This window comes from Streptomyces sp. NPDC006430 (assembly GCF_040612395.1).
In the GTDB taxonomy this organism is placed as follows: domain Bacteria; phylum Actinomycetota; class Actinomycetes; order Streptomycetales; family Streptomycetaceae; genus Streptomyces.
Map to the genome: position 1 here is coordinate 1 of NZ_JBEXQA010000022.1, position 57,283 is coordinate 57,283.

General features: G+C 71.7%; 53 protein-coding genes and 1 tRNA gene (1 of these 54 cut by a window edge). 38 read left to right on the plus strand and 16 right to left on the minus strand.

Annotated features, from left to right (window positions below; translation table 11 throughout):
- The first annotated feature begins 262 nt into the window (after positions 1-262).
- The 5 genes from ABZZ20_RS26020 to ABZZ20_RS26040 all read left to right on the plus strand — a co-directional run bounded on the left by ABZZ20_RS26020 (position 263) and on the right by ABZZ20_RS26040 (position 5,951).
- On the plus strand, positions 263-1,990 hold the full coding sequence (locus ABZZ20_RS26020) for a lipid II flippase MurJ (protein WP_356873514.1): 1,728 nt from the start codon (positions 263-265) through the stop codon (positions 1,988-1,990).
- Positions 1,991-2,054: 64 nt separating this feature from the next.
- Positions 2,055-2,756, plus strand: coding sequence for a polysaccharide deacetylase family protein (locus ABZZ20_RS26025; RefSeq protein ID WP_356873687.1), 702 nt, complete (start codon positions 2,055-2,057; stop codon positions 2,754-2,756).
- Between the two features lie 5 nt (positions 2,757-2,761).
- The gene (locus tag ABZZ20_RS26030; protein ID WP_356873689.1) at positions 2,762-4,063 is read left to right on the plus strand and encodes a glycosyltransferase; all 1,302 of its coding nucleotides are present in this window, start codon (positions 2,762-2,764) and stop codon (positions 4,061-4,063) included.
- Positions 4,064-4,131: 68 nt separating this feature from the next.
- The gene (locus ABZZ20_RS26035) at positions 4,132-4,812 is read left to right on the plus strand and encodes a lipopolysaccharide biosynthesis protein (RefSeq protein ID WP_356873516.1); all 681 of its coding nucleotides are present in this window, start codon (positions 4,132-4,134) and stop codon (positions 4,810-4,812) included.
- A complete protein-coding gene (locus ABZZ20_RS26040; protein WP_356873518.1) occupies positions 4,809-5,951 on the plus strand; it encodes a GNAT family N-acetyltransferase in 1,143 nt (380 codons plus the stop codon). Before ABZZ20_RS26035 ends, ABZZ20_RS26040 begins: the two co-directional genes overlap by 4 nt.
- 11 nt (positions 5,952-5,962) lie before the next feature.
- Here ABZZ20_RS26040 and ABZZ20_RS26045 read toward each other — a convergent pair whose 3' ends face one another.
- Positions 5,963-7,420 carry a glycosyl hydrolase gene (locus tag ABZZ20_RS26045; RefSeq protein ID WP_356873520.1) on the minus strand — a complete coding sequence of 486 codons (1,458 nt, stop codon included), beginning with the start codon at positions 7,418-7,420 and terminating at the stop codon, positions 5,963-5,965.
- A gap of 256 nt (positions 7,421-7,676) precedes the next feature.
- Between ABZZ20_RS26045 and ABZZ20_RS26050 the strand changes: the two genes are divergently transcribed.
- The 5 genes from ABZZ20_RS26050 (at position 7,677) to ABZZ20_RS26070 (ending at position 13,138) form a co-directional block, all read left to right on the plus strand.
- Positions 7,677-9,068 (plus strand): ATP-grasp domain-containing protein, encoded by a 1,392-nt coding sequence (locus ABZZ20_RS26050; RefSeq protein ID WP_356873522.1) that lies wholly within the window; start codon positions 7,677-7,679, stop codon positions 9,066-9,068.
- Between the two features lie 109 nt (positions 9,069-9,177).
- On the plus strand, positions 9,178-10,452 hold the full coding sequence (locus ABZZ20_RS26055; protein WP_356873524.1) for an NAD(P)-binding domain-containing protein: 1,275 nt from the start codon (positions 9,178-9,180) through the stop codon (positions 10,450-10,452).
- Between the two features lie 17 nt (positions 10,453-10,469).
- Positions 10,470-10,784 (plus strand): hypothetical protein, encoded by a 315-nt coding sequence (locus tag ABZZ20_RS26060; RefSeq protein WP_356873526.1) that lies wholly within the window; start codon positions 10,470-10,472, stop codon positions 10,782-10,784.
- A gap of 12 nt (positions 10,785-10,796) precedes the next feature.
- Positions 10,797-12,890 carry a SpoIIE family protein phosphatase gene (locus ABZZ20_RS26065; RefSeq protein WP_356873528.1) on the plus strand — a complete coding sequence of 698 codons (2,094 nt, stop codon included), beginning with the start codon at positions 10,797-10,799 and terminating at the stop codon, positions 12,888-12,890.
- 71 nt (positions 12,891-12,961) lie between these two features.
- Positions 12,962-13,138, plus strand: a complete 177-nt coding sequence (locus ABZZ20_RS26070; RefSeq protein WP_356873530.1) for a hypothetical protein — start codon at positions 12,962-12,964, stop codon at positions 13,136-13,138.
- Positions 13,139-13,182: 44 nt separating this feature from the next.
- Here the strand turns inward: ABZZ20_RS26070 and ABZZ20_RS26075 are convergent, their stop codons facing one another.
- Entirely contained in the window at positions 13,183-13,611 is a 429-nt protein-coding gene (locus ABZZ20_RS26075; RefSeq protein WP_356873532.1) for a DUF6299 family protein, read from the minus strand.
- A 171-nt stretch (positions 13,612-13,782) separates the two neighbouring features.
- On the opposite strand from ABZZ20_RS26075, the gene ABZZ20_RS26080 reads away from it, so the two are divergent.
- Both ABZZ20_RS26080 and ABZZ20_RS26085 read left to right on the plus strand, forming a co-directional pair.
- Positions 13,783-14,358 (plus strand): hypothetical protein, encoded by a 576-nt coding sequence (locus tag ABZZ20_RS26080; protein ID WP_356873534.1) that lies wholly within the window; start codon positions 13,783-13,785, stop codon positions 14,356-14,358.
- A 57-nt stretch (positions 14,359-14,415) separates the two neighbouring features.
- Entirely contained in the window at positions 14,416-14,907 is a 492-nt protein-coding gene (locus ABZZ20_RS26085; RefSeq protein WP_356873536.1) for a DUF5949 family protein, read from the plus strand.
- Positions 14,908-14,979: 72 nt separating this feature from the next.
- On the opposite strand, the gene ABZZ20_RS26090 is transcribed toward ABZZ20_RS26085, so the two are convergent.
- Positions 14,980-16,248: a cytochrome P450 gene (locus tag ABZZ20_RS26090; protein WP_356873538.1), complete on the minus strand. Its 1,269-nt coding sequence runs from the start codon at positions 16,246-16,248 to the stop codon at positions 14,980-14,982.
- A 14-nt stretch (positions 16,249-16,262) separates the two neighbouring features.
- Here ABZZ20_RS26090 and ABZZ20_RS26095 point away from each other — a divergent pair, with 14 nt between their 5' ends.
- The 11 genes from ABZZ20_RS26095 (at position 16,263) to ABZZ20_RS26145 (ending at position 26,673) form a co-directional block, all read left to right on the plus strand.
- Complete coding sequence (locus ABZZ20_RS26095; protein ID WP_356873540.1) at positions 16,263-16,505, plus strand: hypothetical protein; 243 nt, start codon at positions 16,263-16,265, stop codon at positions 16,503-16,505.
- A gap of 179 nt (positions 16,506-16,684) precedes the next feature.
- Positions 16,685-16,828, plus strand: coding sequence for a hypothetical protein (locus ABZZ20_RS26100; RefSeq protein ID WP_356873542.1), 144 nt, complete (start codon positions 16,685-16,687; stop codon positions 16,826-16,828).
- A 177-nt stretch (positions 16,829-17,005) separates the two neighbouring features.
- Entirely contained in the window at positions 17,006-17,683 is a 678-nt protein-coding gene (locus ABZZ20_RS26105; protein ID WP_356873544.1) for a methyltransferase domain-containing protein, read from the plus strand.
- Positions 17,684-17,834: 151 nt separating this feature from the next.
- On the plus strand, positions 17,835-20,123 hold the full coding sequence (pflB, locus tag ABZZ20_RS26110) for a formate C-acetyltransferase (RefSeq protein ID WP_356873546.1): 2,289 nt from the start codon (positions 17,835-17,837) through the stop codon (positions 20,121-20,123).
- 192 nt (positions 20,124-20,315) lie between these two features.
- Complete coding sequence (gene pflA, locus ABZZ20_RS26115; protein WP_356873548.1) at positions 20,316-21,152, plus strand: pyruvate formate-lyase-activating protein; 837 nt, start codon at positions 20,316-20,318, stop codon at positions 21,150-21,152.
- A 74-nt stretch (positions 21,153-21,226) separates the two neighbouring features.
- Positions 21,227-22,336: an MFS transporter gene (locus tag ABZZ20_RS26120; RefSeq protein ID WP_356873550.1), complete on the plus strand. Its 1,110-nt coding sequence runs from the start codon at positions 21,227-21,229 to the stop codon at positions 22,334-22,336.
- Positions 22,333-24,651, plus strand: coding sequence for a molybdopterin oxidoreductase family protein (locus ABZZ20_RS26125; protein ID WP_356873552.1), 2,319 nt, complete (start codon positions 22,333-22,335; stop codon positions 24,649-24,651). The genes ABZZ20_RS26120 and ABZZ20_RS26125 overlap by 4 nt, the downstream gene beginning before the upstream one ends.
- A gap of 7 nt (positions 24,652-24,658) precedes the next feature.
- Positions 24,659-25,258 (plus strand): 4Fe-4S dicluster domain-containing protein, encoded by a 600-nt coding sequence (locus ABZZ20_RS26130; protein WP_356873554.1) that lies wholly within the window; start codon positions 24,659-24,661, stop codon positions 25,256-25,258.
- Complete coding sequence (locus ABZZ20_RS26135; protein ID WP_356873556.1) at positions 25,255-25,914, plus strand: Rieske 2Fe-2S domain-containing protein; 660 nt, start codon at positions 25,255-25,257, stop codon at positions 25,912-25,914. The genes ABZZ20_RS26130 and ABZZ20_RS26135 overlap by 4 nt, the downstream gene beginning before the upstream one ends.
- On the plus strand, positions 25,911-26,279 hold the full coding sequence (locus ABZZ20_RS26140) for a hypothetical protein (RefSeq protein ID WP_356873558.1): 369 nt from the start codon (positions 25,911-25,913) through the stop codon (positions 26,277-26,279). The genes ABZZ20_RS26135 and ABZZ20_RS26140 overlap by 4 nt, the downstream gene beginning before the upstream one ends.
- A gap of 172 nt (positions 26,280-26,451) precedes the next feature.
- A complete protein-coding gene (locus ABZZ20_RS26145; RefSeq protein ID WP_356873560.1) occupies positions 26,452-26,673 on the plus strand; it encodes a hypothetical protein in 222 nt (73 codons plus the stop codon).
- A 4-nt stretch (positions 26,674-26,677) separates the two neighbouring features.
- Here the strand turns inward: ABZZ20_RS26145 and ABZZ20_RS26150 are convergent, their stop codons facing one another.
- The 3 genes from ABZZ20_RS26150 to ABZZ20_RS26160 all read right to left on the minus strand — a co-directional run bounded on the left by ABZZ20_RS26150 (position 26,678) and on the right by ABZZ20_RS26160 (position 28,344).
- Entirely contained in the window at positions 26,678-27,214 is a 537-nt protein-coding gene (locus ABZZ20_RS26150) for an MscL family protein (RefSeq protein ID WP_356873562.1), read from the minus strand.
- Positions 27,215-27,334: 120 nt separating this feature from the next.
- The gene (locus tag ABZZ20_RS26155; protein WP_356873564.1) at positions 27,335-27,802 is read right to left on the minus strand and encodes a hypothetical protein; all 468 of its coding nucleotides are present in this window, start codon (positions 27,800-27,802) and stop codon (positions 27,335-27,337) included.
- Between the two features lie 215 nt (positions 27,803-28,017).
- Positions 28,018-28,344, minus strand: coding sequence for a helix-turn-helix domain-containing protein (locus ABZZ20_RS26160; RefSeq protein ID WP_356873566.1), 327 nt, complete (start codon positions 28,342-28,344; stop codon positions 28,018-28,020).
- A gap of 106 nt (positions 28,345-28,450) precedes the next feature.
- On the opposite strand from ABZZ20_RS26160, the gene ABZZ20_RS26165 reads away from it, so the two are divergent.
- Positions 28,451-29,431: a zinc-binding dehydrogenase gene (locus ABZZ20_RS26165; protein WP_356873568.1), complete on the plus strand. Its 981-nt coding sequence runs from the start codon at positions 28,451-28,453 to the stop codon at positions 29,429-29,431.
- A 227-nt stretch (positions 29,432-29,658) separates the two neighbouring features.
- Here ABZZ20_RS26165 and ABZZ20_RS26170 read toward each other — a convergent pair whose 3' ends face one another.
- From ABZZ20_RS26170 to ABZZ20_RS26195, 6 genes are all read right to left on the minus strand, one after another.
- Entirely contained in the window at positions 29,659-29,859 is a 201-nt protein-coding gene (locus tag ABZZ20_RS26170; RefSeq protein ID WP_356873570.1) for a hypothetical protein, read from the minus strand.
- A 217-nt stretch (positions 29,860-30,076) separates the two neighbouring features.
- Entirely contained in the window at positions 30,077-30,478 is a 402-nt protein-coding gene (locus tag ABZZ20_RS26175) for a hypothetical protein (protein ID WP_356873572.1), read from the minus strand.
- Between the two features lie 182 nt (positions 30,479-30,660).
- Positions 30,661-31,494: an S-methyl-5'-thioadenosine phosphorylase gene (locus ABZZ20_RS26180; RefSeq protein ID WP_356873574.1), complete on the minus strand. Its 834-nt coding sequence runs from the start codon at positions 31,492-31,494 to the stop codon at positions 30,661-30,663.
- 84 nt (positions 31,495-31,578) lie between these two features.
- On the minus strand, positions 31,579-31,884 hold the full coding sequence (locus ABZZ20_RS26185; RefSeq protein WP_356873576.1) for an FmdB family zinc ribbon protein: 306 nt from the start codon (positions 31,882-31,884) through the stop codon (positions 31,579-31,581).
- Between the two features lie 67 nt (positions 31,885-31,951).
- The gene (locus tag ABZZ20_RS26190) at positions 31,952-33,328 is read right to left on the minus strand and encodes an MFS transporter (RefSeq protein ID WP_356873578.1); all 1,377 of its coding nucleotides are present in this window, start codon (positions 33,326-33,328) and stop codon (positions 31,952-31,954) included.
- Between the two features lie 416 nt (positions 33,329-33,744).
- Positions 33,745-35,247 (minus strand): potassium/proton antiporter, encoded by a 1,503-nt coding sequence (locus tag ABZZ20_RS26195; RefSeq protein WP_356873691.1) that lies wholly within the window; start codon positions 35,245-35,247, stop codon positions 33,745-33,747.
- A gap of 244 nt (positions 35,248-35,491) precedes the next feature.
- Here ABZZ20_RS26195 and ABZZ20_RS26200 point away from each other — a divergent pair, with 244 nt between their 5' ends.
- Positions 35,492-38,362, plus strand: coding sequence for a penicillin acylase family protein (locus tag ABZZ20_RS26200; protein WP_356873580.1), 2,871 nt, complete (start codon positions 35,492-35,494; stop codon positions 38,360-38,362).
- Here the strand turns inward: ABZZ20_RS26200 and ABZZ20_RS26205 are convergent.
- Positions 38,357-38,971, minus strand: a complete 615-nt coding sequence (locus ABZZ20_RS26205; RefSeq protein WP_356873582.1) for a 5-formyltetrahydrofolate cyclo-ligase — start codon at positions 38,969-38,971, stop codon at positions 38,357-38,359. The genes ABZZ20_RS26200 and ABZZ20_RS26205 overlap by 6 nt on opposite strands.
- A 95-nt stretch (positions 38,972-39,066) precedes the next feature.
- Here ABZZ20_RS26205 and galU point away from each other — a divergent pair, with 95 nt between their 5' ends.
- From galU to ABZZ20_RS26250, 9 genes are all read left to right on the plus strand, one after another.
- Positions 39,067-39,969: a UTP--glucose-1-phosphate uridylyltransferase GalU gene (gene galU, locus ABZZ20_RS26210; protein ID WP_356873584.1), complete on the plus strand. Its 903-nt coding sequence runs from the start codon at positions 39,067-39,069 to the stop codon at positions 39,967-39,969.
- Between the two features lie 4 nt (positions 39,970-39,973).
- The gene (gene glp, locus ABZZ20_RS26215) at positions 39,974-41,317 is read left to right on the plus strand and encodes a gephyrin-like molybdotransferase Glp (protein ID WP_356873586.1); all 1,344 of its coding nucleotides are present in this window, start codon (positions 39,974-39,976) and stop codon (positions 41,315-41,317) included.
- A 72-nt stretch (positions 41,318-41,389) separates the two neighbouring features.
- Positions 41,390-41,869 carry a cyclic pyranopterin monophosphate synthase MoaC gene (gene moaC, locus ABZZ20_RS26220; protein WP_356873588.1) on the plus strand — a complete coding sequence of 160 codons (480 nt, stop codon included), beginning with the start codon at positions 41,390-41,392 and terminating at the stop codon, positions 41,867-41,869.
- 116 nt (positions 41,870-41,985) lie between these two features.
- Entirely contained in the window at positions 41,986-42,495 is a 510-nt protein-coding gene (locus tag ABZZ20_RS26225; RefSeq protein ID WP_356873693.1) for a MogA/MoaB family molybdenum cofactor biosynthesis protein, read from the plus strand.
- A gap of 17 nt (positions 42,496-42,512) precedes the next feature.
- Positions 42,513-43,121: a GNAT family protein gene (locus ABZZ20_RS26230; RefSeq protein WP_356873590.1), complete on the plus strand. Its 609-nt coding sequence runs from the start codon at positions 42,513-42,515 to the stop codon at positions 43,119-43,121.
- A gap of 156 nt (positions 43,122-43,277) precedes the next feature.
- On the plus strand, positions 43,278-44,315 hold the full coding sequence (locus ABZZ20_RS26235; protein WP_356873592.1) for a hypothetical protein: 1,038 nt from the start codon (positions 43,278-43,280) through the stop codon (positions 44,313-44,315).
- Positions 44,316-44,390: 75 nt separating this feature from the next.
- Positions 44,391-44,464: transfer RNA gene (locus tag ABZZ20_RS26240), tRNA-Ala, on the plus strand.
- A 272-nt stretch (positions 44,465-44,736) separates the two neighbouring features.
- On the plus strand, positions 44,737-44,922 hold the full coding sequence (locus tag ABZZ20_RS26245) for a hypothetical protein (RefSeq protein WP_356873593.1): 186 nt from the start codon (positions 44,737-44,739) through the stop codon (positions 44,920-44,922).
- Positions 44,923-45,298: 376 nt separating this feature from the next.
- Positions 45,299-48,589, plus strand: a complete 3,291-nt coding sequence (locus ABZZ20_RS26250) for a hypothetical protein (RefSeq protein WP_356873595.1) — start codon at positions 45,299-45,301, stop codon at positions 48,587-48,589.
- Positions 48,590-48,711: 122 nt separating this feature from the next.
- On the opposite strand, the gene ABZZ20_RS26255 is transcribed toward ABZZ20_RS26250, so the two are convergent.
- The gene (locus tag ABZZ20_RS26255; RefSeq protein WP_356873597.1) at positions 48,712-49,209 is read right to left on the minus strand and encodes a GNAT family N-acetyltransferase; all 498 of its coding nucleotides are present in this window, start codon (positions 49,207-49,209) and stop codon (positions 48,712-48,714) included.
- Between the two features lie 38 nt (positions 49,210-49,247).
- Between ABZZ20_RS26255 and ABZZ20_RS26260 the strand changes: the two genes are divergently transcribed.
- Positions 49,248-50,051 carry an exodeoxyribonuclease III gene (locus ABZZ20_RS26260; RefSeq protein ID WP_356873599.1) on the plus strand — a complete coding sequence of 268 codons (804 nt, stop codon included), beginning with the start codon at positions 49,248-49,250 and terminating at the stop codon, positions 50,049-50,051.
- Here ABZZ20_RS26260 and ABZZ20_RS26265 read toward each other — a convergent pair.
- Positions 50,033-50,716, minus strand: coding sequence for a MerR family transcriptional regulator (locus ABZZ20_RS26265; RefSeq protein ID WP_356873601.1), 684 nt, complete (start codon positions 50,714-50,716; stop codon positions 50,033-50,035). The genes ABZZ20_RS26260 and ABZZ20_RS26265 overlap by 19 nt on opposite strands.
- Before the next feature lie 169 nt (positions 50,717-50,885).
- On the opposite strand from ABZZ20_RS26265, the gene ABZZ20_RS26270 reads away from it, so the two are divergent.
- The 3 genes from ABZZ20_RS26270 to ABZZ20_RS26280 are packed head-to-tail and all read left to right on the plus strand — an operon-like array spanning position 50,886 to position 54,375.
- Positions 50,886-52,517 carry an NAD(P)/FAD-dependent oxidoreductase gene (locus ABZZ20_RS26270; protein ID WP_356873603.1) on the plus strand — a complete coding sequence of 544 codons (1,632 nt, stop codon included), beginning with the start codon at positions 50,886-50,888 and terminating at the stop codon, positions 52,515-52,517.
- An 8-nt stretch (positions 52,518-52,525) separates the two neighbouring features.
- A complete protein-coding gene (locus ABZZ20_RS26275) occupies positions 52,526-53,485 on the plus strand; it encodes an alpha/beta hydrolase (RefSeq protein ID WP_356873695.1) in 960 nt (319 codons plus the stop codon).
- Positions 53,482-54,375 carry an SDR family oxidoreductase gene (locus tag ABZZ20_RS26280; RefSeq protein ID WP_356873605.1) on the plus strand — a complete coding sequence of 298 codons (894 nt, stop codon included), beginning with the start codon at positions 53,482-53,484 and terminating at the stop codon, positions 54,373-54,375. Before ABZZ20_RS26275 ends, ABZZ20_RS26280 begins: the two co-directional genes overlap by 4 nt.
- Before the next feature lie 245 nt (positions 54,376-54,620).
- On the opposite strand, the gene ABZZ20_RS26285 is transcribed toward ABZZ20_RS26280, so the two are convergent.
- A protein-coding gene (locus tag ABZZ20_RS26285) for a S41 family peptidase (protein WP_356873607.1) crosses the window boundary here: on the minus strand, positions 54,621-57,283 show its 3' portion. It continues 637 nt past the right edge of the window; the window shows 2,663 of its 3,300 coding nt (coding positions 638-3,300); the start codon falls outside the window, past its right edge; its stop codon occupies positions 54,621-54,623.

Here is a 57,283-nt window from a genome sequence, read left to right on the forward strand (position 1 = left end):
GGGGCGCCCCCCCCCGGCCCCCCCGCCGGGGGGGGCCCCCGCCCGCGTCCCGGGCCCGCCCGCCACGTCGGCCCCCGCCGCCCAACACGGACCCGCCGGACCCCGGCCCCCGGCCGGAACGGGCACACCGTTCCCGTCCGGCTCCGGAGCCGGACGGGCGGTACCGGGTGCGGGCGCCCCGGCGTCGCCCGCCGCAGTCGGTTCCGCAGCCCCGCACGGGTATCCGGGCGGGGCCGGCGCCCCTGCGGAGCGCGGCGTCCGCGTGGCGGCCCGGGCGGCCACGCGCGGCGGGCTGCCCGACGCACCGGGACCCGGACGGGACGCCCTGGGCACCGGCCCCCGGGGGTCCGGCGGCCGGGGCGGTCCGAGCGGCCCGGGCAGCAGCGGCCCCGCACCACTGGGGCGGTTCCTGGCCAAGGCCGCCGCCGTCACGGCCGGGCTGACCGCCGCCGGGGCGGTGTTCGGGCTGGTCCGGGACCAGACCATCGCGCACCTCTTCGGGGCCGGGCACGACAGCGACGCCTTCCTGATCGCCTGGACCGTGCCCGAGATGGCCTCGACCCTGCTGATCGAGGACGCCATGGCCCTGCTGATGGTGCCCGCCTTCAGTCAAGCCCTGGCCCGGCGGGCGGCCATCCGGGCCGGGCTCACCCGCAGGGAGGCCCGCAGGCAGGACCCCGTACGGCTGCTCGTGGGGGCGACCCTGCCACGGCTGGCCGTGTTCCTGGCCGCCGTCGCCTCCCTGCTGATGGTCGCCGCGCCGCTGGTCGTCGCGGTGCTCGCGCCCGGACTGCCGGACCCGGCGCTGGCCGTCGAGTGCACCCGGCTGACCGCGCTGACCGTGCTGTCCTTCGGGATCGCCGGGTACTTCAGTGCCGCGCTGCGGGCACACCGGTCCTTCCTGTCCCCGGCCGCGATCTACGTCTCGTACAACGTCGGGATCATCGGGACGATGGTCGCCCTGCACGCCCTGTGGGGGGTACGGGCCGCCGCCGCCGGGGTCGCCGTCGGCGGGATGCTGATGGTCCTCGTCCAACTGCCCGCGTTCATCCGGGACGTGGGCTTCGGGCCGTCCCGGGCCAAGGGCGCCCCGCGCAGCCAGCGCGACCGGGACCGACCCACCCTGATCGCGTTCGGACTCATCGCCCCGGTGATCTTCTTCGCGGTGTTCCGGCAGTCGCAGGTCCTGGTCGAGAGGTTCCTCGCCGCGTCGCTGCCGCCCGGCGCCATTTCGCACCTGAACTACGCGCAGAAGGTCGCGCAGATGCCGATGGTGCTGTCCCTGATGATCTGCACCGTCACCTTCCCCGTCGTCGCCCAGGCCATGGCCGGCGGGGAGCGGGAGAAGGCCCGGCGGCGCGTCGAGCGCGACCTCGCGCTGGCCTCCCTCGCCGTCCTCATGGGCAGCGCCCTGGTCATCGGGTACGCACCCCAGATCATCGAAGTCCTCTTCGAACGCGGCGCGTTCACCCACCAGGACACGCTGGCCACCGCCTCCGTCATGCGGATCTACGGCCTCGGACTCCTCGGCCACTGCCTCGTCGGGGCGCTGTCCCGGCCCTTCTTCTCGACCGCCCGGCCCACCTGGTTCCCGGCGCTCGCGATGGGTGCCGGGCTCCTCGTCAACATCGTGGCCGGAGCCTTCGCCGTCCGCTGGTGGGGCACCTACGGCATCGCCGCCGCCAACGCGGCCGGCATCTCCACCACCGCCGCCCTGCTGCTCACCGGACTCGGTTCGCGGATCGTCGCCATCCAGGTCCGCCGGGTCGCGCTCAGCATCGGCCGGCTCGCCGTCGCCGCCGTCGCCGCCTGCGGCACCGGCTGGATCGCGGGGCCGATGATCCCCGACCCGCTGCTCAGCGCCGCCCTCGGCTGCCTGCTCGTCCCCGCCATGTTCGGTGCCACCGGCATGGCCATACGGGCCCTCGAAATCACCGCTGTGCCCGCCCAGATCGCCCAGCTGACCCAAAGGTTCCGTCATGTCCGCTGACATCCGCAAGGCGCCGGCCGCCGCCACGTCCCCCGCCCGCCGGACCGCCTCGCCGTGGGTCCTGATGTACCACTCGGTCGCCGAGTTCACCGACCCGGCCGAGGACCCGTACGGCATCACCGTCACCCCGGCCACCCTGGAGGCCCAGCTGCTGTGGCTGCGCTCCCGGGGCCTGCGGGGGGTGTCCGTCGGCGAGCTGCTGCGGGCCCGCGCGGCCGGGCGCGGCGCCGGGCTGGTCGGGCTCACCTTCGACGACGGCTACACGGACTACCTGACCCGGGCGCTGCCGCTGCTGCGCCGCTACGACTGCACCTCCACCCTGTTCGTGCTGCCCGGGCGGCTCGGCGTGGACAACGTGTGGGACCCGCTGGGCCCGCGCAAGTCGCTGCTCACCGCCGAGGGCATCCGCGAAGTCGCCGCCGCCGGCCAGGAGATCGGTTCGCACGGGCTGTTGCACCAGGACCTCACCGCGGCGGCCGACGACGTCCTCCAGCAGGAACTGCGGGGCAGCCGGGAGCTGATCCGGGAACTGACCGGCACCCTGCCCGAGGGGTTCTGCTACCCGTACGGGCACCTCGACGAGCGGGTCGTCGCCGCGACGCGGGCCGCCGAGTACGGGTACGCCTGCGCCATCGACCCCGGACGCCTCGCGGGCCCGCACGCCCTGCCGCGTACGCACATCAGCCAGGCGGACGGGGCCGGGCGGCTGCGGATCAAGCAGCTGCGGCACCGGGTGCATGAGCTGCGGCGGGCGGTGCGCCGGTGAAGGCCGTGCGGGCGCTGCACATCATCACGGGACTCGGCGTAGGCGGGGCCGAGCAGCAACTGAGGCTGCTGCTACGGCACATGCCGATGCACTGCGACGTGCTGACGCTGAGCAACCCGGGGCCGGTGGCCGAGGGGCTGCGGGCCGACGGGGTCCGGGTGGTGCACCTGGGGATGCAGGGCAACCGGGACCTGGGTGCGCTGCCGAAGCTGGTGCGGTTCATCCGACGCGGGAAGTACGACCTCGTGCACACGCACCTGTACCGGGCCTGCGTGTACGGGCGGCTCGCGGCCCGCCTCGCCGGGGTCGGGGCGACCGTGGCCACCGAGCACTCCCTCGGCGAGGACGAGATCGAGGGCCGCCCGCTGACCCGCGGGGTACGGGCCCTGTACCTGGCCAGTGAACGGCTGGGCGCGGCGACCGTGGCGGTGTCGGACACCGTGGCGGAGCGGCTGGAGGGCTGGGGGGTGCCGGCCGCCCGCGTGCACGTCGTACCGAACGGGATCGAGGCCGCGCGCTTCCGTTTCGACGAGGGGGTGCGCAGGGCCACCCGGGCCCGGACCGGGCTACCGGAGCGGGCGTTCGTCATCGGCGGGGTCGGGCGGCTGGTTCCGGGCAAGCGGTTCGACTCGCTGGTCCGGGCGGTGGCGGCGCTACCGGGTGCGCACCTGCTGCTGGCCGGGGACGGACCGGAACGGCCGGTGCTGCGGCGGCTGGCCGTGGAGCTGGGCGCGCAGAGCCGGATCCACCTGCTGGGCGAACGGGACCCGTTGGGCGACGGCACGGACGGGGGGACGCCCGGGATTCCGGCGCTGCTGGCCGCGATGGACGTCTTCGTGTCGCCGTCGCGCGAGGAGGCGTTCGGGCTGGCCGTGGTAGAGGCCCTGGCCGCGGGGCTGCCCGTCCTGCACGTCACCTGTCCGGCGATCGACGACCTGCCGGCGGCGCAGGCGCCGGGGGCCCGGCGGATCGGAACCGGAACGGAGGAGTTGATCGCGGCCCTGCGCGGACACATGGAGGCCGGAGCGCGTCGGTTGCCACCACCACCGGTGGTCCGCCGCTACGACATCGCGCGCAGCGCCGACCAACTGCTGGGCGTGTACCGCCTCGCCCTGTCCCGGAACCCCCCGGACACCGCCCCGGAGGCCGCTCCGGACGGGTCGGCGGTCGTCGGTGGGAGCGGGATGCCGGCGGCCGGGGCAGTGTCCGGGCCCGGCAGCCGCGGGGGCGTCGGAGCGCCGGGGGCGGTGCAGGCTGCCGATCCCGCCCGGCCCGGACCCGGGCGCGCGGGCGGGAAGAGCGGCTGATCTGTACGTCAGTACGGGCCCGGTCCGGGCCCGAAGGTAACCCTTTCACCCAGGAAGTGAGCACGCACATGGCCGACACCACTGATCAGAAGAAGACCGACCGCAGTCGTCGCAAGGGCCGGCTGCTGCCGCCCGCATGGTGGCTGCTGCCCGCCGGCGCCCTGCTCGGGCTGGCCGCGGGCGGGGCGTACGGGGTGCTCAAGACGCCCGAGTACGCGGCCACCAGCTACGTCGTAGCCGTCCCAGACGAAACCACCGAGCCGGCCACCGCACTCGGCTTCGCGCAGGCGTACGCGCGCATCGCCACCAGCAGCTCCACCCTCGCGTACGCCCAGCCGCGCGCGGGGATCAGCGCCCGCCAGCTCCGTACCCGGGTGCGCGCCGAGACCTCCCCCGAGTCCCCGATGATCGCGATCACCGGCACGTCCAAGCGCCCCGCCGAGGCCGCGGCCATCGCCAACGCCGTGGCCGACGCGTTGTCGCTGAGCAGCAATCAGGCCGCCAAGAACACCGGCGTCCAACTGCTGCTCTTCAACCAGGCCGTCGCCCCGACCGAGCCCGCCTCGCCGTCGGCCACCATCAGCGGGGCCGTCGGGCTGTGTGCCGGTGGGTTGTTGGGCGGGCTGTGGCTGCTCGCCCGGCCCGGCCGCGGCCGGCGATTCGAGGAGCAGCCCGTCGTCGAGGAGTACGCCTCCCTGCCCGCCCAGGGTGAGCACACCGACACCAAGGAGAAGGAGTCCGTGCGATGACTACGGGCTCCACCGGGGCCCTGTCGGTGACGCTGTGCCGCGATCCCCGGCAGTTCGCCGCGTTGGAAGAGCCGTGGAACCGGCTCTTCCGGGCCTGCCCCACCGCGACGCCCTTCCAGAGCCACGCCTGGCTGCATTCCTGGTGGCTCTCCTACGGTCGGGAGGGGAGGCTGCGCCTCGTACTGGTGCGGCGCGGTGAGGAGCTCGTCGGCGTGGCAGCGCTGATGCTGGTCCACCGGCCGCTGCCGCTCCTGGTGCCCCTCGGTGGCGGCATCACCGACCACTTCGACGTCCTGGTGGCCGCCGAGTACGTTGACCGGGTCGTCCCGGCGCTGGCCCGCGGCCTGCACCGGGCCGCCCGCAGCGCGGTCGTCGACCTGCGCGAGGTGCGGCCCGGAGCGGCTGCCGAGGTGCTGTACGAGGAGTGGCCGGGGGTGCGCAGCAAGCTCACCGACTCCACCTGCATGGAGCTGCCCGCGCTGCCGTTCGACGAGCTGGTCAAACGGATGCCGGCCTCCGGAGCCCAGCGGGTGCGGGCCAAACTGCGCAAGACCGATGCCGCAGGGATCGAGGAGCACGAGGTCACCGAGCACGAAGTGCCCGATGCCGTACGCACGCTGCTGCGGCTCCACGAGAAGCAGTGGCGCGGGCGCGGGGTGACGCCGGAGCACCTCAAGCCCCGCTTCGCCGAGCACCTGACCCGTGCCACCCGGCGGATGGTGCGGGTCGGCGAGGGCCGGCTGACCGAGTTCCGGCTGGACGGGAAGGTGGTGGCGGCCAACGTCACGCTGCTGTCCGGTGCGCTGAGCGGCGGCTACCTGTACGGCGCCGACCCGGACCTGCGGGCGCGGAAGGTGGACGTGGCGACGCTGCTGCTCCGCTACGAGGCGGGCCGCGCCCTGGCGGAGGGCCGCCCGGTGGTGAGCTTCCTGCGCGGCAACGAGCCGTACAAGAACCACTGGCGGCCCGAGACGGTCGTCAACCGGCGCCTCATGATGGCGAGGACGGCGCTCGCGCCCCTGCTCCACCTGCACGCATCACAGGTGGCGGGGCGCGAGCGGGCGGTGGGCGCGCTGCGCGAGTCCCTGCCGGCCGCCAGGGGCTGGCGCGCCCGGCTCAACGAACTGCGCGTCCGGTGACGGGGACGGGTCTACCAGGGCCAGAAGTCGGAGTCCTTGCCCCAGTCCATCGTGATGCAGAAGGCCTGCTTGCCGACCAGCTTGGAGAGCCACTCGCCGAAGTTCATCGGCACGCACCACTGCCTGCTGTTCGTGGGCGGCTCGGGCAGCTGGGGCGGCTGGGGCGGCTCGGGCGGCTGGGGCGGCTCGGGCAGCTGGGGCGGCTCGGGCGGCTCGGGCTTCGGCACGATCAGGCTCGGCACCGGGCTCGGGGCCTGCGGCTTCGGGACCGGGACCGGGACCGGGACCTGCGAGCTCGGGCTCACCGAGACCGCCGGCGCCGGCACCGCCTGGGAGGGCACGGGTGCGGGCACGGAGACCTCGGGCTTCGGGGTCTGCGGCTTCGGGGTCTGCGGCTTCGGGACGACCGGGGTCGGGATCACGGGCGTCGGGACGACCGGGGTCGGGATCACGGGCGTCGGCAGCACGGGCGTCGGGATCACCGGTCCCGGCCGCTCGGGCGTGAGCGCCGCGCGGAAGGCCTTCGCGGACTGCGGGTTCTGCTTGCACTGCCACACGCCGTGCGGGCAGTAGTCGGTGATGGTGTGGTAGAGCGGCCTGTGCTGCTCGATCCACTTCAGCATGCGTCGTACGTACTCGGGATTGTCCCCGCGCCGGAACAGTCCCCACTCCGGGTACGAGATCTGCTTTCCGTGTGCTCTCGCGAAGTCGACTTGTTCCTGGAGCCCGTACGGCTGGGTGATCTGGTCGTCGAAGGTCCGTCCGGGAGCCTGGTCGTACGAATCCATGCCGATGATGTCGACGACGTCGTCGCCCGGGTAACACTTGGTCCAACCGATCGCGTCGGTACCGCGGTTGGGCGCGAAATCGAACTTGAACCGTTGGCCCGGCACGGAGCGCATCGCGTTGACGGCGCGCTTCCAGTACGCCTTCCAGTTCTCCGGGTCCGGCCCGCAGCGGTGGGTGTACGTGACGCCGTTCATCTCCCAGCCGAGCACGATCACGGTGTCCGGGACGCCCAGTCCCACCAGCCGCTGCGCGAGTTTCTTGAAGTGCTGGTCGAAGTCGCCCGCAGCGCCGGCCCTGATCAGCTGGGCCACCTCGCGGTCGGGGACGCGGCCCTCGTTGCGCTCCTGCATGGGCACGTTGAGGACGAACATCCGGTTCGCCCCACCCCGGCGCCACTTGGCCCAGTCGTCAAGGAAGCTGACGTTGCCCTCGATGCCGGCCCACTGGTCGCCGGGGAGATAGGTGTGCCCGACCCGAATCTCCTTGCCGCCGAGCCAGTTCGACAGGAACGGGATCCGGGCGACACCGGGCGGACCGTAGTCGAGATAGGCACCCATGGCGATGTCAGAACTCTTGGGCGAGTCGTCCTCGGGTGCTGCGAGGGCGGCTCCGGTGGCGAGCAGACCGGCCGCGACGGTGCCGATGCAGGTGCTCGCCACTCGGCGACGTGGTCTGGACATGGCATCTCCCCAGCTTTCCTGAACCGGTGTGCTTGTCCATGACGTTAGGCATCACATCCGATGAACGGCCTGCCCGGAGACAGCCTCTGTAGGCCATTCGCAGTTGCGTATTCACCCCGCTTGGTCCGACTAGGTGAAAGACATCGTTCCCATGCACGCGTTCGCCAGCCATGTGCCCGCTGTTGTGCTCAGACTTGATCGGAATCCGTTCCACCACGGAACCCTCGGCGCCGTCAGATCCCTTGGGCGCAGGGGCGTGGAGGTCCATGCCGTCGTCGAGGCCGGGGGAGGTCCCATAAGGCGTTCGCGCTACCTGCACGCCGTGCACACCGGGCCGTCCGGGGGTCTGGACCCCGAGGCTCCGGAAACGCTGCTGGAGTGCCTCGTCGGGGTGTCGGAGCGGATCGGCCGGCCGGCGGTGCTCGTCACGATGGACGACCTGAGCGCGATCGCGGTGGCCCGGATCGCGCCGATGCTCGACGGGCGGTTCCGCATCCCTCACCAGCCCGACGGACTGCCCTCCCGGGTGGCGGACAAGGCCGAACTGTCCGGGCTGTGCGCGCGCTGGGGCATCCCGCACCCGGAGACCGTGATCCCGGCGAACGGGGCCGAGGCAGCGGAGGCCGCGTGGCGCCTGGGTCTGCCGGTGGTCGCCAAATGGAGCCGGCCCTGGCTGCTTCCCGCGGGCGGCGAACTGCGCAGCACCACGCTCGTGCACACGGCCGCCGAGACGCACCGGCTCTACGAGCGCTCCGCGGAAGCCGGGAGCCGGCTGCTGTTGCAGCGGTTCCTGCCGGCCGGGAAGGACACGGACTGGTTCTTCCACGGAGCCTTCGCCCGGGACGGACGTCCGCTGCTCGTGGGCTCGGGCCGCAAGGAGCTGTCGTGGCCGGTACGGACGGGGCTCACGGCTGTCGGGCGCTGGCTGCCGGATCCGGCGGTGGAGGAGGCGGGACTGCACCTCGCCGAACGACTGGGCTACCAGGGCATCCTCGACCTGGACTTCCGCCGCGACGAGAACGGGTGCTTCCGGCTGGTGGACTTCAACCCCCGGCCCGGCGCGCAGTTCCGGCTGTTCACCGACGCCGCCGGACTGGATGTGATTCAGGCGATGTACCTGGACCTGACGGGGCAACGGGTCCCGGAGCCCTCGGGCGGCCCGGGCCGGGTGTTCGTGGTGGAGAACTACGCCCTCCTGGCGGCGGCCCGAAGCCGCCGGCTCCCCGGGCGGGCCCCGAGCCGCCCGCCCGCGGCGGCCACCCCGACGGGGCGGCCTCAGGGCCGCGTCCCGGGCCCCGCGGGATCGACCGACCGGCGGGCGGAGCGCGTTTCGGTCCCGGAGCCCACTGCCGGCTCGGCCAGGCGGGACCGTACCGGAGGCGGTAGGTCCGGACCGGTACGGGCGGCGCCGAGGGAGGAGCGGGGGAGGGTGGAGGCGGCCTGGTTCGCCGCCGACGACCTCGTGCCGTTCCTGGCGATGCTCGCCGCGTTCCTGGGCCGGGGTGCGGGGAAGGGCGTGCGCGCCCTGCGCGGCGTACCGGCGCACGGACGGCGCACGGCGCGTGCGGTGGTACGCGCCCCTCGCCAGCGCGCACGGGACATGACCCCGTCGGCGCCTGCCGAACCGGACGAGCTGGTGACCCGGTGACCCCCCGTCACCCGCAGGGGTCCGCCGCCCCGCGGGATCTGCTGCGTACTGCTGGAGGCCGGGGCACAGGTGGTGGGTCCATGAGACTGGAGGGACAGCGGTGACGCGGATGGACGATCTCGTCGTGGTCGGCGCCGGGCCGTACGGGCTGTCGATCGCCGCGCATGCGGTCGCGGCCGGGCTCGGCGTACGGGTGCTGGGGCGGCCCATGGCCTCGTGGCGGGACCACATGCCCGAGGGCATGTACCTGAAATCGGAGCCCTGGTCCTCCAACCTGTCCGCGCCCGACGGCCAGCACACCCTCGCCGCGTACTGCGCCACCCGCGGACTGACGGCCGAGCACAGCCACCCGCTCCCGATCGACACCTTCAGCTCGTACGGCATGTGGTTCGCCCGGCACGCCGTGCCCGAGGTGGAGGAGGTGACCGTCACCGAGGTCACCCCGCAGGGCGACGGCTTCCTGGTCCGCACCGCCGAGGGGCCGCCGCTGCTCGCCCGGACGGTCGCGCTCGCCGTCGGGGTGATGCCCTTCGTCCACCATCCCGAGGCCCTGCGCGACCTGCCGCCCGGGCACTGCTCGCACAGCAGCGACCACCGTGACCTGGCACGCTTCGCCGGCCGCGAGGTCGCCGTGATCGGGGCCGGGCAGGCAGCCCTGGAGATCGCCGCCCTGCTCGCCGAGAACGGGGCCCGGCCGTGTCTGGTGGCCCGGCGGTCGCGGCTGAACTGGAACACCGTGCCCCAGCCCCTGGAGCGCCCGTTCCTGCGTGCCCTGCGCGACCCGCACAGCGGCCTCGGCACCGGCTGGCGCAGCTGGGTGTGGTCGGAGCTGCCCTGGGCCGTCCACAGGCTGCCCGCACCGACCCGGGAGCGGATCGCGGCCACCGCGCTGGGTCCCGCCGGGGCCTGGTGGCTACGGGACCGCTTCGAGCGGAACGTCCCGGTCCTGCTGGAGCACCGGCTGCACCAGGCCGTGCCGGACGGCGCGCGGACCCGGCTCGGGCTGACCACGGCGGGCGGGGAGTCCGTTGTCCTGGACGTCGCGCACGTCATCGCGGCCACCGGGTTCGCCCCGCAGCTGGGGCGGCTCGATCTGCTGGACGCCCGGCTGCGCGCGGCCCTGGACACCGTCGGGCACAGCGGCGCGCCGGAGCTGAGCCCCGGATTCGAGTCCTCCTGGCCCGGGCTGTTCTTCGCGGGGCTGCTGACGGCTCCCTCATTCGGCCCTTCCATGCGATTCGTACACGGTGCGGGGTTCACGGCGGGGAGACTGGTCAGAGGAGTCCAAAAGCGCCTCGGCGCCCGGGGTCTGCTGCCGGGCTCGACCGGTGCCGTCCGGCCCGCCCGGGCCGGTGCCGGACATCCGAAGACGTCTCTGCGGTGAGGTGAGAGGGGTCCGCGATGAGTGCGGAGCAGCGAGCACAGGGCCGTGGCTGGGTACGCATTCCCGCCAGCCGGGCGGAGCAGCCCGCCACGGCCAGGGCCGCCGCGCCCGACGCTCCCGCGCCCGACGCTCCCGCGCCCGACGCTCCTGCGTACGCCCCTCCTCCGTACGCCTCTCGTGCGTACGCCCCTCCCGAGTCCGTGACCCCCGACCAGTCGATGATCTATCTCTCCCTCGTCAAGCGCTGGAGGGAGGCCGGGCGCACCCTTCCGGGGCATCCTGACGAGGAATGGGAGCGGCTGATCTCCCAGCCGTGCTGGCCCGGCCGTTAGGTGGTGTGTCGCTTGGCAGCGGCGGAGCGCAACAGATCCGAGCAGGGCCACCAGGACCCCGGTGCCGGCACCGGTCCCGGGGAGCGGCTCGCCCTGAACGGCATGGGCAGCTTCGAGTGGGAGCTGGGCTCCGGCACGTTCGAGCTGGACGAGGCCGGGCTCGCGGTTTTCGACCTGGAGCCGGAGGAGTTCGACCGCACCCCGGAGGGACTGGGGCTGCGGATCCTACCCAAGGACGGCGTGCTGCTGGCGGATTCCGTACAGAACGCGCTGGACAGCGGCGGGGAGACCTGCGGGTCGTACTTCACGGTCCAGCGGCGCGACGGCGTCGACCAGTGGACGCACGCCCAGGGCCGGATCCTGCGGGACCCCGACGGGCAGCCCCGGCGGATCGTCGGGATCGTACGGAACGCGACGGCCGAACTCGCCCACGCCACCGTGCTGCGGAAGCTGGAGTCGGCGCGCGCCCAGCAGGCCACGATCGTGCAGCGCACCACCGAGGCACTGTCGCGGGCGGTGACGGTAGACGATGTCACCGCCACGCTGACCGGCCCGGGAGCCCTGGAGCGGCTGGGCGCGGACGGCCTGGCCCTGGGGCTGGTTGAGAACGGCGCCGTCAAGATCATTGCGTTGAGCGGGGAGTCACTGGAGATCCTCAACGAGCGCCAGTTCACCCGGCTGGACAGCTCGCTGCCCCTCTCACAGGCGGTGGTCACGCGCAAGGCGCGTTTCGCCACCTCCCTCACCGAACTGGCCAACGAGTTTCCGCTGCTCGCGGAGTACCTGAACCGGATCCGGTTCGACGCGGCCGCCTACCTGCCGCTGATCGCGCAGGCCCAGGCCATCGGCGGCCTCGTGCTGTTCTACCGGCGCCGCAGCGAGTTCAGCCCGGAGGAGCGCAACCTGTGCCTGGGCCTGGCCGGCATCGTGGCGCAGTCCCTCCAACGGGCGCTCCTCTTCGATCAGGAGCGCGAGTTCGCCACGGGCCTCCAGGCCTCGATGCTCCCGCGCCGCATTCCGGAGATCTCCGGCGGGGAGATCGCGGTGCGCTACCACTCCGCGTGGAGCGGTCGCGAGGTCGGCGGGGACTGGTACGACGTGATCGCTCTGCCCCGCGACCGGGTCGGCATCGTCGTGGGCGACGTCCAGGGCCATGACACGCACGCCGCGGCGATCATGGGCCAGCTGCGCATCGCGCTGCGGGCGTACGCGGGAGAGGGCCATCCGCCGTCCACCGTGCTGGCCCGGGCCTCACGGTTCCTGGCCGAGCTCGACACCGAACGCTTCGCCACGTGCATGTACGCCCAGGTGGACCTGGAGACCGGAGGCGTACGGGCGGTCCGCGCAGGACATCTCGGCCCGCTCATCCGACACACGGACGGGCGTACGGGCTGGCCCAAGGTTCGCGGCGGACTGCCGCTCGGGCTGGCTTCGGTCTTCGAGCAGGAGGACTTCCCCGAGACCAGGCTCGACCTGGTTCCCGGGGAGACGCTGGTGCTGTGCACGGACGGCCTGGTGGAAGAGCCCGGGACGGCCATCACCCAGGGCATGGACGCCCTCGCCCACGCCGTGCGCAGCGGCCCGCAGGAGGCCGGGGCGCTCGCCGACCACCTCTCGGACCGGCTCTGGGAGCGCTGGGGCTCCGGCGACGACGTGGCCCTGCTGGTGCTGCGCCGGGCCCCGGACCCGGGCACCCACCGGGCTCCGCGGATCCACCAGTACATCCACCAGGCGGACCCGGAAGGCCTCTCGGAGGCCCGTTACGCCCTGCGTCAGGCCCTGCGCGACTGGGGCATGCCGGAACTCGCGGACGACGTGGAACTGGCCGCCGGGGAACTGCTGGTCAACGCCCTGCTGCACACGGACGGCGGGGCGGTGCTGACCATGGAGGTGCTGCCGGAGCCGGTGCGGCGGATCCGGCTGTGGGTGAAGGACCGCTCCAGTGTCTGGCCGCGCCGGCGCACCCCGGGAGAGGCCGCGACCACCGGGCGGGGGCTGCTGTTGGTGGACGCGCTGGCCTCGCACTGGGGCGTCGAGTCCCGCGGTGACGGCAAGGCTGTGTGGTGCGAGTTCGACGCCGCGCGCAGCCCCCGGAGCGCATGGTGACCGGACGCTCACGTCGAGTGGTGGGAGGCGGGGAGTGGAGTGATGATGCGGTCCATGGAACGGAACTCACTGTGCGCCGGCTGAGCGGGCGCCTGGGCAAGGGGGCCGCGACGGGCGTCCTGGCGCTCCTGCTGGCCGTCGGGGTGCCGGCGGCCGTGGACCGGGCGACGGGGCACTCGCACGCCGATCCCGGCTGCCCGGCGGTCGCGTTCATGTCGATGACCGGCGTGGTGCCCGCCTGCCGGTAGTCGCTGCCATCCGGCGGGCGGGGCCGCCCGCCGGATCGTGCCGGCTAGCGGATCACGATCTTCTGGGTGTCCTGGGCGACCGTGTCGACCGACTTCGGCATCAGTCCCTGGAGGCGGATCTCCTGGAGGTCCGCGGTGGCCGTCGCGTGACCCCGGTGCACCCCGGCGCCGAACTGCGGCGTGTGGACCTTCCAGATGTGCTCGGCGCCGTCGCAGAGCAGGTCGCCGGTTCCCACGGTGAGGCGGCCGGCGCCCTCCTGGATGACGGTCGCCTTGATCTGCATCGCCCCCATGGGTGACGCCTGCTCACAGTAGTAGGAGCCGGAAAGGGTGATAGCGCCGTCCTGGTCGATGTGGGCGTCCTGGTGTACGAAAACGGCTTGCTCGAAAACGGTGGCCCCGGCCGGGACGGTGAATACCGTGGTAGCGGCCAGTGCGGAAAGGGCTGTCAGTGTCGTTCGGCGGCCGGACATGCGCATTCTTCCTCCAGGTGGATCCAGGTGGCGATAATCCGCCGGAACGCATTGTGCTGGCAGCCGAGGGGGCAACTCGCACCGCAGGCTCGTGTCGGTGTGTGCAATTTCCCGCTCGGGCGCGTGAGACTGGCCGACACACGTCTCCGAAGGTCCCCGAAGGGATCGCGCATGCGCCAGTCCGTTTCCGCCCTCGCCGCCGCTCTCCTGCCCCTCCTGCTGTTCGGTGCCACGGCTTGTTCCCGCGCCCCCGAAGGGGCGGCGCTCGCCCCCGCCGCGGCGCCCGCCGTCCCGGTGGACGACGGCGTCCCGGGTACGGCCCCGGCCGCCTCGAAGGATGCCCACGTGGGTGACTTCGTACGGGTGCACGGCCGCCAGGTGGGCCGGCACCTCCAAGCCCTGCTCGCCGCCTACGTCGACCCCGCGGTCAGCGTGGAGAAGGACTACGCCCCGCCGGCGGGCAAGCGCTGGGTGGCCGCCTCGATGGCGTTCGTCAACGTCGGCGGTGCCTCGTACGGGGCTCTCGGGCGGATGTGGGCGTACGACAGTGCGGGGCAGCGCCACCCGATGGTGCGGACCGGTGAACTGACCACCGGCAAACCGCTCGTCTTCGATTCCCTCGCGGTCGGTGAGCGGGTCGAGGGCTGGGTGGTGTTCGAAATCCCGGAAAAGGCACGCATCGTGCGTCTCCAGTACCAGGACGCGAACATTCGGTCGAATACCGGAGAGGGTTTCTGGGCGGTGTAGCCCGCCCGAGTGAAAGGCCGTGAAAGGCCCCCGGGAGAGACCACTAGGGTGCGGCGCATGACTTCAACTCAAGCCGAAATCGACCGGTCCAAGCTCGGCACCCTTTCGGTGCTCGCCTGGATCGGAGACCCCTCCGAAGGCCACGACATCCCGTACCTCCTCGCCTACACCCTCGGTGACGGCCCGCAGGGCCGGGAGGCCGGCGAGGCTGCCGCCCGCGGGCTGCTGGAGGAGATCGGCCTGCCCATCGGGGACGTGGTCATGGACGGGACCCGTAACCCGGCTGCCTTCCCGGTACAGATCGTGCTCGCGCACAACCAGGTCGCGCTGACCCTGCCCGGCCTGAACGCCACCTGCACCGCCCCGGACGAGTGGGTCGCCGCGGCCAACGAGAGCGGTCAGGCCTATTTCCTGTTCGCCACGCGCGCCTGGCCCGAGGCGGTCCCGGGCCGGCCGGTCGATCCGAAGACGCTGCAGGAATTCGCGGGTGACGAGGCCGTCCTCACGGGCAGCGCCCACTGCGTGCTCGCGGTGCGACGCCTGCAGTAGGGTCCCCGCCGGCCGCCGGGCTCCCGGCCCGCCCGGTGGCCGGTCTTGCGTACCGGGATGCGCGGGGGAGGCCTACGGGCGCTCGAAGGCGAACCGCAGTGAGCGGACCCGGTTGTCGAAGTTCGACCCCGCCAGGTCCGGGAGCCCCACCGCACGCAGCCCCACCGGCCGGGTCAACAGCTCGCGGAACAGGGCCTTCATCTCCACCCGGGCCAGGTGGGCGCCCAGGCAGAAGTGCGGTCCGCCGCCACCGAAGCCCAGGTGCGGATTGGGGGACCGGGTGATGTCGAAGGCGTCGGGGTCGGGGAAGACCGCCTCGTCGCGGTTGGCGGATGCGTAGTACAGCACCACCTTGTCGCCGGGCCGGAACAGGTGCCCGCCCAAGGTGTGTTCGGCGACCACCGTCCGGCGGAACTGGATGATCGGCGTCGAGTGCCGGATCATCTCGTCCACCGCGCCGTCCGCGTGGGCCTCGAAGTCCGCGAGCAGCAGGTCCCGTTGCCGGGGGTGGTCGGTCAGCAGGGTCAGCCCGTGGGTGATCGCGTTGCGCGTCGTCTCCACGCCGGCCACCATCAGCAGCGAGAAGAACGCCCCGAGCTGGCGCGCGCCCAGTGCCTGCCCGTCCACGTTCGCACAGACCAGGGCAGAGATCAGGTCGTCGGTGGGATTCTTGCGCCGCTCCCGCCCGATGCCCGCGACCATCCGCTGCATCTTGGCCAGCGCCCGCAGCCCGCGCCCGGGCATCCGCAGGCGCGAGGCCAGACCCCGTTCGACGCCGATGTTCTCGGAGGCATGGTTGACGCGGTCGGCGATCTCCGCCCGATGGTGTTGCGGGATGCCCATCATGTTGCAGATGACTTCCAGGGGTAGCCGGGAGGCCACCGCCGAGACGAACTCGTCGGGCTCCTCGGCCAGCACGTCGTCCACGATCCGGGCGGCCACCGCGTGGATGTCCTCCTCGGCCGCCGCCAGCAGGCGCGGGGTGAAGGCCCGCTGCACGATCTTGCGTAGCTGGGCGTGGTCCGCACCGTCCAGGTTGACCATCGAGTCGCCGAACAGCGCCCGCACCCACCGGGCCGGCTCGGGGGTGGTCACCCCGGGCGCGCTGGCGAACACCTTGGGGAGCCGGCTCGCCTCCTGCACGTCCGCGTGCCGTACGAGGGCCCAGTGCCCGCGGCCCTTCCCCTCGGGCACGTACACCGGGGAGTCCAGGGCCCGCAGCCGGGCGAAAGCCGCGAGCCGGGCGGCGGGGGGCTGCTGCCAGAACGCGGGGTCGGCGAGCTCCCCGTACTCCGCCACCGCTGAGCCCGCGTCCGCGTACCGCTGTTCCGGGACCTTCATCTCATTCCCCTTGCGTGTTCGTCGGTGCGCTCGGCGTGGTCGCCGTGGCCGTCGCCGCCCGTCGTCCTCACGCACCAGAACGCTCCCGGTCCGCCAAGGTCACGCCCACCGCGACGGTGGCCGCGCCCACCAGGCCGGCCTACAGCACCGCCTGCGCACCGGTCCACGCGCACGCGAGGACCGCCAGTGCCGAGATCGCGATCGCGATCGCGAGCGGGCCTGCTGCTGGTGTTCGCGACGACGACATCTGGGATTGACCTGCACGATCCGCCCCGCACTCGCTGCCCTCCTGGTGGTCAGTGCGGGGCTTTCGGTGTTTTCGGTGCGCCTCAGACTTCGCGAGGCAGCAGATTGGAGGGCGTCACGAACTCCCGCCCCGCCAGGGTGGGGTAGCAAGTAAAAGCCCCGGCATTCAGCACGAGTTGAGGAGTAGCAGATGCCCAAGCGCGGCGGCGGTACCGGAAGCGGTCAGGGCGGCAGCCAGCAGGACGACGGCAGCAGCGGACGCGGGCATGGGGGAGGCGGTTTCGAGACCAGCGGCGGGAACAGCTCCGAGGGCTCCGGCCCCGCGAAGAAGTAACACCGGATGACCGCGCGCACAGAGGAGGCGGGTCCTTCGGGGCTCGCCTCTGCGCTCATTGCTTCGGGCGCACTGCAACCCGACTGGCTGCCGACGTTCAAGGCGGTCCCCCGGGACATGTTCGTCCCTGACCGCATCTGGCCTGGCATCGCGGACGGCACACGGCAGAAACCCGTGGTGGACCGTGCCAAGGACCCGGACGGGTGGTTCACGGCGGTGTACTCGGACATCCCGCTGACCACGCAGTGGGACGACGGCGGCCACACCGGGGACGGCTTGGGGAAGACGCCTTCCAGCTCCAGTTCGCAGCCTCACATGGTGTTCTCGATGCTGGCCGATCTCGACGTACAAGACGGCCACAGGGTGCTTGAGATCGGGACGGGGACGGGCTGGAATTCGGCGCTGCTCGCTCACCGGCTTGGCGCTGAGAACGTCGTCTCGATCGAGTTCGATCCTGAGGTGGCAAAGGGGGCGGGAGCGAACCAGCGCACTGCCGGAATCTCCCCGCTGGTGATCGTGGGGGACGGACGGCTCGGCTATATCGGGGGCGCTCCTTACGATCGAGTGATCGCCACCTGTTCCATCGGGGAAGTCCCCCGGGCCTGGATCGATCAGACGCTGACCGGCGGGCTGATCGTGGCGCCCTGGGGGACTCTGTACGGCGGAGAGGCCATTGCCCGGCTGACCGTGGACGGTGAGACGGCGAGTGGCCCGTTCACGCGCTCCAGTGCCTTCATGCGGCTCCGGCAGTCCGTGCGCTGTTCCTGGGCGCATGGGCGGGGCCCCGGGGCTCCGCCCATGCGCCTGCGCGCGGACTCGTGGCGGGGCAGGCCCCGCCCCGGTCGGTTCTCGTGAAGGGATTCACAAGGGCTAGGGACTTTCGGGGTTCCGGTCCCGGAGTAAGGGGACCTTCGGGCCCTAGATGGGGACCAATGCGGCGCGAAATGATCGATCAAAAGGGGTGCAATGAATACAAGTAACGAGGCGACTGAAGAAGGTGCGGGCGATGACTGCCACCCCTGCGGAAACCGCGAAGAACGGCACGGCCTGGGACGGCTTCAAGGGCGGCCTGTGGCGCGACGCCATCGACGTCCGCGACTTCATCCAGCAGAACTACACGCCGTACGAGGGTGACGACTCCTTCCTGGTCGGCCCCACCGCCCGCACCACCGCCGTGTGGAGGGCCGTCGCGGACAAGTTCCCGCAGGAGCGCGAGAAGGGCGTCTACGACGTCGCCTACGACATCCCCTCCACCATCACCGCCCACGCCCCCGGCTGGATCGACCGCGACAAGGAACTGATCGTCGGCCTCCAGACCGACGCGCCGCTCAAGCGCGCGATCATGCCGTACGGCGGCTGGCGCATGGTCGCCGGCGCCCTGGAGACCTACGGCTATCCCGTCTCCGGCGAGCTGGAGAAGATCTTCACCGAGTACCGCAAGACCCACAACGCCGGAGTCTTCGACGCCTACACCCCCGAGATCCGAGCCGCCCGCAAGGCGGGCATCGTTACCGGGCTCCCGGACGCGTACGGACGGGGCCGCATCATCGGCGACTACCGCCGCGTCGCCCTCTACGGCGTCGACCGCCTCATCGCCGTCAAGAAGGAGGAGAAGGAGGAGCTGAACGCCCTTCCCGCGGGCAACCGCTCGCTGGAGGAGACGATCCGCCTGCGCGAGGAGCTCTCGGAACAGATCCGCGCCCTCGGCGAGCTCAAGACGATGGCCGCCTCCTACGGCCACGACGTCTCCGGGCCCGCAGCCACCGGCCGCGAGGCCGTCCAATGGCTGTACTTCGCGTACCTGGCCGCCGTGAAGGAACAGAACGGCGCCGCCATGTCGCTCGGCCGCACCTCCACCTTCCTCGACGTCTACCTCCAGCGCGACATCGAGGCCGGCGTCCTGACGGAGGAGCAGGCACAGGAACTCGTCGACGACTTCATCATCAAGCTCCGGATCGTGCGCTTCCTGCGGACCCCCGAGTACGACGAACTGTTCTCCGGCGACCCGACCTGGGTCACCGAGTCGATCGCAGGCATGGGCGAGGACGGTCGCCCGCTCGTCACCAAGACCTCTTTCCGCTACCTCCAGACCCTCTACAACCTGGGACCCGCGCCCGAGCCGAACATGACGGTCTTCTGGTCGCCGCAGCTGCCGCAGGGCTTCAAGGAGTTCTGCGCCCGCGTCTCGATCGACACCTCATCCGTGCAGTACGAGTCCGACGAGCTGATGCGTCCGCGCTTCGGCGACGACACCGCCATCGCCTGCTGCGTCTCCGCGATGCCGGTCGGCAAGCAGATGCAGTTCTTCGGCGCCCGGGTGAACCTCGCCAAGACCCTGCTCTACGCGATCAACGGCGGCCGGGACGAGAAGTCCGGCGCCCAGGTCGGCCCGTCCACCGCCCCGCTGCGCTCGATGGCGGCGGGGGCCGCCGAGGTCCTCGACTACGACGAGGTCATGGCCAGGTTCGACGAGCAGATGGAGTGGCTCGCGAACGTCTACGTCCACGCCCTGAACGTCATCCACTTCATGCACGACAAGTACGCGTACGAACGCTTGGAGATGGCGCTCCACGACCGCGATGTGCGCCGCACCATGGCCTGCGGCATCGCCGGCCTGTCGGTGGCCGCCGACTCGCTGGCGGCCATCAAGTACGCCAAGGTCACCGCGCACCGCGACGAGAGCGGGCTTGCCACCGACTACACCGTCGAGGGCGAGTACCCGACGTACGGGAACAACGACGACCGGGCCGACGACATCGCCGTCTGGCTGGTCGAGGAGTTCATGAAGAAGGTGCGCAAGCAGCCGACGTACCGGAACGCCGAACACACCCAGTCCGTGCTGACGATCACCTCGAACGTGGTCTACGGCAAGAAGACCGGCAACACCCCGGACGGCCGCCGCGCCGGTGAGCCGTTCTCCCCCGGAGCCAACCCGATGAACGGCCGGGACACGCACGGGTACGTCACCTCCGCGCTGTCGGTCGCGAAGCTCCCGTACGAGGACGCCGAGGACGGCATCTCGCTCACCAACACCGTCACCCCCGACGCCCTGGGCCGCACCCCACAAGAGCGGATCAAGAACCTGGCGGGCGTCCTCGACGGCTACATGGCCTGCAACGGCTTCCACATGAACGTGAACGTCCTGAACCGCGACACGCTCGTGGACGCCATGGAGCACCCGGAGGACTACCCGCAGCTCACCATCCGGGTCAGCGGCTACGCGGTGAACTTCGTCCGGCTGACGCGCGAACAGCAGCTCGACGTCCTCAACCGCACCTTCCACGGTTCCCTCTAGCGCTATGACCGGGAAGGTCCACCGGCAAACCTTCCCGGTCACAGCACTGGGCGTGCCCCCGCGCGGAGCACGACCCCGCAGCCGCGCGGAACGCGACCCCGCCGCCGCGCGGCCCGGGGCCGGCCCTCACCCGGCCCCGGACCGCGCACCACCCACCGCGATCGAGAACAGACAGCTCAAGGGGTGCCTGCCATGACCGTCCTGCCCGGCCCGAATCCCACCATCGGCTGTGCCCCCGCCGTCGGCTGCCCGACCGCATCGCCCCCGGCCACCCCGGCCGCCGCCGCGACGCACCGGCCGAGCGAGGGCTCCGTACACTCCTGGGACCTGTCGACCGGGGTCGACGGACCCGGCACCCGGTTCGTGACCTTTCTGGCCGGGTGCCCGCTGACCTGCCTGTACTGCCACAACCCCGACACCATGCGGATGCGGGGCGGCAAGCGGACGTCGGCCGACGACGTCATCGCCGAGGCCAGCAAGTACACGCGGTTCATCGCCGCCTCGGGTGGGGGTGCCACCCTCTCCGGCGGCGAACCGCTGTTGCAGCCCGTCTTCGCAGGCGAACTGCTGCACCGCCTGCGGCACGACCTGGGGCTGCACACCGCCCTGGACACCTCCGGCTACCTCGGCGCGCGGGCGACCGACGCCCTCCTGCGCGACGTTGACCTGGTGCTCCTGGACATCAAGTCCTGGGACCGGGACACGTACAGGAAGGTGACCGGACGGCCCTTGGAGCCGACGCTGCACTTCGCCCGCCGCCTCGCCGACCTCGGCAAGGAGGTACACGTCCGTTTCGTGCTGGTGCCCGGACTGACCGACGCCCCGGACAACATCGAGGGCGTCGCCGCCTTCGCCGCCACCCTCGGCAACGTCACACGGGTCGACGTACTGCCCTTCCACAAGCTGGGCGAGAGCAAGTGGGAGGCGCTCGGCATGCGGTTCACCCTCCACGACACCCCGGTGCCCACCACGGAGCAGGTCGAGGCCGCGAAGGCGATCTTCGCGGCGCAGGGGCTGACGGCCGTCTGAGTCCTCACCCGTACGGCCCGCAGGCACATGCCGCATAGCAGGACCGATCGGCATGAATCACCTAGCGTGGTGCTGTGCCCGAGCCCTCAGAAGTACGCGAAGCAGTACCGCTCCCGCCCGCGCCCCCGCCCCCAGCCTCACCCGGGGCGGGGGCGGCCGGGCGGTCCGTCACCGCACGGGCCACCCTGGCCGGCGCGGTCGTCTCGCTCCTGCTCATCGTCGCGATCGTGCTCGGGAGCCGACTCCTGCGCGACTTCGACTCCGCCCTGTTGCCGTACGCCGTCGCCACCGTCTTCCTCGCCTTCGGCGTGGCCTACCGGTACACGGTCTGGGTCTCGGCGCCCGGTGCACAGCGCCTCTTCAAGAAGGGCTTCGGCAGCTTCTTCTCCGCCGCCAACTTCCGCAGTGCCCCCACCGCCGTGCCGAGGATGCTCGCCACCTACCTCGGCTTCCAGAAGTTCCTGGGAGCCCGCTCGCGCTCCCGCTGGGCCGCCCACCAGCTGATCTTCTGGGGCTGCGTGCTGGCCGCCCTGATCACCTTCCCGCTCACCTGGGGCTGGTTCACCTTCACCTCGTCCACGGGCTCGGGCCCCGGTTACGAAATGCGGATCTGGGGCTTCAAGGTCCTCGGCTTCGACTCGCTGGACTTCCTCGGCTGGCTGATGTTCCACGGCCTGGACGTCGCCGCCGTGCTCGTCATCCCCGGCGCCTCGTACTTCCTGTGGCGCCGGATGAAGGACCGCGGCGCCATCACCGGCCAGCGCTTCGCCTACGACCTGCTGCCGCTGATCTGCCTGATCGTGATCTCGGTGACGGGCCTGCTGCTGACCTTCTCGTCGATCTTCCTGCACGGCGGCGGATACGAGTTCCTGGCGCTGCTGCACATGGTGTCGGTGGTGTTCACCCTCATCTACATCCCGTTCGGGAAGTTCTTCCACATCGTCCAGCGGCCCGCCGCCGTCGGCATGCAGCTGTTCAAGTACACGGCCCGCCGGGACGATCAGGTCTTCGCCTGCAAACGCTGCGGCGAACCCGTCGACACCACTCCGTACGTCGAGAACCTGCGCGGCACCATGCAGGACCTGAAGCTCGACTTCAACGCCTTCGTCGAGTACTGCCCGCGCTGCAAGCGGATGCTGCGCGGCGGCGCCTATCTCGCGCACGTCAAGAAGGGCTTCAAGTGACCGCGACGGACCCCGCCCAGCCGGCCCCGCTGCCCCTCGACCCGTCCATCGCCCCGCCCGGCACCCGCAACTTCCGCGACGCGGGCGGCATCCCGGCCGACCGGTGGCACGCCGACCAGAACGGCGAGACCCTCGTCCCCACCCACTGCTGCTTCTGCGGCGTGCAGTGCGGGATGTACCTGCGGGTGGACCGCGGCGGCAAGGTCTTCGGCGTGGAGCCCCGCAACCACGACATCAACCGGATGCGGCTGTGCCCCAAGGGCATCAACGCCTACCAGCAGGTCAACCACCCCGACCGGCTCACCACGCCGCTGATGCGCCGTTCCCGGGACGAGGAGCTGCGGGAGTGCTCCTGGGACGAGGCCCTCGACTTCACCGTCTCCGAGATCCGCCGCATCCAGTCGCAGTACGGGAACGACGCGTTCGGGCTGCTCGGTGGCGCCAGCCTGTTCTCCGAGAAGACCTACCTGGTCGGCAAGTTCGCCCGGGTCGCCCTGAAGACCAAGCACGTCGACTACAACGGCCGGCTGTGCATGGTCAGCGCCGCGGGCGCCAACAAGCTCGCCTTCGGCATCGACCGGGCAGGCAACCCCTTCTCCGACATCCTCCTCACCGACTGCCTGCTCATCGCCGGATCGAACGTGGGCGAGTGCTTCCCCGTGATGACCCAGTACCTGTGGGGCGCGCGGGACCGGGGTGCCACGCTGATCGTGATCGACCCGCGCGAGACGGCCATCGCCCGCACCGCGGACGTCCACGTCGCGATCAAGCCAGGCACCGACTCCGCCTTCTTCAACGCCGTCCTGCACGTGGTGATCGCCGAAGGGCTGACCGACGAGGCCTACCTCGCCGCCCACACCACCGGCTGGGACGAGGTCAAGCGAAGCGTCCAGGAGTACCCGCCCGCCCGCTCGGCCGAGATCTGCGGAGTCCCCGCCGAGCAGATCGTCCAGGTCGCCCGCATGTTCGCGGGCGCGGGCAAGGCCATGGCCTGGCACGCGCGCGGCATCGAACACCACTCCCAGGGCGTCGAGAACTGCCTCACCGTCATCAACCTGTGCGTCGCCACCGGCAACATCGGCAAGCCCGGCGCCGGCTACGGCACCATCACCGGCCAGGGCAACGGCCAGGGGGGACGCGAGCACGGCCAGAAGTCCGACCTCCTCCCCGGCGGACGCTCGATCACCAACCCCGAACACCGGGCGCAGATCTGCCAGATCTGGGGCATCGAGGAATCCGAACTCCCCGGTGCCGGAACCTCCATGATGGAGATGGTCTGGCAGATGCAGCGGAAGGAGATCCGCGGCCTCATCGGCATCTGCAACAACCCCTTCGTCTCGCTGCCCAATTACGCGGTGGTCAAGGACGGCTACGACACCGCCGAGTTCCACGCCCAGTTCGACTTCTTCCTCTCCGAGACCGCGACCAACGCACACGTCGTCTTCCCCGTCACCACCTGGGCCGAGGACGAAGGCGTCATGGCCAACGCCGAGGCCCGGGTGGTCAAGCACAACAAGGCCCAGGAACCCCCCGCCGGAGTGCGCACCGACACCTGGGTCATCTGCGAGCTCGCCAGGCGCCTCGGCGCCGGGCACCACTTCGACTTCCCCGGCTCCCGCGAGGTCTTCGAGGAACTGCGCGTCGCCTCGGCCGGCACGGTCAACGACTACTACGGCATCACCTACGAGCGGCTGGAGGAGACCGGAGGGATCGCCTGGCCCTGCCCCTCCACCGAGCACCCGGGCACCCCCCGGCTGTTCGAGGACGGCCGGAGCTACCACCCCGACGGCAAGATCCACCTCCAGGTCGTGGAATGGCATCCGCCGATGGACCCCTACACGGCCGAGTTCCCCCTCTCCCTCACCACCGGCCGCACCGTCGCGCACTTCCTCTCCGGCAACCAGACCCGCCGGCTGGGCGCCCTCGTCGAGCAGACCCCGCGCCCCTGGGTGGAGGTGCACCCCTCGCACGGCTTCCGGAACGGCGACCCGGTCCGGGTGGTCACCCGTCGCGGCAGCGCGGCCTTCCCGGCCCTGGTCACCGAGGCCATCCGCCCCGACACCGTCTTCGTCCCGTACCACTGGCCCGTCCCGGCCGCCGCGAACGTCCTCACCATCGACGCCCTCGACCCCCGCTCGAAGATCCCCGAGTACAAGGTCTGTGCCGCCCGGATCGAGGCCGCCGAGCGGATCGACGAGGTCCCCGCCCCGCCCACGGCCCCGGGCCACGAGGCCTATCCGGAGACCCAGGTCTCCCGCACCGATCCCCTGCCGCCCACTTCCCCGCAGGGCCGTGGCACGGCGGAGAGGAGCTGACCCCGCCATGATGGGCCGCACGATCTTCATCGACCCGGGGCGCTGCATCGGCTGCCAGGCCTGTGTCTCCGCCTGCCGCGAATGCGACTCACACCGCGGCAAATCGATGATCCACCTGGACTACACCGAACCCGGCGCGTCCGTCGCCTCCCTTCCGACCGTCTGCATGCACTGCGAGGACCCCGTCGCGCCCTGCGCCGAGGTGTGCCCCGCCGACGCAATCTTGGTGACCGCCGACGGCGTGGTCCAACAGGCCGACACCACCCGCTGCATCGGCTGCGCCAACTGTGTCAACGCCTGCCCCTTCGGCGTCCCGAAGATCGACCTCAAGGCGAAGCTGCAGATGAAGTGCAACCTCTGTTACGACCGCACCGCCTACGGCCTGGCCCCGATGTGCGCGACGGTCTGCCCGACCGGCGCCCTCTTCTACGGGACCCTTGAGGAGCTCCAGGCAGAGCGGCCCGGCGTGCAGGTCGCGGACTCCTTCGTCTTCGGTGACGTGGTGGTGAGCACCGGCGTGGCGATGGTCGTGCCGGCCGACAAGGTCCAGTGGCCCGTCCCCGGCGGCCTGCCCGTCGTCGAGATCAATGGAGTCGACGTCCGATGAGCCTCACCGAACCTCCCCCACCGGTCCCCGGACCGGGCCCGGGCTCCGCCGCCGCCGAAGCGGCCGAGCAGTTGCGCGACCGGATCAGCGCCGATTCCCTCACGACCCGACGCGATTACCTGCGGATCGTCGCCACCGTCTCCGGAGGCCTCGCCATCGGTGGTGTGGGCGTCGCTGCCGGCATCCTGCACCGGCACGGTGACAGCGAGACCCTGCCCCGGAGCAAGAAGGTCGCCGACCAGCTGGCCCCGGGGGAGTCCGTGGCCTTCCGCTTCCCCGGCGACGAGGACCGGGCCCTCGCAGTGCGGCTGTCCGACGGTTCCCTCGTCGGCTACTCGGCCGTCTGCACCCACCTGGCCTGCGCCGTGCTGTGGCGCGAGGACCGGGGCCCCGAGGGGGAGTTGTACTGCCCCTGCCACGAGGGCGTCTTCGACGCCCGCACCGGCGAGGTGACCGCGGGCCCACCACCGCGCCCGCTCCCCAAGATCTTCCTGACCGAGGAGCTCGACGGCAGTATCTGGGCCGTCGCGACCGCACGGTCCGCAGAGGCGACCAAGGACGCCCTGTGCCGGCAGTTCGGCCCGTCCCGCCCCGAGTTGGCCGAGCGGCTGGGCTGCCCGGGGCTGGACCGAACCACCGAGAACGGACGGACATGAGCGACGCGCAGCTTCCTCCCCGCCCGGACTTCCGCCCGGGAAGTGCCGACCCCCGGTTGAACCGGCCGGTGCGGGAGCGGTATCCGCAGATCCGCCCCACCAGCGGTTACGGCGACCCGCGCATCCGGCACACGGGCCCCGGCCCGGGGGCCGGCACCGAGCAGGAGCCGGAGCGGTCCTCGAAGCTCACGGCCCGACTCACCCTGGCCCTCACCGTCGTGATCGGGCAACTCTGGGGACTGTCCGTGATCGTCAACGAGTGGATGAAGGGCAACACCGGCACGGCCTGGTGGGGGGCGGGATTCCTGGTCCTGTCCTTCCTCGTCGTGCTGGGCCTGTGGCTCCTCGATCCGAAGGACCGGTGACCACGTCTCCTCACCGGCTTCGCCGCCACCGCTTTGGCCGTGTGCTGGTGGTTCCACGCCCGCACGGGCGCCGAGGCCCCCGGCTGATCCCGAGGGAAGGCGCGAGCGGCGTGGGCAGCCGGGCCGGGAGCGGGGTCGGGAGCCCGGCCGGGGGCAGCCGTACCCTGGAGGCATGAGCACCGCCCCCGCTTCCGACCCGCAGCCCACAGGGCCCGAGCCCCGGCCCCACGCCGCGCCGACGGCGAAGCCCAAGCCCCGGCTCGTCTTCGACGACCCGCTGGACCAGCAGTCCTCGGACGACACCGACCGCGGGTGGGGAGATCGGCCGCCGGCCGGCGGAAGCGGCGCCGACCTGGCGCGCTTCCTCGACGAGAAGCCGCCGCACCACCTGTGAGCCGCTAGTACCCCTGCCCGGGGCGCCCGACGAAGCCGTCCTGGCCACCCTGACCTCGCCTGACGAAGCCGTCCTGGCCAATCGGACCTCGCTGGGCGACCAGCTCGTCCCGGATCTCCTTGAGGACCTCCAGCTCGGTGATCTCGATGGTCTTCTTGACGCCTTCCTTGGCCCGGCGGCGCTGCTCCACCTTGGCGAGGTACTTCGCCATCGGCAGCACCATCAGGAAGTAGACGACCGCGGCGGTGATCAGGAAGGTCAGTGCGGCGTTCAGCACCGAGCCCCAGAGGATGTTGACGCCGATGGCCTCCCCCTTCGCATCGATGCCGCAGGGTCCCTTGAGGCAGGAGGAGTAGCCGTCCAGGCTCTTCGTACCGACGGCGCCGACCACCGGGCTGATGATCCCCTTCACCACCGTGTTCACGATGTTCGTGAACGCAGCGCCGATGACGACTGCCACCGCCAGGTCGATCACGTTGCCGCGCATCAGGAAGGCCTTGAAGCCCGCCAGGACGCTCTCCTTCTTCTTCTCGCTCACCACTGAGCCTTTCTTCGCATCTGCCGAACATGGAGCCAACGGTTCCGAAAGCTACGGCAGTTTGGGCGCCACGTGTCCAATCGGGGCCCTTCCGTTGGTGACATGGCTGCCGGTCCGTCCCATTCAGCACAGTGTCACCGCCAGCCGTGCCACGGCGCCGGCCCCCACGAGAGCGCGTGCGGTGTCCCGGGGCACGGACAGCACCACCAGCGACCCGCCCTCCCCGGCGTCCGCTCCAATGCCCTGATCGGGAACGGGCACTTCGGCAACCCGGGCTCCCGCTGCCACCACCCGCGGCGGGCCGGCGCGTTCCGCCGCGACCACGTCCACCCGGTCCCCGGGCCGCAGCAGCCGCACCGTCGCGGCGTCCGCGATGCGCACCGGCGCGGACACCAACCGTGCCGGCGCGGGCGGCGGCTTCACCTCCGGCGGCGAGGCACCCCGCGACGCCTGCGCCTCCGCCCCGCCCACGACCGCCAGGGCTGCCGCCAGGACGGCCAGCCCGGTCGAGGCGGTCCGCCGCCGACGCCGCACGGCCCGGCGCAGCCGGTCTGCGCCCCGGCCGACCCGGAGCGGGGGGAAGGGCGGCACCGGGCGCGCGGGGGGACACGGAGAAGGGGAGTGGGGAGCAGAACAGGCCTGTGGAGTGCTGTACATGACGGCCACCGCCATCCTGGGTGAGTTCCGGTGTCCGGGTCCTACGCTCGGACACCCCTCACGATCCGCCGTCCCGCGATATCCCGCTGAGGCCTGTGGACAATCCCCAGCCTGTGGACACAGCCGTCACCCGCGCGGGTGGGCGTCCGTCAGGTCCCGGCGCCCTCCTCGCGCAGGACCAGTGCCAGCAGCCCCGGGAAGCGCGCCTCGAATTCGGTTCGCCGCAGCCGGTTGACGCGCCCGCGCCCCTGGTCGCGCTGTTCGAGCAGCCCGGCCGAGCGCAGTACGGCGAAGTGGTGGCTGAGGGCTGCCTTGCCCACCGGCACGTCGAAGGTGCCGCAGCTGCGCTCCCAGTCGCCCGCGCCCGCGAGCTCCCGTACGAGTTGCAGACGTACCGGGTCGGCCAGCGCGGCCAGCGCGACCTGGACGGGGACGTCATCGGGGTGCGTGTGCTCGGGTACGGCCCGGTGCCCCATGGTGGTTTCCTCTCCGGATCCCCTTGCCGAATGTTCGATGAAAGTCGTACAGTCGCGGCATCGCAGTGTTCGCTTTCCGTCGAACACTCTAGTCGAGGGGACGGCCATGCACGCAGTCGAGTTCCAGGAGTTCGGCGGACCCGAGGTCCTCCACGTCACCGAGGTTCCCGTACCGCAGCCGGGCCCGGGCGAGGTGACCGTCGACGTCGCCTACGCCGGGGTCAACTTCGCCGACGTCCTGGCCCGGGCTGACGGCTACCGGGTGCCGGCCCTGCCCTTCCGCCCCGGCCTCGAAGTCTCCGGACGGATCCGGGCCGTCGGCCCCGACGTCGAAGGCCTGCACCCCGGCCAGCAGGTCGCCGCCCTCACCCCGCACAGCGGCTACGCAGAAGTCGTCGTCGCCCCCGCCGCCACCGTCTTCGCCCTTCCCGAGGGCATCTCCCTGCGCACCGCCGCCACCTTGCCGACCGTCCTGCCCACCGTCCAGGGGTTGGTGCACGAGGTCGGCCGGCTGCGCGCCGGGGAGACCGTACTCGTCCAGAGCGCGGCGGGGGGCGTGGGAACCGTTGCGGGCCAGGTTGCCCGCCTCGCCGGAGCGCGCGCCGTCTACGGAGTGGTGTCGCGCCCCGAGAAGGCCCAGGAGGCCCTCAAGTACGGCTACGACGAGGTGTTCGTCGGCGACGGGTTCGTCGAGGACGTACGCCGCGCCACCGGCGGCCGTGGCGTCGACCTCGCCCTCGACCCGGTGGGCGGCGACACCTTCCGCCGCAGCCTGGATTCCCTCGCGCGCTTCGGCCGCCTCGTCGCCTTCGGCAACGCCGGCGGATCCGCACCCTGGCAGATCGGCCAGCCGCAGCTGAACCCGCGCGGGCTCTCCGTCGGCGGCTTCTCCGTCCTCACCCTCGCCCAGGACGACCCCGAGGCGCTGCGCGTCCTCGCCGCCGACGCCTTCCGGCTCGTCGCGAGCGGCGGGGTCGAGCTCCCGATCACCGCCGAGTTCCCGATCGAGCGGGTCGGCGAGGCCCACCGCCTGATGGACACCCGCACCACCACGGGCAAGCTGCTGCTGCGCGTCGCGGGGGAATGAGGCCGACCCACGTCCCGTACGAGCCGTGGCCCTCCGCCCTGCGATGCACCGCACCGGACGCCGCGGGCCCACCGGCAAAACCCTTCCGGCCACAGCATCAGCGGCCCGCCCGGGACTCGCCGCAGCGCCTCCACCGGGTCATCGGCCCGCGTGACCGACCGGCCCACCACGACGTGCGAGGCCCGGAGGCGAAAGCTTCCTGCGCCGTCCCGGCCCGGGAGGCGTGCTCACCGGGGCCGCTGCCCCGCAACGTCACGCCCGGCGTGATGATCAGCGGCTGCGGCCCCAACAGGCTGCGCAGCGCGCGCTTCCCGTGGCGAGGCGATCACCCCGTCGCACCCCGTGTCCGTCGCCAGCCGGGCCAGCCGCTCCAGCTGCTCGTCGGTCGTCGCCCCGATGCCGATGTCGGCAAGGTCGTTCCCGGTCATGCTCGTGACCACCGTCAGCGCGAGCACCCGTAGCCCCGGGAACCATGCGCGCGCCCAGGGCGCCCGGGGCGCGGACGGCGCCGGCGACGGAGTGTGGGATCTCGAAAAAAGGCTTCAGGTCGAGGAAGACCTCGTGAGCCCGCCCGACGAGTTCCACCGCGAGCCCGGGCCCGGCGGCGCCGAGGAGCCCCAGCCCGATCTCGTAATGGCCGCACGCCTACGGGCGCGCGCAGCAGCGGCGCAGGGCGGTCAACGCGTCCCAGGCCGCGTCGAAGTCGAACAGCACCGGCGGCGCGCTCCGGTCCGGCGCGAGCAGGACGTAGTGCTCGGCCAGGTGGGAGAGCTCCTCCCACGGTTCCAGCCGGTGTGCCCGGGCGAGGCTCCGGCCGCACCGCGTGCAGGCGATCCACGGGACGAGGAGGAGATCCGCGAACCGGGGGTCCGCCGAGAGCTCCGGGCCCGGCACCGGGACGGTGCCCGGGCGCTCGATCAGGTCCAGTGCGTCGCCGTCGCCGTCGCCGTCGCCGGCATCGTCACCGTCACCGTCACCGGCAACGGCGGTGCAGCGGTCGAGTGTCGGGGCCAGGGCCGGCCACATGCCCCAGATCTCGGCCGCCACCGCCAGCGCGGCCCGTGTGGTCCTTCGCTGATCGGCACCCGGTGCTCCCGGAGGCCGGTGAGGAGCAGGTCGAGGCCGGCCTCCTGCTCACCGACGTCCCAGCAGTCCACGACGTCCCGCGCCGGGCCGGGCGGCAACAGCCCGGCCCAGCGGTACCACTGTGCTTCCTGGTCGGACATCGGCTACGGCAGCTCGATGCCCAGGTCCCAGCCGTCGTGCGCGTGGGTGCACAGGCAGGCGCGGGACTCGGTCGAGGGCAGCGCCGCCACCGCGTCGAAGAGGACCCCGCGCAGGCGGCCGACGTTCTCGCCGAAGACCTTGAGGACCTCCGTGTGGGACACGCCCTCACCCGTCTCCGCACCCGCGTCCAGGTCGGTCACCAGTGCCATCGACGTGTAGCAGAGTCCCAGCTCGCGCGCGAGGACCGCCTCGGGGTGGCCCGTCATGCCGACGACCGACCAGCCCATCGCCGCGTGCCACTGCGATTCGGCGCGCGTCGAGAACCGCGGGCCCTCGACCACGACCATGGTGCCGCCGTCCACGGGCTCCCAGTTCCGGCTCCGTGCCGCCGCCAGGGCGACCGAGCGGCCCACGGGGCAGTACGGGTCGGCGAAGGTGGTGTGCACGACGTTCGGGACGCTTCCGTCGGGCAGCGGCTCCCCGTCGAAGAAGGTCTGGGCCCGGGACTTCGTACGGTCGACCAGCTGGTCGGGAACGAGCAGGGTGCCCGGACCGTACTCGGTGCGCAGGCCGCCGACCGCGCACGGGCCGAGCACCTGGCGCACGCCTATCGAGCGCAGCGCCCACAGGTTGGCCCGGTAGTTGATCTTGTGGGGCGGGACCTTGTGGCTGCGGCCGTGGCGGGGGAGGAAGGCGACCTCGCGCCCGGCGAGCTCGCCGAGGAACAGGGAGTCGCTCGGGGGGCCGTACGGGGTGTCCACCTGGACCTCGGAGACGTCCTCCAGGAAGGAGTAGAAGCCCGAACCGCCGATGACACCGATCTGTGCGTTAGCCATGCCGTCACCCTAACCGGGCATGCACGAGGCCCCGCCGCCCGCAAGGGGCGACGGGGCCTGGTGGAGAGCGAACGGGGTCGGAGCTCAGGCAGCCGAGCTCGAACTGCTGCTGGAGCTCGACGCCGAGGACGCCGAGGACGCCGTGGACGTCGAAGACGAGGTCGCGGCGGCAGGCGTCGACGGCTTCGAGGCAGGGGTGCTGCTCGACGAGGCGCCGCGGCTGTCGTTCCGGTAGAAACCGGATCCCTTGAAGACGATGCCGACCGCGGAGAACACCTTCTTCAGGCGTCCGTGGCAGTTCGGGCACTCGGTCAGTGCGTCATCGGTGAACTTCTGCACGGCCTCAAGGCCCTCACCGCACTCGGTGCACTGGTACTGGTAGGTCGGCACGAATTTCCTCCTGGCACTCTGACTCGATGAGTGCTAACGACGCTCCATGGTGACGTATTCCGGCGAATCAGTCCACCGTCACCGGCACGCGGTGACCGAGACCACGCTCGTTCACCCGCGCGGACGGGGCCGGCTCGGCCGCTTCCGGGGCGGCCGGTGCCGGTGCCGCCGACGAGTTGATGACCAGACTCGGGGCGTTCGGGGCCAGCTTCGCCCGCAGGGTCACCAGGGTCGCCAGGGCCAGCACGGTGCCCGCCATGGGCACCAGGAAGCCGTACGAGGACCCGTGGGCGTCCGTCAGGCGGCCGGCCAGGGTCACGGCGGTGGCCTGACCGAAGGCGACGGCACCGGTCAGCCAGGTGAAGGCCTCGGTGCGGGCGTTCCCCGGGATCAACGACTCGATCATCGTGTAGCCGGTGATCAGGGCCGGGGCGATGCACAGGCCCACGACGAGGCCGAGGGCGCCCAGCAGGATCATCGAGTGGGCGGTCCACAGGACCGAGGCGGCCACGGTGAGGCCGGCGTAGCCGAGCAGCAGCCGGCGGCGCGGGCCGATCTTCCAGGCGATGGCCCCGCAGGCGATGCCCGCGGTCATGTTGCCGGCCGCGAAGATGCCGTAGAGCAGGCCGTTGGCCCCCGGGTTGCCGATCTCGTTGGAGAAGGCGGCCAGCGACACCTGCATGCCACCGAAGACGGCGCCGATGCCGAGGAAGGCCACGATCAGGACGCGCAGGCCCGGGAAGGACAGCGCGGAGGCGTGTCGCTCGCCGTCGGCCGCGGGGGCGTGCAGCACGGGCTGGGTGGCGCGCTGGGCGGCGAAGACCAGGCCGCCGGCCAGCGTCAGTGCGGCCTCGGTGATCAGACCGGCAGCCGGGTGGACGCCGGTGCACAGGGCGGTCGCCAGCACCGGGCCGACGACGAAGGTGAACTCGTCGGTGACGGATTCGAACGCGGCGGCCGTGGGCAGCAGCGGGGAGCCTCCCCCGGAGCCTTCGGCCTGGGAGGTGCCCCCACCAAGCTTGGCGGCCCAGCGCGCCCGGACCATCGGCCCGACCTGCGGGACGGAGGCGCCGGCGGGGACGGCGGCCAGCGCCAGGGCCCACACGGGGGCGCCCAGTAGGGCGAGCGCCACCAGGGTGCTGACGGCGGCGGCGTGCATGAGGACGACCGGGACAAGGACGGCGCTCTGGCCGTGGCGGTCGGTGAGCTTGCCCATCACCGGGGCGGACAGGGCCATGGAGATGCCCGTGACGGCGGCGACGATGCCGGCGCTGCCGTAGGAGCCGGTGGTGTGCTGGACGAGCAGCAGAATGCTGATGGTCAGCATGCCGAAGGGGAGGCGTGCGGCGAATCCCGGGAGGACGAAGCCGATGGCGCCGGGCGTGCGCAGCAGTTGCCCGTAACCGGGGCGGGCGGACGTGTCGGTCGTGACCGCGGATGTCACGGCCTGGCCTTTCCGCTGCCTGGTAGAGCGTCCCCGTCTGCGGACGGTGTGTCGCCTCGTGAGCGACCGCACCCGTATGTGGGAGCCCCGAGAGCTGTCCTCTTGCGCAGAACCGAGTGATACCTGGGCGCCCACTGCGGAAGGGTGCCACGGCCGCTTTGCGGTCGCGCCAGCTCTGCGTCAGGCAGAGTTGGTTCGATGTGGTGTGCCTTTATCGTACAGGCAGACCTGCCGATGCGCCCTGTGATTCCGGCGACAAGGTATGGCTTCACCTGCGATTAACTGGAATTTCGCATTCCATTGCCATTCAAGGCGGGGCGAAAGGTCGAACGGACCCCCAAGAACATCGATTTAGAACGACACTCTAACTCTCTGTTCGTGTGCCGCTCGGGCCCGTTCGAGCCCCACGCCGGTCCTCAGGCCCCGTTCGAGCCCGTCCCGAGCCATCCGGCCAGCTTGCCGCCCCGGGCCACCGCCCGCAGCCGTGCCTCGGCCGCGTCCCGTACCGGATCCGTGGCCACCACCAGCAGCTCGTCCCCGCGCCGCAGCACCGTCGAAGGCAGCGGTACGAAGCTCTTGGCATCCCGGACCACCAGGGTCACCGAGGCCCCCGGCGGCAGTCGCAGCTCGCTCACCTCGACTCCGTGCATCCGCGAGGCGGCCGGAATGGCGAAGGACAGCAGGTGCCCGCGCAACTTCTCCAGCGGCGCCGACTCGATCCCCAGGTCGGCGGCTGCCTCGTCGGTGTCGCCGAGGCGCAGCGTGCGCGCGAGCCACGGCAGGGTCGGGCCCTGGACCAGGGTGTAGACGACGACCAGCACGAAGACGATGTTGAAGACGCGGTCGCTGCCCTCGATCCCGGTCACCATCGGGATGGTCGCCAAGATGATGGGCACGGCGCCGCGCAGGCCGGCCCAGGACATCAGGGTCTGCTCCTGCCAGGGCAGCCGGAACGGCAGCAGGCTGACGAAGACCTCCAGCGGTCGCGCCACCATGGTCAGCACCAGCCCGATGACGACGGCGGGCCAGAAGTCCTGGGCCAGCTCGTGGGGGGTGACCAGCAGGCCGAGCAGGACGAACATGCCGATCTGGGCGATCCAGCCGAGCCCGTCCGCGAACCCCCGGGTCGCCGGCCAGTGCGGGAGCTTCGCGTTGCCGAGCACCATGGCCGCCAGGTAGACGGCGAGGAAGCCGGAGCCGTGCGCCATCGCGCCGGCCGCGTACGCCGTCACGGCGATGGCCATCACGGCGATCGGGTAGAGGCCGGAGGCGGGCAGGGCCACGTGCCGCAGGCCGTACGCGCCCAGGAAGCCCACCGACAGGCCGATCACGGCGCCGATCGCCAGTTCCAGGGCGATCTTGCCGAGCAGGATGTACCACGGGTCCACCGGGCCGACGGTCGCGAACGCGACGACCAGGATGACGACGGGGGCGTCGTTGAAACCCGATTCGGCTTCCAGCACGCCCGTGATCCGGGAGGGCAGCGGGACCTTGCGCAGTACGGAGAAGACGGCTGCCGCGTCGGTCGAGGAGACGACCGCGCCGATCAGCAGGGACTGGCGCCAGTCCAGTCCGACCAGGTAGTGCGCGCCGGCCGCCGTGACACCCACGCTGATCGCGACGCCGACCAGTGACAGCATGATCGCGGCAGGTAGGGCCGGTTTGATCTGTTTCCACTTGGTGCCCAGACCGCCCTCGGCGAGGATCACGACGAGCGCGGCGTAGCCGATGACCTGGGTCAGTTCGGCGTTGTCGAAAACGACGTTGCCGATGCCGTCCTGGCCTATCGCGACGCCTATGCCGAGGTAGATGAGCAGGCTGGGGAGGCCGCTGCGTGAGGAGATGCGTACCGCCGCGACGGCGACGAGCAGCACGAGCGAACAGACCAGCAGGAGCTCATTGAGCGTGTGGACGGTCAGTGGGCGGCCCTTTCCTCAAGGCGCCCGGTGGAACGTTCCCCCAGGCGACATGTCCGGCAAGATCGGCAGATACTTCGTTACCTTACCTAATATTTGACGCATCCTTTACGCGATAACCACATTGTGAAACGCCTGGCGGGCCCTGTCCTCATCACCTCGACCCCTGGCGGATCAACGCACCCGGTCCTGCGCCTATGGTTGCTCCCAGCACTCCCAGGACCACCCTGCCCCTCTAAGGACAGCGATGCCCGCCAACGAAACCGCCCCTTCCGTCAAGAAGAAGGGACGACGCGCCCGTCTGATCGTGCTCGTCCTGGTCCTGGCGCTCGTCACGGGCTTCGGGTACGGGACGTACTGGAGCCTGGACACAGTCCGCGCCTCGTTCCCCCAGGCCACCGGCTCCCTGAAGGTGCCCGGTCTGACCGGCACCGTCGACGTCAAGCGCGACTCCCACGGCATTCCCCAGCTCTACGCCGACAACGACGACGACCTCTTCCGTGCGCAGGGCTTCGTACACGCCCAGGACCGCTTCTGGGAGATGGACGTACGCCGCCACATGACCTCCGGGCGGCTCTCCGAGATGTTCGGCCCCGGCCAGGTCGAGACCGACGCCTTCCTGCGCACGCTCGGCTGGCGCCAGGTCGCGCAGGCCGAGTACGACACCAAGCTCTCGGCCGAGACGAAGAAGTACCTCCAGGCCTACGCCGACGGGGTCAACGCGTACCTGAAGGGGAAGGCCGGCAAGGACCTCTCCGTCGAACACGCCGCCCTCAAGCTCAGTGACGACTACCAGCCCGAGCAGTGGACGCCGGTAGACTCGGTGGCCTGGCTCAAGGCGATGGCGTGGGACCTGCGCGGCAACATGCAGGACGAGATCGACCGCGCGCTGATGTCGAACAAGCTCACCCAGGCGCAGATCGACGAGCTCTACCCGCCGTACCCCTTCGACCGGAACAAGGCGATCGTCGACGGGGGCAAGATCGACGGCGGGAAGTACGCCCCCCAGGGCGGCGCCGCCGGCTCCACGGGCTCCGGCTCGACCGGTTCGGGCTCGGGCTCCGCTTCCGCGTCCGGCGGCACCTCCGGTTCCCAGGCCTCCACCGCCTCCACCGCCGGAGCCACCATCAGCGGCCTCGCCGACAACGCGAGCGCCCAGGGCGCGACCGCCGGCCTGCGCACCTCCCTCACCTCCCTCGCCAAGACCCTGGACCAGGTCCCCGCGATCCTGGGCCCCAACGGCAGCGGCATCGGCTCGAACTCCTGGGTCGTCTCCGGCAAGTACACGACCACCGGCAAGCCGCTGCTCGCGAACGACCCGCACCTGTCTCCGCAGCTGCCCTCGGTCTGGTACCAGATGGGCCTGCACTGCCGTGCAGTCTCGAACCAGTGCAAGTACGACGTCGCCGGCTACACCTTCTCCGGCATGCCCGGGGTGGTCATAGGCCACAACGCCGACATCGCCTGGGGCATGACCAACCTCGGCGCCGACGTCACCGACCTCTACCTGGAGCAGGTCAAGCCCGAGGGCTACGTCTACGACAACAAGGTCGTCCCCTTCACCATCCGTGAAGAGGTCATCAAGGTCGCCGGCGGCAGCAGCAAGAAGATCACCGTCCGCACCACCAACAACGGCCCGCTGATCTCCGACCGCAGCGACGAGATCGGTACGGTCGGCAACCGCGCCCCCATCTCCAGCTCGGCCCCCGACCGCGGCAACGGCTACGCCGTCGCCCTGCGCTGGACCGCCCTGGACCCCGGCAAGTCGATGGACGCCGTCTTCAGCCTCAACCGGGCCAAGGACTTCGCGGGCTTCCGCGCCGCCGCCCGCGACTTCGAGGTCCCCTCGCAGAACCTGATCTACGCCGACAACAAGGGCGCCACGGGCAACATCGGCTACCAGGCCCCGGGCCGCATCCCGATCCGCGGCGCCGGCGACGGCCGTATGCCGGCCCCCGGTTGGGACTCCAAGTACGCCTGGAAGGGCGGCAAGGACGGCGGCGCGGGCTACATCCCGCAGGACGAGATGCCGTACGACCTCAACCCGGCGCGCGGCTACATCGTCACGGCGAACCAGGCCGTGGTGGAGAGCGGGACCGGCCAGGGCAAGTACCCGTACCTGCTGACCACCGACTGGGGCTACGGCGCCCGCAGCCAGCGGATCAACGACCTCATCGAGGCGAAGATCAAGGACAGCGGCAAGATCTCCACCGACGACATGCGCAGCATGCAGATGGACAACAGCAGCGAGATCGCGGCGCTGTTGACCCCGATGCTCGCCAAGATCGAAGTCTCGGACCCGGACGTGCGCGCGGCGCAGAAGCTGCTGGAGGGTTGGAACTACACCCAGGAGCCCGACTCGGCGGCGGCCGCCTACTTCAACGCGGTCTGGCGCAACGTCCTCAAGCTGGCCTTCGGCGACAAGATGCCGAAGGAGCTGCGCATCGAGGGCAGCTGCATGAACGTCCGCGAGGCGAGCAGCGGTCCGGTCGACGACCTCGCCAAGACGGTCCGCGAGTGCGGTACGCGCGGCCCCGACTCGGCGCAGCCGGACGGCGGCGACCGCTGGTTCGAGGTGGTCCGCCGGCTGGTCAAGGACGAGAAGTCGCCGTGGTGGCAGTCGCCCGAGATCAAGCCGCGCACGCCCGCCACGACCACCCGGGACGAGCTGTTCGCCCGGGCCATGAAGGACGCCCGCTGGGAGCTGACCGCCAAGCTCGGCAAGGACCAGTCCACCTGGAGCTGGGGGCGCCTGCACCAGTTGTCGCTGAAGAACCAGACCATCGGCACCGAGGGCCCCGGCTTCATGCAGTGGCTCCTCAACCGCGGCCCGTGGAACCTGGGCGGCGGTGAGGCCACCGTCAACGCGTCCGGCTGGAACGCCTCCAGCGGGTACGGGGTCACCTGGGTCCCGTCGATGCGGATGGTCGTGAACCTCAACGACCTGGACAAGTCCCGCTGGATCAACCTGACGGGTGCCTCGGGCCACGCGTACCACGACAACTACACGGACCAGACGACCATGTGGGCCAAGGGCGAGCTGCTGGAGTGGCCCTTCGGTAAGGACGCGGTCGAGAAGGCCACGGTGGAGACCCTCACGCTGAAGCCGGGCTCATGAGCTGAAGCGGATCACCCCCGAGGGGGTGGCGACCGCCTGGACGGGGTGGTCGTGCGGTTCCTCCGGGACCCGCGCGACCACCTCTTCGTCGTACAGGAGCACGACCAGTGCGGGGTGGGCCCCGGCGCGCTCCAGGCGGGCCAGCACCCGGTCGTACGAGCCCCCGCCGCGGCCGAGCCGCATCCCGCGGCGGTCGACGGCCAGTCCGGGCAGCAGGACGGCGTCGGCGCCGGTGACCGCGTCCGGCCCGAGCCGTACCCCGGTCGGTTCCAGCAGGCGCATCTTCCCCGGGTGCGCGGCCTCGGCGAGGCCGGCCGGGCCTTCGTACACGGCCCAGTCGAGGTCGTTGTCGGGCAGCAGGACCGGCAGCAGCACCCGCTTCCCGGCCGTCCGCAGGGCGTCGAGCAGGTCGCGGGTGCCGGGTTCGGTTCCGACGGAAACGTACGCCGCCACGGTGTGCGCACCGCTCAGTTCGGGAAGCTCTAGGGCGGAGCGGGAGAGCGCGCGGGTCGCCGTGCGCAGGGTCTCGGGCGACAAGGCCCGGCGGGCGGCGAGGAGTTCACCGCGCAGGTGGGTCTTTTCGGACGGGTTGGGAGGGTTCCTTACCACAGCTGACTCGCATATCCCTTGAAATTGGGTCAATCATTGATCTATTTACCGGAATCAAACCTGGCGGTTCTGCGTGACCCACTATCGTTCTGCCCATGACTGAGTTGCACCCCGTGATCAAGAAGGCCGTCATCCCCGCCGCGGGCCTCGGCACCCGCTTCCTGCCGGCGACCAAGGCGACGCCCAAGGAAATGCTCCCGGTCGTGGACAAGCCGGCCATCCAGTACGTGGTGGAAGAGGCCGTCTCGGCCGGCCTGGACGACGTCCTCATGATCACAGGGCGCAACAAGCGAGCCCTCGAAGACCACTTCGACCGCAACTACGAGCTGGAGTCGGCCCTCATCGCCAAGGGCGACGACGACCGGCTCAAGAAGGTCCAGGAATCCAGCGACCTGGCCACCATGCACTACGTCCGCCAGGGCGACCCGCGCGGCCTCGGCCACGCCGTCCTGTGCGCCGAGCCGCACGTCGGCAACGAGGCCTTCGCCGTCCTGCTCGGCGACGACCTGATCGACCCGCGCGACCCGCTGCTGCGGCAGATGACCGACATCCACGCGCGCACCGGCGGCACCGTCATCGCCCTGATGGAGGTGGACCCGGCCAGCGTCCACCTCTACGGCTGCGCCGCCGTCGAGCACACGGACGAGCCGGACGTCGTCCGGGTCACCGGACTCGTCGAGAAGCCGGACGCCGCGGACGCCCCCAGCAATTTCGCGGTCATCGGACGGTACGTCCTCAACCCCGCGATCTTCGACATACTGCGGGAGACCGAGCCGGGCCGCGGCGGGGAGATCCAGCTCACCGACGGCCTGCAGAAGCTGGCCGCCGACGAGACCGTGGGCGGTCCGGTGCACGGCGTGGTCTTCCGGGGCCGCCGCTACGACACCGGAGACCGCGGGGACTACCTGCGGGCCATCGTCCGCCTCGCGTGCGAGCGTGAGGACCTGGGCCCGGAGTTCCGCACCTGGCTTCACCGTTACGTCACGGAGGAGATCTAGCACCTTGAGCAGCCGCGCACCGCAGGACACCGACCACGGCCCCCAGCGTCTGTGGTCGGTGGACGAGCACCTCGCGGACGTCCTCGCCGCCGTCCGACCGCTGGAGCCCATCGAGCTCCAGCTGCTCGACGCCCAGGGCTGCGTCCTGGTAGAGGACGTCACCGTGCCCGTCGCCCTCCCGCCCTTCGACAACAGCTCCATGGACGGGTACGCCGTCCGTACGGCCGACGTCCAGGGCGCGAGCGAGGAGTTCCCCGCGGTGCTGACGGTCATCGGGGACGTGGCGGCGGGCAGCGGCGAGCTGCCCACCGTCGGCCCCGGCCAGGCCGCCCGCATCATGACGGGCGCCCCGCTGCCGCCCGGTGCGGAAGCCGTCGTACCGGTCGAGTGGACCGACGGCGGTACGGGTGGCGGCGCGGCCGCCGGGATGACCCCGGCCAGCGCGGCCCCCGAGGGCGCCGGCGGTGAGGTGCGCGTGCACCGGTCCGCCGAGGCGCGCGCCCACGTACGCTCGCGCGGCAGCGACGTCCAGGCCGGAGACCTCGCGCTCGCCGCGGGCACGGTGCTCGGCCCGCCGCAGATCGCCCTGCTGGCCGCCATCGGGCGCGGCACCGTCCGGGTCCGGCCCCGGCCGAGGGTGGTCGTGCTGTCCACCGGCAGCGAGCTGGTCCAGCCGGGTGAGGCGCTGGTAGCGGGAACGATCTACGACTCGAACAGCTTCGCGTTGGCCGCCGCCGCGCGGGACGCCGGGGCGATCGCCTACCGGGTCGGGGCCGTCGCCGACGACGCCGAGACACTGCGCGCCACCATCGAGGACCAGCTGATCCGGGCCGACCTGCTGGTCACCACGGGAGGTGTCAGCGTCGGCGCGTACGACGTGGTCAAGGAAGCGCTGTCCTCGGTGGGCGTCACCGGTGGCGACGACGTGGACGGCAGCCGGATGGACTTCCGCAAGCTCGCGATGCAGCCGGGCAAGCCGCAGGGCTTCGGCACCATCGGCCCGGACCACACCCCCCTGCTGGCCCTGCCCGGCAATCCGGTGTCCTCGTACGTCTCCTTCGAGCTGTTCGTGCGTCCCGCGATCCGCACGCTCATGGGCTTGGCGGACGTCAGCCGGCCGAGCGTGCGGGCCGTGCTGAAGGCGGACGGGGCGCTCGGCTCCCCGGCGGGCCGCCGCCAGTTCCTGCGGGGGAAGTACGACCCGGAGAGCGGCACGGTCAGCCCGGTCGGCGGATCGGGCTCGCACCTGATCGCGGCACTGGCCCACGCCGACTCGCTGTTGGTCGTCCCGGAGGACGTCACCACGGTGGAGCCGGGGTCCGAGCTGGAAGTGGTCCTGCTCGGCTGAAGTCCCGCAGGTGCGGGTAGCGTGTTGCACCACACAGGCCCTGGGGGCCCGGAGCGGGAGCGGCACGAACCTATGAGCACGCAGAGCAGGCTGACGCACATCGACGAGGCCGGCGCGGCCCGGATGGTGGACGTCTCGGAGAAGGACGTCACGATGCGGACGGCGCGGGCCAGCGGTCGCGTGCTCGTCTCTCCCCGGGTGATCGAGCTGTTGCGCGGCGAGGGCGTGCCGAAGGGCGACGCCCTCGCCACCGCGCGGATCGCCGGGATCATGGGTGCGAAGAAGACCCCCGACCTGATCCCGCTCTGCCACCCGCTGGCCGTGTCGGGCGTGAAGGTGGACCTCTCCGTCGCCGACGACGCCGTCGAGATCCTCGCCACCGTCAAGACCACCGACCGCACGGGCGTCGAGATGGAAGCGCTGACCGCCGTGGCGGTCGCCGGGCTCACCGTCATCGACATGGTGAAGGCCGTCGACAAGGGCGCCGTCATCACGGACGTCCGGGTGGAGGAGAAGACCGGCGGCAAGTCCGGCGACTGGACGCGCGCGTGAGCGCCCCCCGCGCCGGCGACGCCTTCGGCCACACCCACGGCGCCGGCCAGGAGCCGGCGGCGGCCGGCGAGGCGCAGGCGGCCGGCAAGGCTGCGGGCGAGGCCGTGAGCGAGGCCGTGGGGCCCGGGCCAGCCCTGCGCGCCCTGGTGGTCACCGCCTCGAACCGCGCCTCGGCCGGCGTGTACGAGGACAAGGGCGGGCCGCTGTTGGCCGAGGGGCTCGAAGGACTCGGCTTCACGGTGGACGGTCCGCGGGTCGTCCCGGACGGGGATCCGGTCGAGCAGGCGCTGCGCGAGGGCGCCGCCGCCGGGTACGACGTCATCCTGACCACCGGCGGCACCGGCATCTCGCCGACCGACCGCACCCCGGACGCCACCGCGCGGGTGCTGGACTACGAGATCCCGGGCATCCCGCAGGCCATCCGTGCCGAGGGCCTGGTGAAGGTCCCGACCGCGGCCCTGTCCCGGGGCCTGGCCGGGGTGGCCGGCCGCACCCTGATCGTGAACCTGCCCGGCTCCACCGGCGGCGTCCGGGACGGCCTCGCGGTCCTCGCGCGGATCCTGCCGCACGCCGTGGACCAGATCCGGGGCGGCGACCACCCCAGACCCTCGGGGAGCCCGAGCTGAACGGGCCCTCCTGGCCGGTGGTGCTGACCGACGGCGACGTCACGCTCCGGCCGATAAGACTGCGGGACCAGAGCGCCTGGCGCGAGGTCAACCGGCGCAACCGCGACTGGCTCCGCCCCTGGGAGGCGACGATTCCGCCGCCCGCGCCCTGGGGGCCGGTCGTCCAGCGGCCGACGTACCGCCAGATGGTCCGTCACCTGCGGGCGGAGGCGAACGCGGGGCGGATGCTGCCCTTCGTCATCGAGTACCAGGGCCGGCTGGTCGGCCAGTTGACGGTCGCCGGGATCACCTGGGGCTCGATGTGCGCCGGCCACGTCGGCTACTGGGTGGACCGCGAGGTGGCGGGCCGGGGCGTGATGCCGACGGCGGTCGCGCTCGCGGTGGACCACTGCTTCGCGAAGGTCGGGCTGCATCGGATGGAGGTGTGCATCCGCCCGGAGAACGGTCCGAGCCGCCGGGTGGTGGAGAAGCTGGGGTTCCGCGAGGAGGGGCTGCGGCCCCGCTACTTGCACATCGACGGCGCGTGGCGCGACCACCTCGTGTACGCGCTGACGGCGGAAGAGGTCCCGGAGGGACTGCTGCGTCGCTGGCACCACGCCCGCAGTCAGGGCACTCCTTCCCCATAAAGCGAATAACTGTTCGAATTCGCGGGGGTCGGGAACCGATTCACCCATAACCTGATCCGAAGATTCACAAAAAAAGTCCGTGATATCAGCCGGTTCGTGCGACACACCGGCCCAATTGGCGGATCCGCCCGGCCGTGCCCCTCTACGGTGTGAGGTGTGAGCAGCAGCGGCCTCATCTACGCAGTCATTGTCGGGGCCTGGGCCGCCTACTTGGTGCCCATGTGGCTCCGGAGGCAGGACGAGCTGAACGAAGCCCGTCCGACGGAACGCTTCTCCACTGCCATTCGGCTGCTTTCCGGCCGAGCGGGAATGGAGCGGCGTTACGCCAAGGGGCTGCGTGAACGCGGCGACCAGGAGGCCGAGCCCCAGTACCGCGCGGACCCGGACGTCGCGACGGAAACGGTGAATTCCGTGGAAGCCGACGCCCGGGCCCTCGTCGTGCCCCCGACCAGGGCGGAGCCGAGGTCGGCCATGGCGGAGCGGCACCGGCGCGAACAGCGCCTCCAGGTGCTCGCGCGGCGCCGGCGCACCACCGCACTGCTCTTCCTGATCTTCACGCTGGGGACGGTCGTCGCCGCGGTCGGCGGTCTGGGCTACCTCTGGGCGCCCGCCGTACCGGCCCTGCTGCTGAGCACGTACATCGTGCACCTGCGGGTCCAGGAGCGGCGCCGCTTCGAGTTCACCATGGACCGGCGGCGCGCCGAGGCAGCCGCCCGGCAGCTGCGCGAGAACCGCCCGCGCCGCCGCGAACCGGAAGCCACCGCGGGATCCGAACCGGACCCCGCGCCACCCGTCTCCCCGCAGGAGGCCGGACGGCGCGCGCTGGTCGAGCAGACCGACCACGCCGAGTGGGTGGACCAGCAGCGCGAGCGTGAGCGCGGCCCCGTCCGGGGTGACAGCTGGGAGCCGGTCCCGGTCCCGCTGCCGACGTACGTCACGGCCCCGGTCGCCCCGCGCGCCACGGGCCCGGCGACCCCGGACGCCTGGAGCGCCACCCGCTCCAGCGCGGCCGAACCGACCGACCCCCGGCTGCGCGCCCAGCCCTCGGCGGCCCCGAAGCCCGAGCCGAGGGTCGAGGCGAAGCCGGACCAGAAGTCCCCTTCGAACGCCCGCCCGCGCGGTCGCGACCGCGGCCGCACACCGCTGTTCGACCAGTACGAGAGCGAAGACCGCCCCCGTGCCGCGAACGAATGACCGGACCTGCACGGGCGCTCCCGCTATCGGTTTTGGAGCACCCGCGCGGGGATGCTAATGTTTCACACGTCGCAAGGGCCTGTGGCGCAGTCTGGTAGCGCACCTCGTTCGCATCGAGGGGGTCTGGGGTTCAAATCCCCACAGGTCCACAGACGACAGTTCTTGAGTAGCTCTCAGGAATCGTCACGAGATCCCGTTCCGCCGGAAGGCGGGGCGGGATCTCGGCGTTTGTGGGGTGTGTCGAGACGGTGTCCGAACGTGAGCGGGGACGGTCGGTCGGATGCCGGCGGCTGGCGGCGACGAGGAGCGTGGCCGAGGGCCCGAAGATCCCTTCATCGGAGCCACCGCAGGAGGGCCAGCCGGCTGTGATCTCGACGGAGGCGCGACCCCGCCGTCTGCTGGGCGGGCGGTGCCGAGCGGAATGGCGGAGTTTCTCCGCCGCCTGTTCGCCGAAGGCTTCGACGAGTGCCCGCTCAGCGACGCGTACCTCGGGGGCGAGCCCGCTCCGCATTTCGTCCACTGGCGCGAGGAACAACGACGCCGGGAGTCCGGAATCGACCCCTACACAGGCGAACCCGACCCGTACTTCGGCCTGGAGTTCGACTGATCGCGCTTCCTGACCCGCTTCCGGCTCCAGCACCCGGCTCTGCCCCAAGAAGGAACGCAGATGACCACGGCGATGCCGTGCTGCCGAAGTTGTACTGGCGCAGCGAGCAGAAGGTCGTGGCGGGTGTGGTGCTGTCCTACCGGCCGGAACCGTACGAGGCGGTCCACGCTCGGGCCAGGGCCGTCAGCGGCACCAGGAATTCCTGTGCGGACGGGCGATCACCGTTGTTATCCTCCGACACGATCGGAGGGGGACCGAGCCAAGAGCCGGGCCGACCGGCCCGCGAGAGCGGCTGCACGGGCCCGGTTCCGCAGCATCCCCTTCTCCCGTGCTCGTCCATGAGAGGGCGGTTGTGCACCCGAACTTACGACGATCGTTGCGACTGCGCCGAGGGTTGGGAGCCGCCACGCTGGCCCTGGTCACGGGCGCCGCGTCACTGACCGTGGCCCTGCCCGAGGCGGTCGCCGCGCCGGCCGCAGGCGCTCCTGCCGAGCTGGTGCTGCCCGCGGCCCCGCGGGGCCTCCCGGCCAGGGACCAGCTCTTCGTGGCCGGCGACACCGGCCTGCTGCACGCCCGTGAGGGCAGCGACCAATTGCTGTGGACCCGGTACGACACCGGCGCCACCACCGACACCGGTTTGCGGCTGCCCGCTCCGGTCGACGGGGGCCTGGTCGACGGCGAGCCCTCGCCCGGCTACCGGGGAACCCCCGACCACCGCTACGGAACCTCCTCCGACACCGCGGCGATCCACACGGCGGCCACGGCGCAGGCTCCCGCCAAGGTCGACCTGTACGACCTGGCCACCGGCCGGCCGGTCGCGCTGGGCAGCATCGCGATCCCCGCCGGGCAGAGCTACTACGGGACGTACGGGCGCACCGTGGTGACCTTCGAGGGCAGCGCATCCAGCGTCACCGGCTGGTTCCTGAATCGGCTGGACGGCGGCTCCACGGTCCGTACCAAGGTGGCGCTGCCGACCGATGCGGTCCTCGCGACCTCGGTGCACGACGGCGACCAGAACTCGCTGATCCTGCGTCACCGCCTGAACAACCTCAGCCACTCCGTCCTGGTGGACGTCGTGACGGGGCAGACCACCGCGCTGCCGGACGAGGCGGAGTCCGACGCCGCCCACGCGTTCCGGCTGGCCAAGGGCAGGGTGTTGCGCACCCGTGACCAGAGCACCGTGGACGTGCTGGACCGGGCGCAGCCGCAGACCGTGCTGAGTTCCGGTTCCGCTTACTTCAACCCGGCGGAGGGTGAACTACGGCTGCTCGGCGACTGGCTGGTCAGTACCGACTCCGGTCGGGGAACCACCGGGGACAACCGGGGCCGTCCGCTGAGCTTCGCAGGCACTGGCTCGTCCTCCGGAATCTTCGAGTACCTGCTGGAGCTCGCTGACACCCAGTTGTTGCCCGCGCCGGACGGGTCGCTCCTCGCGGTCGGCAGTCCGAAGTCCCCCGCGTACGGCAGCCAGCCGGAGACCGCCGTCCACCGGCTCACCGTGGACGGCACCGCCAAGCCGCTGGCCGGCCGGCTGGTCGAGGTCCCCCCGGCGCCCGCCACCGTCTTCGGCTTGTCGATCGGCGGGGGCGTGCTCACCGCCGCGTCGGACACCGTCCACTTCCAGCCGGGCGACATCACCGGTGCTTTCCGCAGCTACCGGGTTTCGAACGACGCGACCCCGGTCAAGACCTTCGAGTACCTCGACGGCACGCACTCCATCACCAACTGTTTCGACCACAACGCCGGTTGCGTCGGCCTCCGGTCCACCGGGGACGGCCGCTACCTGGAGCACGAGCCGGTGACCAGGAAAGCGGCCGTCATCCGCAAGGCCGGCAGCAGGGACTGGGCCGGCACCATACCCACCGGTGACGTCGGCGGCCTGCAGACCGCGGACGCCTCGGGCCGCTACGTGGTGCTCGCCCAGACCGCGTACGGCAACTGGACGTCCAACCACCAGGTGATCGTCGGCGATCTCGATGCCCGAGCCCAGGTGTTCCAGACGCAGGCGACCGGCGTCGCGGTGCAGGGCGACACGCTGTGGACCGCCAAACAGGGCGGCACCACCGTCTACGCCACCGACGTGCGGGGTGAGATGGACCGCGGCACCTTCACCACGCCGTGCCCGGCCACTCTGCTGGAGGCCGTCGGGCGCTTCGTCAGCTGGGGCTGCCAGGACGACCGCGGCACGGTGCGCACCAGCGGGGTGTACGACACGGTGACCCGCCAGACCCTCTCGGTGCCGGTGCAGAGCGTCGGCTCCTCGAACGTGACCTGGGGCCGGGAGTCGCTGCTCGGCGACGGCTACCTGGTGCGCCAGGACCTGGCCACCGGCCGGCTGCTGCTGCTCGACTTCCACGACGGGATCAAGGCCTCCGGCGGGGAGAACACCGTGCAGGTCCGCACCCTCGCCCAGGGTGAGGAGTGGAAGTCCCTCCGCCAGCCGAACCGGTCCTGGGCCGTCGACCGCACCGGCGCGAACATCGTCTGGACCGACACCGACGGGCAGCGCGTCCATGTCGCCAACAACGGCATCCAGGCCGCCCAGGCCGGCGACCGCTTCACCGTGCTCTCCCCGGCGCGGCTGCTGGACACCCGCGAGGCCCTCGGCCGTGCGGGAACCGACCCGGTGGCGGCAGGCGGCGAGGTGTCGCTGCAGGTCGCGGGCCGGGCGGGGGTGCCGCAGTCCGGGGTGAAGGGCGTCGTGCTGAACGTGACGGTGACCGACCCGAAGTCCGACGGTCACCTGACCGTCTGGCCGTCGGGCGCCACCCGGCCGGACTCCTCCAACCTCAACTGGACGACCGGGCGGACCGTACCGAACCAGGTCGTGGTCCCGGTCGGCGCGGACGGCAAGGTGAACCTGCGCAACGCGGGCTGGGGCACGGCGCACCTGATCGCCGACGTCTTCGGCTACTACTCCGCGGATGCCGGCGGCAGCACCTACTCCGTGGCGGGCCCGTCGCGGCTGCTGGACTCGCGGGCGGCGGTGGGCCGGCCGGGAACCACCCCGGTGCCGGCCCGTGGCGAGGTATCGCTGCAGGTCGCCGGGCGTGGCGGTGTTCCGCAGAGCGGCGTCAGGGCCGTCGTGCTGAACGTGACGGTGACGGATGCGAAGGACGACGGGCACCTGACGGTGTGGCCGTCGGGCACCGAGCGGCCGAACTCGTCCAACCTCAACTGGACGAGCGGCCAGACCGTGCCCAACCACGTGGTGGTCCCGGTCGGCGCGGACGGTGCGGTGAAGCTGTTCAACGCGAGCTGGGGCACCACCCACCTGATCGCCGACGTGTTCGGCTACTACTCCGACGACCAGACCGGTGCCACCTTCCACACTGCCGGTCCCACGCGCATGTTCGACACCCGGACCGCCGGCCCGGTGCCCGCGCAAGGGAGCACCGTGCTGGACCTCTCCGGCAGCCGTGAACTCGGGCGTGCCAGGGCGGTCGTGCTGAACGTGACGGTGACCGACCCGAAGTCCGACGGTCACCTGACCGTCTGGCCGTCGGGCACCACCCGCCCCGACTCGTCCAACCTCAACTGGACGACCGGCAGCACGGTGGCCAACCTGGTGACGGTGCCGGTGGGAGCCGACGGCAAGGTGGAGATCGCCAACCTCGGTTGGGGCTCCGCCCATGTGATCGTCGACCTCTTCGGCTACCTCGGCTGACCGCGAGTAGCTGGCGGGAACGTCATGGGATCCCGTCCGGCCGGAAGACCAGGCGGGATCTCGGCGTTTGTGGGGTCCGTCCGAGGTGGTGCCCGAATGCGGCCGGCGCCGCGGGCGGGAGGTCAGGAGGGGAGCAGGGGCTTGGTCATGCAGCGGCTGGAGTCGTAGAAGCGGTAGTGGCCGAACTTCTCCGACGGGGTGTAGCCCGCGGAGAGGTACAGGGCTATCGCCTCCGGCTGCTGATCGCCCGTTTCCAGGGCCATGCGGACGCGGCCCGCAGCGCGGGCGTCGGATTCCAGTTCGGCCAGGATGCGGCGGGCCAGGCCGAGGCCGCGGGCCTCGGGGACGACGTACATGCGCTTGAGCTCGGCGTCGCCGTCCGCGTAGCCCTCGTCGTTCGCGTCCTGGGTGCGCCAGCCGCCGCTGGCTATCGGGGCGCCCGAGGCGTCGTACGCCAGCAGGTACAGGCCGCGCGGCGGGGTGAACATCGCCGGGTCGAGCGGTGTGACATCGCCCTCACCCTCGTAGCGCGCCTGGTACTCAAGTTGCACCTGGTCGTTGAGTTTGACCGCGTCCGGGTGGTCGTACGGCACGGCGCGGAGCTGGATCCCGTGAGACATCCGACCATCGTACGGAACGCTCCCGTTAGGGTGCTGGGATGCTCACCGTGACGTCCGTGAACGTGAATGGGATCCGCGCCGCCGCCAAGAAGGGGTTCTCCCCGTGGTTGGCCGGTTCGGATGCCGATGTGGTCTGCCTCCAGGAGGTGCGGGCCGAGGAGGGGCAGATTCCGGATGAGGTCCGGGAGCCCGAGGGCTGGCACACCGTGTTCGCGCCGGCCGCCGCGAAGGGACGGGCCGGGGTCGCGCTCTACACGCGCCGGGCGCCCGAGCGGGTGCAGGTGGGGTTCGGGAGCGCGGAGTTCGATGCGAGCGGGCGCTACCTGGAGGCGGACCTGCCCGGCGTGACCGTCGCCAGCCTCTACCTGCCGTCCGGGGAGGCCGGGACCGAGAAGCAGGACGAGAAGTACCGGTTCATGGCGGAGTTCCTGCCGTACCTCGCCGAGCTGAGGACGCGCGCCGCCGCCGGCGGGCGGGAGGTCGTCGTCTGCGGCGACTGGAACATCTGCCACCGGGAAGCGGACCTCAAGAACTGGAAGACCAACCGGAAGAGCGCCGGCTTCCTGCCCGAGGAGCGGGAGTGGCTCGGCCAGGTGTACGACACCGCCGGGTACGTCGACGTCGTGCGGAGCCTGCACCCCGAGACGGAGGGGCCCTACTCCTGGTGGTCCTACCGCGGGCGTGCCTTCGACAACGACGCCGGGTGGCGGATCGACCTCCAGGTCGCGACCCCGGGGCTGGCCGCCCGGGCCGTGAAGGCGTTCGTCGAGCGGGCAGAGACGCATCCGGAGCGCTGGTCGGACCACGCGCCCGTCACCGTGGCCTACGAGCTGGGGTCCTGAGAACCCGATGCCAGGAGGCGGTCCATCGCCATGGTGAGCTCCGCCTCCACCACGCTCTTCGCCAGCGGGCGCAGGCGCGGGAGGGACTCCTGCGTCAGGTGGGTGGAGATCAGCTCCGTGAACAGGGCTGCCATGGCGTCCGCGTGCTCGCGGACCCGGCGCCCCGTCTCCAGCACCGCCGAGAGCGGCACTCCCTCGCGGACCAGCGCCGAGGAGACGTCCAGCAGGCGGCGGCTGACGTGCACGATCGCGTCGCCGTCGGTGGCGAGGTAGCCGAGGTCGAGGGAGGCCGCCAGGTTCTCCGGGGTGACCTCTCCCTCGAAGTAGTCGGCGAGGGCCTCCGGCGTCAGGCGCACCGGGGTCTCCTCGGACCAACCGATGCCGAGCAGCTCGCCGAGCTGGCTGACGTCCCGGCCGCTCTCGAAGGCGGCGGTCAGCTCGGCGATGCCGCCGAGGGTGTGGCCGCGCTCCAGGAGGGCGGCGATGGTGCGCAGCCGGGCCAGGTGGTGGTCGTCGTACCAGGCGATCCGGCCCTCGCGGCGCGGCGGCGGGAGGAGCTTGCGCTCGCGGTAGAAGCGCAGGGTGCGGACGGGGATGCCGGCCGCCTCGGCCAGTTCCTCCGTACGGTACTCACGCACTGTCGTTCCCGCTTCCGTGTCTTCCACAGGCGAAGCCTATGGCGTACCGGCAGTAACTTTCCGGGTGTGACCCCTACCCATGAGTACGGAGCTGCTCTACCCTCCCGATTGTGCCAGTGATTGCTGGCAATGTGGCACGGTTGGTCGGCTGGGTTGGCTGGGTTGGCTGGGACTGCGGAAGCGGGAGGCGGCGGGCATGGGCGGCAAGGGCGAGCGCAAGCACGTACGAGTGGCAGTGATCGGGTCCGGATTCGGCGGGCTCGGCGCGGCCGTGCGGCTGCGGCGGGAAGGGATCACCGACTTCGTCGTACTGGAACGGGCCGACTCCGTCGGCGGGACCTGGCGGGACAACAGTTATCCGGGCTGCGCCTGCGACGTGCCCTCCCACCTCTATTCGTTCTCCTTCGCGCCCAATCCCGACTGGCCGCGGACCTTCTCCGGGCAGCAGCACATCCGGGCCTACCTGGAGCACGTAGCCGACACCTTCGGGCTGCGCCCCCACATCCGGCTGAACTCCGAGGTCCGGATGATGCGCTGGGACGCGGACCGGCTCCGGTGGGAGATCGAGACCTCGGCCGGGGACCTCACCGCCGACGTGGTCGTCTCCGCCACCGGGCCGCTGTCCGACCCGAAGGTGCCGGAGATCCCCGGACTCGCAGAGTTCCCCGGCAAGGTCTTCCACTCCGCGCGCTGGGACCACGACTACGACCTGCGCGGCAAGCGCGTCGCCATGATCGGCACGGGCGCCTCGGCCATCCAGATCGTGCCCGCCATCGCCCCGGACGTGGAGCGGCTCACGCTGTTCCAGCGGACCCCGCCGTGGGTGATGCCGCGCACCGACCGGGCCATCAGCAGCGCGGAGCGGTGGCTGCACCGCCAGCTGCCGTTCACCCGGGCGGCCCGACGGGGGTTGCTGTGGGGCATCCGCGAGCTCCAGGTGAGTGCCTTCACCAAGCGGCCGAACCAGCTCGGGCTCATCGAGTCGTTGGCCAAGGCCAACATGGCGCGCTCGATCAAGGACCCGGCGCTGCTGGCCAAGCTGACGCCCTCGTACCGGATCGGTTGCAAGCGGATCCTGCTGTCCAGCGACTACTACCCGGCGCTCGCCCGGCCGAACGTGGACCTCGTGGCATCCGGGCTGACCGAGATCCGGGGCAACACCCTGGTCGCCGCCGACGGGAGCGAGGTCGAGGTCGACGCGATCGTCTTCGGCACCGGCTTCCACGTCACGGACATGCCGATCGCCGACCGGGTGGTGGGCGCGGAGGGACGCACCCTCGCAGACCACTGGAAGGACGGCATGCAAGCGCTGCGCGGGGCAACGGCGGCGGGCTTCCCGAACTGGATGACGATCATCGGACCCAACACCGGGCTCGGCAACAGCTCGATGATCCTCATGATCGAGTCGCAGCTGAACTACATGGCGGACTACCTGCGCCAGCTCTCCCTCCTCGACCCCACCGGGCTGGGCGGGCGGGTCGCGCTCACGGCCCGGCCCTCGGCCGTGAACCGGTGGAACCGGCAGGTCCAGTCCCGTATGGAGCGGACGGTCTGGAACACCGGCGGCTGCACCAGCTGGTACCTGGACGCGCAGGGGCGCAACACGACGGTCTGGCCGGGCACCACCGGCGAGTTCCGGAAGGAGACGCGGAGCGTGGACCTCTCGGAGTACGAAGTCGTCCGCCTGCGCGAGCGCGAGCACGAGCACGAGCGGGTCCCGGTCCAGGCCTCCGTGGAGGCGAAGGGCCAGGCCACCGCCCCCGCTACTGCCCCCACCGCCACTGCCCCCACCTCCGTCTCCGCCTCCGCCGAGGAGGGCGCCGCGTGAGCCGGCTGATGCGCTCCTTCGGATTCCGTCCCGGCGGCCCCCTGTCCACCGGGCCGTACGCGCCGCCCGCCGCCCGACGGGAACGGGTCGTGGTCTCCGCCGACGGGGCCCGGTTGCACGTGGAGGAGCACGGGGACGAGGGGGCGCCGGCCGTGGTGCTGGCGCACGGTTGGACCTGCTCCACCGCCTTCTGGGCCGCGCAGGTACGGGACCTCTCCCGGGACCACCGGGTCATCGCCTACGACCAGCGCGGACACGGGCGCAGCCCCGCCGCCTCCCGCTACGACACCACGGCCCTCGCCGACGATCTGGTCGCCGTCCTGCGGGCCACCCTGGCCCCCGGCGAGCGGGCGGTCGTCGCCGGGCACTCCATGGGCGGGATGACGGTCATGGCCGCCGCCGGGCGACCCGAGTTCACCGAGCACGCCGCTGCCGCGCTGCTGTGCAGCACCGGGAGCGCCCGACTGGTCGCGGAGGCGTTGGTCGTGCCCTTGCGCCCCGGGCGCGTACGGACCCGCATCACCGGCGCGGTACTCGGTTCGCGCGCCCCGCTGGGACCCGTCACACCCATCGCCAAGCGGGTGCTCAAGTACGCCACGATGGGCCCCGGGTCAGCGCCCGACAAGGTCGAGGCCTGTGCCCGCATCGTGCACGCCTGCCCCACCGGGGTCCGGTACGCCTGGTCCGAAGTGCTCGCCGGGCTGGACCTGGAGGCGAACCTGGCCGCCCTCACCGCGCCGACCGCCGTCATCGGAGGCAAGAACGACCGGCTGACGCCGATCGTGCACGCTCGGGCGCTCGCCGCCGCCCTGCCGAACTGCGTGGGGCTGACCGAGCTGACCGGCATGGGGCACATGACCCCGATCGAGGCCCCCGAGGCCGTCACCAACGCCGTGCGCGAGCTGGCCGTGCTCCACCTCGACCAGCAGTACGGCCGCCCCGCCACCGAGAAGGAGAAGACGCCGTGAGTGCTCGCAGGAGTCTGGAAGGCCAGGTCGCCGTCGTCACCGGCGCCGCCCGCGGGGTCGGCGAACTGCTCGCCCGCAAGCTGTCCGCGCGCGGCGCGAAGGTGGCGCTGGTGGGCCTGGAGCCGGAGGCACTCAAGGAGGTCTCCGAGCGGCTGCACACCGACAGCGACCACTGGTACGCCGACGTCACCGACCACGAGGCCATGGCCCGGGTCGCGCAGGAGGTCAAGCAGCGCTTCGGCAAGGTCGACATCGTCGTCGCGAACGCGGGCGTGGCCGCCGGCGGTCCGTTCGCGGACTCCGACCCCGAGGCGTGGCGCCGGGTGATCGAGGTGAACCTGATAGGCGGCGCCGTCACCGCCCGCGCGTTCCTCCCCGTACTGGGGGAGAGCCGAGGGTACTTCTTGCAGATCGCCTCGCTGGCCGCGATCACCCCCGCGCCGATGATGACGGCGTACTGCGCCTCCAAGTCCGGCGTCGAGGCCTTCGCCCACTGTCTGCGCGCCGAGGTCGGCTACAAGGGCGTCAAGGTGGGCGTGGGCTACCTCTCCTGGACAGACACCGACATGGTGCGCGGCGCCGACCGGGACGAGGTCATGCGGGAGCTGCGCCAGCGGCTGCCCTGGCCGTCGAACCGCACCTACCCGCTGGGCCCGGCCGTGGACCGGATCGTGGCCGGCATCGAGCGGCGCGCGCCGCACGTGTACGCGCAGTGGTGGCTGCGCGGGATGCAGGGCGTACGCGGCTACCTGCCCGGGATCATCGCGACCGTCGGGCAGCGGGAGATGAAGCGCTTCGAGCCGAGGCTGGCCGGCGTGTCCCGGGGGCTCGTGGGGGCCGGCGGGGCCGCCGACGAGAGGGAACGTGCGCAGGACACCGCAGGTCGTTGATCGAAATGCGCGCTCTGTCCGGTCGTGAAAATCTGATCGAGGCCTTCGACCACTGGGACGTGTGAACGGCCTTCAGGGCAGACGGCCGGCAGGCCTGCTGACCCGTACACGGCGCCGAGGGGCTCGACCCGTCCTCTTCTCCGGGTCGAGCCCCTCGGCGCCGTCGGGCGTTCGGGCGTGGCGTTCGCCGTTCGGGCGTTCATCGTCCGGGCGTGCGTGTGAGTCGCGTGCGTGAGCCGTGTGCCCTACGGCCGCGGCGGCAGCTTCGGGCGCCGCAGGTCCGGTACGTCCGCGTAGCCGGGCGGCACCGCTGCCGGATCCTGCTCCAGCAGTTCGAGCGCCAGGTGCACGGCATCGTCCAGTTGTGCGTGCCGTCCCTCCGCCCAGTCGAGCGGGGTGCGCAGGATCGCGAGGTCCGGCTCCACACCGTGGTTCTCCACCGACCACCCGTACTCGGGGAACCAGGCGGCGTTCATCGGCACCGTGATCACGGTGCCGTCGCCGAGGGTGTGCCGACCGGTCATGCCGACCACGCCGCCCCAGGTGCGCTGGCCCACCACCGGGCCGAGCCCGAGGAGTTTGAAGGCCGCAGTGATCATGTCCCCGTCCGAGGAGGTCGCCTCGTCGGCCAGTGCCACGATCGGACCGCGGGGGGCGTTGGAGGCGTACGAGACGGGCTGGGCGTTGCGCGTGAGGTCCCAGCCGAGGATCGAGCGGGTCAGCTTCTCCACCACCAACTCGCTGATGTGACCGCCCGCGTTGCCGCGTACGTCCACGATCAGCGCGGGCCGGGACATCTCCATCCGCAGGTCGCGGTTGAACTGTGCCCAGCCGGAGCCGCCCATGTCGGGGATGTGCAGGTAGCCGCACTTGCCGCCGCTCACCTCGCGGACCACCGCGCGCCGCTTGGACACCCAGTAGTGGTAGCGCAGTGGTCGCTCGTCGATCAGCGGCACCACCGCCACCCGCCTGGGCTGGCCCTCGCCTTCGGCGGGCTTGAAGGTCAGCTCGACCGTGGTGCCCCCGGCCGCCGAGAGCAGCGGATAGGGCCCGGTCACCGGGTCCACCGGGCGTCCGTCGACGTGGGTGAGCACGGCCCCTTCCCGGATGCCGGTGCCGGCGAGCGGGGAGCGGGCCTTGGAGTCGGAGGACTCGCCCGGCAGGATCCGAGCGAGTACCCAACCACCGTCCCGGAACACGAGGTTGGCACCGAGCAGCCCGATGGGCCGCTGGTAGTGCGGCGGGCCTTCGTTGCGGCGCGCGGGGGAGACGTACGCGTGCGAGGTGCCGAGCTCGCCGAGCACCTCGCGCAGCAGGTCCGCGAACTCGTCGGGCGAGGCGACCCGTTCGACCAGGGGGCGGTACTGGCGCAGCACCCCGTCCCAGTCGATGTTGCACATGTCCGGCTCCCAGAAGTACGCGCGGATGAGCCGCCCGGCCTCCTCGTAGGCCTGGCGCCATTCGGCGGCCGGGTCCACCTCGTGCAGGATGCGCCGCAGGTCGAGGTAGACGGTGGAGTCGCTGTCGCCGGACTCCGTCGCCGGGACCGCGCGCAGGTCGCCGTCGTCGTTGACGACGAGCCGGGTGCCGTCGCCGCTGACCGCGAACCAGTCGAGCCCGGAGGCCAGTTCGGTCTTGCGCGCCTTGGTGATCTCGAAGTGTTCCAGTGAGGGCTTGCCGCTGGTGTCGGTCGGATTGGCGAAGGTCTCGCCGAGCGCGCCCGAGATCGGCCAGCGCAGCCACACCAGTCCGCCGCCGCTCACGGGGGACAGGGCCGAGTACTTCGACGCGGTCACCGGGAACGGCGTGACCCGGCTCTCCAGCCCCTCCACCTCCACCGTGACCGTGCCGTCCCCTTCGGTGGGTTCGCCCTCGCCCGGGTCGAGTCCGCCCGCCGCCGGGCGTCCGTCGGGGGTGAACGCGAAGGGCGAGGGGGTCGCCGAGGACAGCGGCACGAGGTACGGGCGGCAGCCCAGCGGGAAGGACAGGTCGCCGGTGTGCACGTCGTACACGGGGTCGAAACCGCGCCAGGACAGGAAGGCCAGGTAGCGGCCGTCGCGGGTGAAGACCGGATTCTCGTCCTCGAAGCGGCCGTTGGTGACGTCCACGACGGCGCGCGGGCCGGGTCCGGAGATCCGGGCCATCTTGATCTGCCGCAGCGAGCGACCGATGCCCGGGTGCGACCAGGTCAGCCAGGCCCCGTCGGGCGAGAACGCGAGGTCGGCGACGGGCCCGTTGATGGACCGGATCAGCTCGGTGACCTCGCCTCCCCCGGACTCCTCGGTCGCGTCGATGAGCAGCAGTCGCCCGTCGTGGGAGGCGACGGCGAGGCGTTCCCCCTCCGGGTCGGACACGAGTTCCAGTACGCGGCCCAGTTCGCCGGAGGCCAGCCGGCGCGGCTCGCGGTCCCCGGAGGCGCGCGGGAGGTAGGCGACCTCGATCGCGTCCTCGCCCTCGGCGTCCGTCACGTACGCGACCTGTCCGCTGCTGCCGAGCATCTCGGGCAGCCGTACCCGCACGCCCGGGGTGTCGGCGATGGTCCGGGCGGGTCCGTCGCGGTGGGTCAGCCAGTAGAGGCTGCCGCGGATGACGACGGCGCTGGCCCGCCCGGTGGCGTCGACGGAGAGGGAGTCGACGTGGCTGGCGGCAGGCACCTGGTACGTACGGCGGCCCGCGCGCGGGCCGCCGAGGCGGACGTGGAGTTTGCGCGGGCCGGCGCCCTCGGCCAGCGAGTCCACGAGCCAGATGTCCCCGGCGCACTGGTACACGACCCGGGAGCCGTCGCTGGAGGCGTGCCGGGCGTAGAACTCCTCGTGGTCGGTGTGCCGGCGCAGGTCGGTGCCGTCGGGCAGGCAGGAGTACAGGTTGCCGATGCCCTCGTGGTCGGAGAGGAAGGCGATCCGGCCGT

Coding starts and splice junctions, on each gene's coding strand:
- ABZZ20_RS26025 (WP_356873687.1), top strand. CDS start 2,055: ATGTACCACTCGGTCGCCGAGTTCACCGACCCGGCCGAGGACCCGTAC.
- ABZZ20_RS26035 (WP_356873516.1), top strand. CDS start 4,132: ATGGCCGACACCACTGATCAGAAGAAGACCGACCGCAGTCGTCGCAAG.
- ABZZ20_RS26040 (WP_356873518.1), top strand. CDS start 4,809: ATGACTACGGGCTCCACCGGGGCCCTGTCGGTGACGCTGTGCCGCGAT.
- ABZZ20_RS26045 (WP_356873520.1), bottom strand. CDS start 7,420: ATGTCCAGACCACGTCGCCGAGTGGCGAGCACCTGCATCGGCACCGTC.
- ABZZ20_RS26055 (WP_356873524.1), top strand. CDS start 9,178: ATGGACGATCTCGTCGTGGTCGGCGCCGGGCCGTACGGGCTGTCGATC.
- ABZZ20_RS26060 (WP_356873526.1), top strand. CDS start 10,470: ATGAGTGCGGAGCAGCGAGCACAGGGCCGTGGCTGGGTACGCATTCCC.
- ABZZ20_RS26075 (WP_356873532.1), bottom strand. CDS start 13,611: ATGTCCGGCCGCCGAACGACACTGACAGCCCTTTCCGCACTGGCCGCT.
- ABZZ20_RS26080 (WP_356873534.1), top strand. CDS start 13,783: ATGCGCCAGTCCGTTTCCGCCCTCGCCGCCGCTCTCCTGCCCCTCCTG.
- ABZZ20_RS26085 (WP_356873536.1), top strand. CDS start 14,416: ATGACTTCAACTCAAGCCGAAATCGACCGGTCCAAGCTCGGCACCCTT.
- ABZZ20_RS26090 (WP_356873538.1), bottom strand. CDS start 16,248: ATGAAGGTCCCGGAACAGCGGTACGCGGACGCGGGCTCAGCGGTGGCG.
- ABZZ20_RS26100 (WP_356873542.1), top strand. CDS start 16,685: ATGCCCAAGCGCGGCGGCGGTACCGGAAGCGGTCAGGGCGGCAGCCAG.
- pflB (WP_356873546.1), top strand. CDS start 17,835: ATGACTGCCACCCCTGCGGAAACCGCGAAGAACGGCACGGCCTGGGAC.
- pflA (WP_356873548.1), top strand. CDS start 20,316: ATGACCGTCCTGCCCGGCCCGAATCCCACCATCGGCTGTGCCCCCGCC.
- ABZZ20_RS26130 (WP_356873554.1), top strand. CDS start 24,659: ATGATGGGCCGCACGATCTTCATCGACCCGGGGCGCTGCATCGGCTGC.
- ABZZ20_RS26135 (WP_356873556.1), top strand. CDS start 25,255: ATGAGCCTCACCGAACCTCCCCCACCGGTCCCCGGACCGGGCCCGGGC.
- ABZZ20_RS26140 (WP_356873558.1), top strand. CDS start 25,911: ATGAGCGACGCGCAGCTTCCTCCCCGCCCGGACTTCCGCCCGGGAAGT.
- ABZZ20_RS26145 (WP_356873560.1), top strand. CDS start 26,452: ATGAGCACCGCCCCCGCTTCCGACCCGCAGCCCACAGGGCCCGAGCCC.
- ABZZ20_RS26160 (WP_356873566.1), bottom strand. CDS start 28,344: ATGGGGCACCGGGCCGTACCCGAGCACACGCACCCCGATGACGTCCCC.
- ABZZ20_RS26165 (WP_356873568.1), top strand. CDS start 28,451: ATGCACGCAGTCGAGTTCCAGGAGTTCGGCGGACCCGAGGTCCTCCAC.
- ABZZ20_RS26170 (WP_356873570.1), bottom strand. CDS start 29,859: ATGACCGGGAACGACCTTGCCGACATCGGCATCGGGGCGACGACCGAC.
- ABZZ20_RS26180 (WP_356873574.1), bottom strand. CDS start 31,494: ATGGCTAACGCACAGATCGGTGTCATCGGCGGTTCGGGCTTCTACTCC.
- ABZZ20_RS26200 (WP_356873580.1), top strand. CDS start 35,492: ATGCCCGCCAACGAAACCGCCCCTTCCGTCAAGAAGAAGGGACGACGC.
- galU (WP_356873584.1), top strand. CDS start 39,067: ATGACTGAGTTGCACCCCGTGATCAAGAAGGCCGTCATCCCCGCCGCG.
- moaC (WP_356873588.1), top strand. CDS start 41,390: ATGAGCACGCAGAGCAGGCTGACGCACATCGACGAGGCCGGCGCGGCC.
- ABZZ20_RS26245 (WP_356873593.1), top strand. CDS start 44,737: ATGGCGGAGTTTCTCCGCCGCCTGTTCGCCGAAGGCTTCGACGAGTGC.
- ABZZ20_RS26255 (WP_356873597.1), bottom strand. CDS start 49,209: ATGTCTCACGGGATCCAGCTCCGCGCCGTGCCGTACGACCACCCGGAC.
- ABZZ20_RS26260 (WP_356873599.1), top strand. CDS start 49,248: ATGCTCACCGTGACGTCCGTGAACGTGAATGGGATCCGCGCCGCCGCC.
- ABZZ20_RS26270 (WP_356873603.1), top strand. CDS start 50,886: ATGGGCGGCAAGGGCGAGCGCAAGCACGTACGAGTGGCAGTGATCGGG.
- ABZZ20_RS26275 (WP_356873695.1), top strand. CDS start 52,526: ATGCGCTCCTTCGGATTCCGTCCCGGCGGCCCCCTGTCCACCGGGCCG.